Raw genomic sequence first — 56,681 nt, forward strand, 5'->3', positions numbered from 1 at the left:
CCGAAATCGTTCCCGGTGAGGGGCCGTGCAGTAGTGGTGTGCCGCGAAGCGGCGGGATGGCTGCCCGGGGCCGTCGGCTCCGTGGCAACTCGGAGGACACTACACGAGGGGTTGGGGTTGTTCAAACCCGTGCCAGGCACGGGTTGTGGGGGTACTTTGGGGCCCATGACTACGCATGCGCTCGTACAGCAGTGGTGGCTCGCCTGACGGCGGCCGACCACAGCGCATGCAGGACCACGGCCGCCGCTTCGGCGGCCGTTTGCGTATCTCCCTCTCGTAGCCGGCCGGTGAGGTCGGCGGTCTCGACGCGCACTCCTTGGGCAGTGCGGGAGAGAAGGACGGACGAGATGGCGATGACGGCGGACGCGCGGACGCGGATCTTCAGTGGGGTACAGCCGACGGGGCATCTGACGCTGGGCAACTACCTCGGGGCGGTGCGGCGGTGGGCCGCGGAGGACCAGCACCGGGCGGACGCGCTGTTCTGTGTGGTGGATCTGCACGCGCTGACCGTGGAGCACGATCCGGCGCGGCTGCGGCGGCTCAGCCGGCAGGCGGCGACGCTGCTGCTGGCCTCGGGGCTGGACCCGGAGCGCTGCACGCTGTTCGTGCAGAGTCATGTGGACGAGCATCTGCGGCTGTCGTACCTGATGGAGTGCACGGCCTCCGACGGGGAGATGCGGCGCATGATCCAGTACAAGGAGAAGGCGGCGCGGGAGCAGGCGCGCGGCGGGAGTGTGCGGCTTTCGTTGCTGACGTATCCGGCGCTGATGGCGGCGGACATCCTGGCGTACGGGGCGCATGAGGTGCCGGTCGGGGAGGACCAGAAGCAGCATGTGGAGCTGACGCGGGATCTGGCGGTGCGGTTCAACCAGCGTTACGGGGCGACGTTCGTGGTGCCGCGGACGACGCTGCCGGTGGTGGCGGCGCGGGTGATGGATCTGCAGGAGCCGACGTCGAAGATGGGGAAGTCGGGTGCCCGTACGGCGGGGGTCGTCTATCTGCTGGACGAGCCGGACGTGGTGCGGAAGAAGGTGCTGCGGGCGGTGACGGACACCGAGCGGGATGTCGTGTACGACCCGGAGCAGCGGCCCGGGGTGGCGAATCTGCTGAATGTGCTGGCGGCGTGCGCGGGCGGTGATCCGCTGCGGCTGGCCGAGGAGTACGACTCGTACGGCGCGCTGAAGAAGGACGTGGCGGAGGCCGTGGTGGAGACGCTGCGGCCGGTGCGGGAGCGGCATGCGGAGCTGGCCGCCGATCCGTCGGCCGTGGACGCGGTGCTGCGGCGCGGTGCCGAGCGGGCGCGGGCCCTCGCCCGGCCGCGGGTGGACGCGGCGTTCGAGGCGGTGGGGCTGCTGCCCGCGGGGTGAGGGGCCGGACCTGCCGGGGGCGCGGTGGCCGCCGCGTCCCCGGGGGCCGTGGGTCAGCCGTTGCCGGAGGCGAGTTCGCGGCTGCGGTCGCGGGCGGCTTCCAGGGCGGCGATGAGGGCGGCGCGTACGCCGTGGTTCTCCAGTTCGCGGATGGCGTTGATGGTGGTGCCGGCCGGGGAGGTGACGTTCTCGCGGAGGGTGACGGGGTGTTCGCCGCTGTCGCGGAGCATCACGGCGGCGCCGATGGCGGCCTGGACGATGAGGTCGTGGGCCTTGTCGCGGGGCAGGCCGAGGAGGATGCCGGCGTCGGTCATGGCTTCGACGAGGAAGTAGAAGTAGGCCGGGCCGGAGCCGGAGAGGGCGGTGCAGGCGTCCTGCTGGGACTCCGGGACGCGGAGGGTCTTGCCGACGCCGGAGAAGATCTCCTCGGCGCGGGTGAGGTGGGCGCCGGTGGCGTGGGTGCCGGCGGAGATGACGGACATCGCCTCGTCGACGAGGGCGGGGGTGTTCGTCATGACCCGGACGACGGGGGTGCCGGCGGCCAGGTGCTCCTCGAAGTAGGAGGTGGGGATGCCGGCGGCGCCGCTGATGACCAGGCGGTCGGCGGGGAGGTGCGGGGCCAGCTCGCGCAGGAGGGTGCCCATGTCCTGGGGCTTGACGGTGAGGATGAGGGTGTCGGCGGCCTCGGCGGCCTCGGCGTTGCTCACCGCCTGGACGCCGTAGCGCTCGTGGAGCTGTGCGGCGCGTTCCGGGCGGCGGGCGGTGACGAGGAGGTCGGAGGGGGCCCAGCCGCCCCGGATCATTCCGCTGAGCAGGGCTTCGCCGATCTTGCCGGTGCCGAGTACTGCGACCTTCTGGGTCATCGTGCGGGTTCACCTTTCCGCTGCGCTGGGCGTTTCCCGGCCATCCTCGCACCGTGGGGGTTCCGGTCCGGGGTCGGCTGCCCCGCAGTGGTGGCGCACCGCGTCACGTCGTGCGGCGGCGGAGGGTGGCGGCGCCGAGGGCGAGGACGAGGAGGGCGCAGGCGGTGACGACGATCGTGTCGCGGAGGAAGTCGCCGGTGAGGTCGGGGTGGTGGAGGACCTGGTTCATCCCGTCGACGGCGTAGGACATCGGGAGGGCGTCGGAGAGCGCCTCCAGGGCCGGCTGCATGGTGTCGCGCGGGGTGAACAGGCCGCAGAGCAGCAGTTGGGGCATCAGGACGGCGGGCATGAACTGGACGGCCTGGAATTCGGAGGCGGCGAAGGCCGAGACGAACAGGCCGAGTGCGGTGCCGAGGAGGGCGTCGAGGACGGCCACCAGGAGGAGCAGCCAGGGGGAGCCGGTGACGTCGAGGCCGAGGAGCCAGACGGACAGGCCGGTGGCGAGGGCGGACTGTACGAGGGCGAGCAGGCCGAAGGCGAGGGCGTAGCCGCCGATGAGTTCGGCCTTGCCGAGGGGCATGGCGAGCAGGCGTTCCAGGGTGCCCGAGGTGCGTTCGCGGAGGGTGGCGATGGAGGTCACCAGGAACATCGTGATCATCGGGAAGATGCCGAGGAGGGAGGCGCCGATGCCGTCGAAGGTGGCCGGGCGGTCGTCGAAGACGTAGCGCAGCAGGGCGATCATCGCGCAGGGGACGACGAGCATCAGCGCGATGGTGCGCGGGTCGTGGCGCAGCTGGCGCAGGACGCGGGCGGCGGTGGCCAGGGTGCGGGCGGGGGAGAAGGGCGCGGGGGCGGGGGCCGCGGTGCGGGGTGCGGTGGTCATCGCGCGGACTCCTGGGGGGTGCTGGGGCGCGGGGGCCGGGTGGCGGCCGCGGCCTGGTCGACGAGGTGGAGGAAGGCGGCCTCGACGGTGGCGGAGCCGGTGCGGTCGCGGAGGGCGTCGGGGGTGTCCTCGGCGAGGAGGCGGCCGTCGCGCATCAGGAGCAGCCGGTGGCAGCGTTCGGCCTCGTCCATGACGTGCGAGGAGATGAGGAGGGTGGCGCCGCGGTCGGCGGCGAGGGTGTGGAAGAGGTGCCACAGGTCGCGGCGGAGGACGGGGTCCAGGCCGACGGTGGGTTCGTCGAGGACGAGGAGTTCCGGGGTGCCGAGGAGGGCCACCGCGAGGGAGACCCGGCTGCGCTGGCCGCCGGAGAGGGCACCGGCGAGGGCGTCGGCGTGGCCGGTGAGGTCGACGTCGTCGAGGGCGCGGGTGACGCGTTCGCGGCGCAGGGCGCGGGCGGAGCGGCCGGGGTGCAGGACGGCGGCGAAGTAGTCGAGGTTCTGGCGGACCGTGAGGTCGTCGTAGACGGACGGGTCCTGGGTGACGTAGCCGATGCGGGGGCGCAGGCGGGGGTCGCCGGCGGGGTGGCCGAGGACGTCGAGGGTTCCGGTGACCTTGGCCTGGGTGCCGACGAGGGCGCGCAGGAGGGTGGACTTGCCGCAGCCGGACGGGCCGAGCAGGCCGGTGACCTGGCCGCGGGGCACGTCGAAGGCGAGGGCGTCGAGGACGGTGCGGCCGCCTCGGGTGACGGTGAGACCACGGGCGTGGACGGCGGGGTCACCGCCATAATTCATCATGCGATGAATAATCCTCCGGGGTGGGACGGACGTCAAGGCCGCTAACAGGACGGGAAGGGGCGGGGCCGGAACGGGCCGCGGGGCGGGGCGGTTGGGCCATGGGGGTGGTGATCCGGACAGGTGTGGTGCGGAAGAGGCGCATGGTGGGGATCTGTGCGCACCGGCGGGCGCCGTAGTGAAAGAAACCGGCCGTTCTTGGTCGATAACTCCGCGTTTACAGGGTGGTTACAAACCGACTAGCGGTCCTGCATGTCCGCTTGGACACAATGGGATGACCTGTCCAGGCGCGCCGGAAGGGGCGACGATGGCGAAGACCAGGGTCCGCGGCCTCGGCCGGCTCCTGTTGATCGTCATGGCCGTCCTGCTGGCCTTGCCCATGGGCGCGGAGGGCGTGTACGGGGAACGCCTCACGGCCGCCCCGCCCGCCAACGGCACCGGCCGTACCGCTCCCCCGGCCCCCGACTGGACGTCGGACCCCTCCGAGAACCCGGAATCCGGCGGCGACCGCTGCCCGCCGCGCCGCGACGGGCGGTCCTCGGCCTCGGTGTCCGCACCGGCGCCACCGGCCACCACCGTCTCGACCGCCGCCCCCGTACGGAGCCGGAGCCGGCTGCCGCTGGCCGCCCCGCTGACCGGCCGGCAGGCCGTACCCCTGTCGAGATCCGGTGAACTACCCGTCCAGCACCTCGTCTTCCGCTGCTGAGAGCTGAGAGCTGCCCCCAAGGGCCTCCCCCGGCCCGCGCATCCGACGGTTCCAGCCGTCCTTTCCTCATGGCGCGCACCGCGCGGCAGTGCACGGCAGCCGGCGATCGCAGCACCTCGTGCGGCGGATCGCCGCCGGCTCCGGTATCGCCCCGCGTCCGCTCGTGCGTCTCCGTGCGCACCCGTGCGCCACCGCATCTCGCACCCGCTGGAGGCATCCCCATGCGTAGGTTCCGTACTGCCCGGCAACACTCCTCCCGGCCCTCCATACCGTCACGGCAGGCGCTGTCGTACTGGCGCGCCGACTTCACCTCCTCGCTGGTCGTCTTTCTCGTCGCCGTCCCGCTGTGTGTCGGGGTGGCCGTCGCCTCCGGGGTACCGGCCGAACTCGGGCTGGTCACCGGGATCGTGGGCGGGCTGCTCACCGGATTACTGCCGGGCAGCAGCCTGCAGGTCAGCGGTCCGGCCGCCGGGCTGACCGTGCTCGTCTACGAGGCCGTGCAGGAGTACGGGCTCGGCACGCTGGGTGCGCTGGTGCTGATCGCCGGGGTGCTGCAGCTGGTCATGGGGGCGCTCCGGCTGGGGCGCTGGTTCCGGGCCATCTCCGTGGCGGTCGTCCAGGGCATGCTCGCGGGCATCGGACTGGTGCTGATCGCCGGGCAGTTGTACGCCCTGGTGGACGCCCGCGCGCCGGGCAACGGGCCGGCGAACCTGGGCGGGCTGCCGGAACTCGCCGTGAACACCGCCGGGTCCGGCGGCGCGCTGACCGCGCTGGCGGTCGGTGCGGGGACCATCGTGGTGCTGGTGGTGTGGCCGAAGTGGCGGCGGGCGGCGCGGGTGCTGCCGGCGCCGCTGGTGGCGGTGGCGCTGGCCACGGTCGTGGTGTTCGTGCTGGATCTGCCGGTGGCCCGGGTGGAGGTGTCGGGTCTGCTGGACGTCATCCAGCCACCGGGCGGCGCGGACTTCGCGCGGCTGACGGAGGCGGGGGCGCTGGCCGGTGCGCTGGGCACGGTGCTGGCGTTCACCCTGATCGCCTCGGCGGAGTCGCTGTTCAGCGCGGCCGCGGTGGACCGGCTGCACGACGGGCCGAAGACCGACTACGACAAGGAGCTGATGGCGCAGGGCGCGGGCAACACGGTCTGCGGGCTGCTCGGCGCGCTGCCGATGACCGCGGTGATCGTCCGCAGCTCGGCCAATGTGTTCGCCGGGGCCCGGACGAAGGCCTCGCGGGTGCTGCACGGGGTATGGCTGCTGGTCTTCGCGGCGGCGTTCCCGGCGGCGCTGGGCGTGGTGCCGCTCGCGACGCTGGCCGGCGTACTGGTGCATGCGGGCGTCAAGTTGCTCCCGGTGAAGCAGTGGCGTCCGCTGTGGCGGGAGCACCGGGGTGAGGCCGTGGTGCTCGCCGCGACGGCGGTGGCGATCGTGGCCACCAACATGTTCGAGGGAGTGCTGCTGGGGCTGCTGATGGCGGTCGCCAAGTCGGCGTGGGAGACCTCGCACGTCCACCTGGAGATCGTCGGGGCGGACGACCCGGCGGGCGACACCGAGGGGGCCGGTTCACGGCCGCCGCGGCCGATCCGCGTACGGGCCCTCGGCAACGCCACCTTCCTCCGGCTGCCCAAGCTGCTCGACCAGTTGGAGGCGCTGCCCAAGGACCGGGACGTCGAACTGGACCTGACCGGGCTGCGGCATCTCGACCACGCCTGTGCGGCCGCGCTCGGGGCCTGGGAGGAACAGCGCCGGGGACCGGACGGGACCGCCCGGCAGGAAGCGCCGTCCGTCGCCCCCTAGGACACCGTGCGTGAAGGGCCGGTGCGGGAGCGGAAATGACCGTAGGGTCGGGACGCTGATGTCCGCCGACCCCGGGAGTGCTGTGAACCGCCGGCCCCTTCGCAGTTGCGGTGCGACCGCCGCCCTCTCCGTCGCCCTGCTGCTCTCCTCGTGCACCCACAGCGGTGTACGGGGGACGGCGGGCAGCGGCGGAGTGGGCGACCCCCTCTTCCCCTCGCTCGGCAACGGCGGCTACCAGGTGCGCCATTACGGTCTCGACCTCGACTACGACGTCAGGAAGCGGCACCTGGACGCGACCGCCGAGATCACCTCCGAGGCGCGCACCGACCTCCGCTCCTTCCAGCTCGACCTGCAAGGGCTGCGGGTGACGAAGGTGCAGGTCGACGGCGAGGACGCGGAGTTCTCCCGTAAGGGCCACAAACTGATCGTCCGGCCCTCCGAAGGGATCGGGAAGGGCGCGGAGTTCCGTACCCGCGTCGCCTACCAGGGCACGCCGCAGGAGATGAAGGACCCGGACCATTCGACGGAGGGCTGGGTCAAGACGCGCGACGGGGCGTTCGTCGTCGGTGAGCCCGCCGGATCGATGACGTGGTTCCCGGGCAACAACCACCCCCGGGACAAGGCCACCTACGACTTCACGATCACCGTGCCGAAGGGCTACACCGCCGTCGCCAACGGAGAGCTGAAGTCCGAGCGGACCTCCGGGGGCCGCACCACCTTCCGGTGGCACAACGGACGGCCGATGGCCAGCTACCTCGCGACGGCCGGCATCGGCAGGTTCGAGGTCCACACCTCCCGTACGCCCGAGGGGCTGCCGCTGTATGTGGCGGTGGACCCGGCGGAGGCCAAGGCCAGCAAGGAGGCCCTGGGGAAGCTGCCGGAGATCGTGAAGTGGGAGAGCAAGCTCTTCGGGCCGTACCCCTTCGCCTCCGCGGGCGCGATCGTCGACGACACCCCGAAGCAGATCGACTGGCTCGCCCTGGAGTCCCAGACCAAGCCGGTCTACGCGGGGGCGCCGGACACCGTGACCGTGGTGCACGAGATGGCCCATCAGTGGTTCGGCGACTCGGTGACCCCGAAGACCTGGGCGGACACCTGGCTCAACGAGAGCTTCGCGACCTACGCCGAGTGGCTGTGGGAGGAGCGCGAGGGCGGCAAGACCCCGCAGGAGCAGTTCGACGCGCTCTACAAGGACACCAAGGACCTCTCGCGCTGGGACTTCCCGCCGGGCAAACCCGGGCAGGCGAAGAACGTGACCGGCACCCCCGTGTACGAGCGGGGCGCGATGCTCCTCCAGGAGCTGCGCAACGCCGTCGGCGACAAGACCTTCTTCTCGATCCTGCGCGAGTGGCCCGCCGAGTACCGCTACCGCAACGCCGACGCACAGGACTTCATCGACTTCTGCCAGGAGCGCACGGACGTGGACCTGGAGCCGCTCTTCAAGAAGTGGCTGTACGAGAAGGGGAAGCCGGAGCTGGACGACTGAGGGGGCGGGCGGGGGCCGAGTCGCCGGGGGGGGAGCGCTGGTCTCCGCGTCGGGTCAGCGGCGTTTTTTCGGCCGGGGCTTTCTTGCAGCGGGGTTGCCGGTGCGGTTGCCGCGGCGGCGCTCGTGGCGTTCGCGGGCGGTGGTGTACTCGGTGCGGTGCAGCTTCTCGCCGGGGGCCTCGACGAGGCTGCGGCAGAAGTAGGCGAGCAGTGAGCCGATGAAGCCGATGAACATCAGGCTCTGCCCGGACTTGTCGTCCGCGCTCCCGGCTGCCGGGTCGGGGCGTCGTACGAAGCCGTCCCAGGTGCGGCGGAAGGCCAGGGCGCTGCAGATGGCGAAGCCGGCGACGACGAGGATGCCGACGAACGGGCCGACGTCGGCGATCTCCAGGCCCTGGAACGCGAAGCGCAGCACGGCCGCGCCCGCTGCGGCGAGCGCGAGTGAGCCCACCGCGACGCCGGCCCGGCGCAGGCCGTAGCCGCCGTCGTGGTGGAGCCAGGTGGTGCCGAAGAACCGGATCGGCTCCGGCTCGGGACCGCCGGACGCGGCGCCGCCCGGCTCCGGGCTCCCCGAGGACCGCTGCTCATCGCTCATGGCACCGATTATCCCCGGCGGGTGCCCCGTGCCTCAGCTGGTGCAGCGCGGCGCGACCATGCCGCTGCTGCCGGTGCGGACGTAGGTGTCGGAGAGGTACTGGCCGGGCGCGATGTTGTCCCAGATGTCCGAGGTGCCGTACGGGCCGCTGACCTTCTCGCCGTGCCGCTGGCAGCGGATCTGCACGGTGGCGCCCTCGGCGAGCCGGCGGACGACCGGGTAGTCGGTGCCGGGGCCCTTGCGGACCTTGACGCGGTGGCCGGGCGCGACGGGATAGGTGAGACCGCCCGCCGCGGCGGCGAGCGTCTGGCCGTCGGCCGCTTCCACGGCGCCCTGATGGTCCTGAGTGGTCATTTCGTTCTCCCCCGTTGGCGATGGTGGCGGCATGGCTCGTGGAGCCGCTGGTGCAGGACTTCGCACGCCATGCGCGGAGTTGCTCGTGGAGCAACACGTGAAACCGCTCGGCGCGGTTCCACAGCGCGCACGCTAGCAAGCCTCATTCATCTCGTACGCGCCATCGACTAGGCTCCGCGCGTCGCACTTGCGACCGAATGGCACGGGTAATGACACGGGGGTGGAACCATGCCATCGCTGCGTGATTCCGGCATCAATCCGGAAGCGGAGCATCCGGAATACGCCGGCCAATATCGCCTGGAGGCTCGGCTCGGCTCCGGCGGAATGGGCGTGGTCCATCTGGCGCGCTCGTCCTCCGGGCTGCTGCTCGCGGTGAAGGTCGTCCATGCCGAATTCGCCCAGGACCCGGAGTTCCGGGGGCGGTTCCGGCAGGAGGTGGCGGCCGCGCGGAGGGTCAGCGGGGCTTTCACGGCGCCCGTCGTGGACGCCGATCCGGACGCCGAACGGCCCTGGATGGCGACCCTCCACATTCCCGGCCCGACGCTCTCCGATCATGTGAAGCGGAACGGTTCGCTGGCGGTCGGCGAGGTGCGACAGCTGGCCTCGGGGCTCGCCGAGGCGCTGCGCGACATCCATCGCGCCGGGGTGGTGCACCGCGATCTGAAGCCCGGAAATGTGCTGCTGGCCACAGATGGGCCGAAAGTCATCGACTTCGGCATTTCGCGGCCCTCGGACAGTGAAATGCGTACCGAGACCGGCAAGTTGATCGGCACCCCGCCTTTCATGGCGCCCGAACAGTTCCAACGGCCGCGTGAGGTGGGTCCGGCGGCGGATATGTTCGCGCTGGGGTCGGTGCTGGTGCACGCCGCCACCGGACGCGGCCCGTTCGACTCGGAGAGCCCGTATCTCGTCGCCTATCAGGTGGTGCACGACGAGGCCGATCTGACGGGTGTGCCCGAGGAGTTGGTGCCCCTGGTGGAGAGCTGCCTGGCGAAGGACCCGGCGGACCGGCCGACTCCGGACGCGCTGATGGAGCTGCTGTCGGCGCGGATTCCGGAGCAGCGGCAGCCGGAACCGCGCCAGCACCCGGAGCAGCCACAGCCCGTTCCGGCCGAGGCCATCCCGCCGCGCGACGAGGCCGACCCGCCACGCGCCGAAGTCACCCACGTACGCGCCCCCGTCACCGGCCCCGACGGCCCCGGACACCCCGCGGCCCCAAGACCCAGCGGCGATTCCGGCACCCCCAAGGCCCCTGGCCTCACCACCCCCGGCCACTCCCCCTCACCCCGCTCCCGTCGCCGCTGGCCCCTCTGGGCCGCGCTCGCCCTCGTCGTGACCGGGGCCGGAACGTACGCGGGCGTTCAGGCCCTCTCCCCCGGTGGCGCCGGCCGGGACCCGGCCCTCCAGACCCATCCGTCACGCGACGAGAACGCCGACTTCCGCCCGTGGCACACCACCCTCGTCAAGCGCCCCAAGGGCCACGAGGCCGAACTCCCGCACTGCACCACCGGTTCCGGCGCCGTCTTCTGCGGCCAGCCCGGCGTACTGGCGGCCCGGCTCGACCCGGACTCCGGCCGTGTGGCGTGGCGCAGCAAGGACGCCACCGCCACCGGGAAGCAGGCGGCGAAGAGGGCCGTGTCCCGGACCGCGCCGGTGCTCTCCGGGGGGCTGCTGTACGTCTTCTCCTCCGACGGCAGCCGGCTGCTGGGCCTCGACCCGTCGCCGGGCGGCCGGGGCGCCACCCGCTGGACCAAGGACGTGTCCGGGTACGAGGGCGGCGCCAAGGTCGTCGGCGACCGCGTCCTGCTGGCCGCGGCGGACGGCACGGTCACCGCGCTGGACAGCGCCACCCACCGGCAGCGCTGGCAGAAACGGTTCCCGGGGCATCAGCTGCCGCTCTTCGCGTCGTTCGGCGCGCCGCACACCGCGTACGCGGCCGAGCCCACCCCCGACGGGAAGGCCACCCAGGTCACCGCCATCGATCCGGCCGACGGCACGGTCCGCTGGGCGCGCCGGCTGCCCGGGACACTGGCCGTGGCCGGTTCCGGTGCGTCCGGGGCGCTCTTCCTGACCGTCACCGACGCGACGCTCTCGTTCCGCACCACCGCCGTCGTCCGCTACGACCCGGCCACCGGCCACAGCCGCCGCCTCAAGCTGACCGCGCCGCTGGACGGTGCGTCCGCCGTGGTGGACGGCGACTCGGTGTACCTGCTGGCCGAGGGCGGGGCGCTGCAAGCCGTCGGCCGGCGGACCTGGGACACCGAGACCTCGGTCAGCCGCGGCTCGGCACCGGTGGTGAGCCGCGGCCGGCTCTTCTTCACCGCGGCGGACGGCCGGCTCCTCGCGGTCGACGCCCGGTCGGGCGAGATGCTGGGGCAGACGCCGCCACGGATGAACGGGCGGCACAACGGCTTCGTGGAGACGCTCCCGGCCCCGCGTACGGACGGCCCCCGCGGCCGGGTCTACGCGGCGGCCCCCGACGGCACGGTGTTCTCGGCGGCGACGAAGGACCCGGCGGGCTGGTGAGGGGCGGGCCCGCCGCCGCCCGTGTGGCAGCGGCAGGCGCAGGTCTCGCGCCGTACGCCGGGAACGCCGGCAATCTCCGCCGCGGGGATGCCCTTGTCGCACGCCGGATGCCTGCCGACATGGCACGCCGGCGACACGTACGGGGCACACCCGCTCACGGGGCGGCCTTCTTCAGCACCGCGATGAGCCGGCGCGTCGTCTCCACGTTGCAGCGTCCCAACTCGACCAGGACGCGCGGCGGTTCGTAGCCGTACGTCACCGGATCGACCATCAGCGACGGCAGCACGATGCCGGTCCGCCGCAACGCCGCGGCCAACTCCTCACAGGCCGCCTCGGCCTCGGCCATCGAGTCGGTCACTGCCCTTCGTTCCCTCGCCATGAATGCCACTCCTGTCTGCCGTTTACCTGCGTGAGACCCCGGAGCGCCACTACTGTGCGTATTCCGGCCTTCACGAGAATGGCCGGGAAAAAGGGCGCGAATACCCCTTGCAGGATGTATTTCGCCGCCACGCACCGTTAGTTCCACACCTTCCACGGAGGAGGTCGCCATGCCACCGAGGCGAGCGGTCACCGGTAGGAGCCAGGAGCCGCGCCGGCGCTATGCAGAAGAGCTGCGATTACTGCGACAGCAGAAGGGCGACAGCCTGCGGCAGCTCGGCGACGTACTGGGGTGGGACTGGTCGCTGTTCGGGAAGATGGAGAAGGGCGAGACCCTCGGCGGCCCGGAGGTCGCCCAGGCCTTGGACCAGCATTACGGGACACCTGGACTGCTGCTGACGTTGTGGGAGTTGGCACTCGGCGACCCGAGCCAGTTCCGCGAGCAATACCGGCGCTACATGTCACTGGAATCCGAGGCGGTGAGCCTGTGGCACTACGCCGTGGGCGTCCTGCCCGGTGTGCTCCAGACGGACGCGTACGCACGTGAAGTCCTTGTAGCAGGTGGCCTCAAGGGCCCGGAGCTGGCACTGCAGGTCGAAGCACGCGTAGGGCGCCGCGGGTTGATCACGAGCGAGGACCCGCCGCGGTTTCGCACCATCCTGTCGGAAACGGTGCTCCGTACGCCGCTGTGCAGTGGACAGGCATGGCGAGAGCAACTGCAGCACTTGGCCGAGATAGCTGAGCGGCCGAACGTGACCCTCCAGGTACTTCCTCACGGCGCCCGGCTGCATTCGCTCGCGAGTACGGACGTCATGTTTCTGCGACTGCCGGATGGGGGCACTGTGGCCTACACCGAGAGCGCACTCCACGGCGAACTGGTCGAGGAAACAGGCTCGGTTGAGCGTCTGCAACGCGCGTACGATGCTGTTCGCGATCTCGCGTTGTCCCCAGCCGAGACGCGGAAGTTCATCGGGCAGACGTTGGAGGAAGTGCCGTGCGAACCATCGATCTGAGCACCGTTACGTGGCGCAAGTCCAGCTACAGCAACTCGGACGGCGGCCAGTGCATCGAGGTCTCCGACGACCTCCCCGCCCTCACCCCCGTCCGTGACAGCAAGAACCCCCACGGCCCGGCGCTGATCTTCGAGGCATCCACCTGGTCGTCCTTCGTGAGCGCCGTGAAGGACGGGCACCTGCCCGGCGCCTGACACCGCGGCCCCACAGACCGGTCCCCGTCGCTCGCCCGCGACGGGGGCCGTTGCCGTACGCCGGACCTGCCGGTCCCCGGCCTCACCCCAGCAGGGTCACGTCCCGCACCGCGCCCTTGTCCGCGCTGGTGGCCATCGCCGCGTAGGCGCGCAGGGCCTGGGAGACCTTGCGTTCGCGCTGCTTGGGCGCGTAAACGCCGCCCAGGGCCTCGCGCCGGGCCGCCAACTCCTCTTCGCTGACGAGAAGTTCGATGCCGCGGTTCGGGATGTCGATGCGGATGCGGTCGCCGTCCTCGACGAGGGCGATGGTGCCGCCGGCCGCCGCCTCGGGGGAGGCGTGGCCGATGGACAGGCCGGACGTGCCGCCGGAGAAGCGGCCGTCGGTGACCAGGGCACAGGTCTTGCCCAGGCCGCGGCCCTTGAGGAAGGACGTCGGGTAGAGCATCTCCTGCATGCCGGGGCCGCCCTTGGGGCCCTCGTAGCGGATGACGACGACGTCGCCCTCCTTGACCTGCTTCTTGAGGATCTTGTCGACGGCCTCCTCCTGCGACTCGCAGACCACGGCGGGGCCCTCGAAGGTCCAGATGGACTCGTCGACGCCGGCGGTCTTCACGACGCAGCCGTCCTCGGCGATGTTGCCCTTGAGGACCGCGAGGCCGCCGTCGACGGAGTAGGCGTGCGCCATGTCGCGGATGCAGCCGCCGGCCGCGTCCACGTCGAGGGAGTCCCAGCGCTCGGACTGCGAGAAGGCGGTCGCGGAGCGCTTGCAGCCGGGGGCCGCGTGCCACAGCTCGACGGCCTCGTCGGAGGGGGAGCCGCCGCGCACGTCCCAGGTCTTGAGCCAGTCCTCGATGGTGGCGCTGTGGACGGTGTGCACGTCCTCGTTGAGGAGGCCGCCGCGGTAGAGCTCGCCGAGGATGGCGGGGATGCCGCCGGCGCGGTGCACGTCCTCCATGTAGTACGTGCCGCCGGGGGCGACGTTCGGGGCGACCTTCGCCAGGCAGGGCACCCGGCGGGAGACGGCGTTGATGTCGTCCAGGTCGAAGTTCAGGCCGGCTTCCTGCGCCGCGGCGAGCAGGTGCAGGATCGTGTTGGTCGAGCCGCCCATGGCGATGTCCAGGGCCATGGCGTTCTCGAAGGCGGCGCGGGTGCCGATGTTGCGCGGCAGGACGGTGTGGTCGTCCTCGTCGTAGTGCCGCTTGGTGATCTCGACGACCGTGCGGCCGGCGTTCTCGTACAGCGCCCTGCGGGCGGTGTGGGTGGCCAGCGTGGAGCCGTTGCCGGGCAGCGAGAGGCCGATGGCCTCGGTCAGGCAGTTCATCGAGTTGGCGGTGAACATGCCGGAACAGGAGCCGCAGGTCGGGCAGGCGTTCTCCTCGATGCGGAGGATGTCCTCGTCCGAGATCTTGTCGTTGACCGCGTCGGAGATCGCGTCGACCAGGTCGAGGGTGCGGACGGTGCCGTCGACGAGGGTGGTCTTGCCGGCCTCCATCGGGCCGCCGGAGACGAAGACCGCCGGGATGTTGAGCCGCATCGCGGCCATCAGCATGCCGGGGGTGATCTTGTCGCAGTTGGAGATGCAGATCAGCGCGTCCGCGCAGTGCGCCTCGACCATGTACTCGACGGAGTCGGCGATCAGGTCGCGGGAGGGCAGGCTGTAGAGCATGCCGCCGTGGCCCATCGCGATGCCGTCGTCGACCGCGATGGTGTTGAACTCGCGCGCGATGCCGCCCGCGGCGTGGATCGCCTCGGAGACGATCCGGCCGACCGGCTGGAGATGGGTGTGGCCGGGCACGAACTCGGTGAAGCTGTTGGCGACCGCGATGATCGGCTTGCCGAAGTCCTCGCGCGCTACGCCGGAGGCCTGCATAAGGGCTCGGGCGCCGGCCATGTTGCGGCCATGGGTAACGGTGCGGGACCTCAGATCAGGCACGATGGGTCACTCCCTCGGGATCGTCCGTACGACCGCCGGTGCCGGTACCCGGCCCCCTGGCCGCGTACCGGGCGGCGTCATATATCAGCTCCTGTCGAGATTACGCTCCTCATCCAAGATCTGGACAGCCTCTCCGGCATGTGAGACGCCTGACCGCAGTGCGGACAGCGGAGGGGAAGCCTTCTCGCAGGTCGGGGGCTTGGGCGGGCCTACGAGGCGCTCCAGAGGCGTGCTTGTCAGGGCTGTGTCAGATACCGCTGGAGGGTCGGCGCGACCATGGCGATGATCTCCTCCGGTTCCGCCGAGGCGACCGGGTCCATCTTGATCACATAGCGCAGCACGGCGATCCCGATCAGGTGCCCGGCGGCCAGCTGCACCCGGAACTCCGGGTCGGGGACGTCCAGTTCGCCCGCGACCCGCTGGAGCATCCGGCGCTCGATGAGGCCGCGCAGCACGGCCGCGGCGGTGTCGTTGGTCAGCGCCGAACGCAGGATCGCCAGCAGCGCGGGGCGGCTGACCGGGTTCTCCCAGATGCCGAACATGAAGCGGGCCATCCGCTCGCCCACGTCCGCGCCGCCGCCCGCCAGCGCGTCCGGCATGGTCAGCGCGGGCCCGAAGGTCAGCTCGATGGCCGCCGCGAAGACCTGCTCCTTGGTGCCGAAGTAGTGGTGGACCAGCGCCGCGTCCACCCCGGCCGCCTTGGCGATACCACGGACCGAGGTCTTGTCGTAGCCGCGCGCGGCGAACTCCGTACGGGCCGCGGCCAGGATGCGTTCCCGGGCGCCGGGGCCTTCCTCGGCGGCGGCGCGGGCCGGGCGGCCCCGGCGGCGGGCCGGTGCGGGCGGCGGGCCCGGCTCCGGGGGCGTGTCGTCCCGGCCTTCGCTCACGAGCCCGGGACCCAGGTCGGCGAGGCGAGATGCAGCCGGGTGAAGGCGAGCGCCTCGGCCAGGTCGGCTTCGCGTTCGGCGGCGGACATCGCCCGGCGGGTGTTGACCTCGACGACCACATGGCCGCCGAAGCCGCTCGCGGCCAGCCGCTCCAGCACCGCGGCACAGGGCTGGCTGCCGCGGCCCGGCACCAGGTGCTCGTCCTTGGCGGAGCCGTTGCCGTCGGCGAGGTGGACGTGCGCCAGCCGGTCGCCCATCCGCTCCACCATCTCCAGCGCGTCGTTGCGCGCGGTGGCGGTGTGCGACAGGTCGACCGTGAAGTGCCGGTAGTCGTCGTTGGTGGGGTCCCAGTCGGGGGCGTACGCGAGCATCTCGCGGTCCCGGTAGCGCCACGGGTACATGTTCTCGACGGCGAACTTCACGTCCGTCTCGTGCGCCATCCGCCACACGCCGCGGACGAACTCCCGTGCGTAGCTGCGCTGCCAGCGGAACGGCGGGTGCACGACCACCGTGGAGGCGCCCAGCTTCTCCGCGGCGTTACGGGCGCGCTGGAGCTTGACCCACGGGTCGGTGGACCAGACCCGCTGGGTGATCAGCAGACACGGGGCGTGGACGGCCAGCACCGGCACCCCGTGGTAGTCCGAGAGCCGGCGCAGCGCCTCGATGTCCTGGCTGACCGGATCGGTCCACACCATGACCTCGACGCCGTCGTAGCCGAGGCGCGCGGCGATCTCGAAGGCCGTCGCCGTCGACTCCGGATACACCGAGGCCGTGGACAGCGCGACCTTCGCATCCGGGATGCGCACCACTGGCTCTGTCACGAGGGACAGCGTACGGGCCGGGGCCGGGGGCAGGGCAGGAGGTCCGGACAGCCGTGGCCCGCCGCCGGGGGACCGGCCCCGGGGCGGGGAGGGCGGAACGGGCGACACCGGACGGCACGGACTCCGGCGGCGTGACGAGTCTCACGCGCGCCGGGCGCACCCGGGCGTATCCCGGGCGCCGTCCCGGCGCACCACGGCGCCACCGCGGGCCCGCTACGGCAGGTGGTCCAGCCGCCGCAGGATGACGCCCTCGCGCAGCGCCCACGGGCAGATCTCCAGCGTCTCGACGCCGAAGAGGTCCATCGCCGCCTCGGCGACCAGCGCCCCGGCGAGCAGCTGCCGGGAGCGCCCCTCGGACACGCCGGGCAGCGTCACCCGCTCCTCCGCGGACATCGCGGCCAGCCGCGGCACCCACTCCTCCAGCTTCTTGCGGGTCAGCTCACGCTGGACGTAGAGGCCCTCGGCGGAGCGCGCGGCGCCCGCGATCCGGGCCAGCTGCTTGAAGGTCTTGGACGTGCCGACGACCTGGTCGGGGGTGCCGTAGCGGCTGAACTCGCTCACCACCTTGGCGATCTCGGCCCGCACCCGGCGGCGCAGCGTCCGGACGTCCTCGGAGTCCGGCGGGTCACCGGGCAGGTCGCCCGCGGTCAGCCGGCCGGCGCCCAGCGGCAGCGACACCGCCACGTCCGGGTCCTCGTCGAGGCCGTAGGCGATCTCCAGCGAGCCGCCGCCGATGTCCAGCACCAGCAGCCGGCCCGCCGACCAGCCCAGCCAGCGGCGGGCGGCGAGGAAGGTGAGCCGCGCCTCGTCCTCGCCGGAGAGCACCTGCAGCTCCGCCCCGGTCTCCTGGGCGACCCGGCGCAGCACGTCCTCCCCGTTGGTGGCCTCGCGGATCGCCGAGGTGGCGAACGGCAGCACGCTCTCGACGCCCTTGTCCTCGGACACCTGGAGCGCCTCGTGGATGGTGGCCACCAGGCGCTCCACGCCGCCCTCGCTTATCGCGCCGGCCTCGTCGAGGAGTTCGGCGAGGCGCAGCTCCGCCTTGTGCGAATAGGCGGGCAGCGGGCGCGCGCCCGGGTGTGCGTCCACCACCAGGAGATGGACCGTATTCGAACCCACATCGAGGACACCGAGTCTCATACGGGGAAACCTACTGCGCGCGCCACCCGCACTTGACGGCGCGGTCCGCACCCGTCGCTCCCCCTTACGCTGGAGTCGTGGCAAAGACGAAAAAGGCGAAGCACGAAAAAGCGCGCAAGAAGGAAGAAAAGCGGCGCGCCCAGGCGGCCGACGGGCCCGCGGTCCCGGCCGACGAGGTCGGGCTCGACTTCGCCCGCGCCTGGGTCACGTTCCCCGACCCGGCGGACGACGAACAGCTCTTCCGCTGCGACCTGACCTGGCTGACCTCCCGCTGGACCTGCATCTTCGGCAGCGGCTGCCAGGGCATCCAGGCCGGCCGGGCCGACGACGGCTGCTGCACGCTCGGCGCGCACTTCTCGGACGACGAGGACGAGCAGCGGGTGGCCGGGCATGTGGCACGGCTCACGCCCGACCTGTGGCAGTTCCACGACGTGGGCACCGAGACGGGCTGGACCGAGGAGGACGAGGACGGCGACCGGCAGACCCGGCGCTGGAAGGGCTCCTGCATCTTCCAGAACCGCCCCGGCTTCCCGGCCGGCGCGGGCTGCTCGCTGCACATCCTCGCGCTGCGCGAGGGCCGCGAGCCCCTGGAGACCAAGCCGGACGTCTGCTGGCAGCTGCCGGTCCGGCGCACCTACGACTGGATCGACCGGCCGGACGACACCCAGATCCTCCAGGTGACGATCGGCGAGTACGACCGCCGCGGCTGGGGTTCCGGCGGCCACGACCTGCACTGGTGGTGCACCTCCGCGACCTCGGCGCACGGCGCGGGCGAGCCGGTGTACGTCTCGTACAAGCCCGAGCTGACCGAGCTGATGGGCCCGGAGGGCTACGCCAGGCTCGCCGAGCTGTGCGAGGAGCGGCTGGCGGCGACGCTGCCGATGGCACCGCATCCGGCGGACCCGCGGCCCCTGCGGCAGCAGCAGGAGCAGCAGGAGCAGGAGCAGGAGCTGTAAGGGCGCGTACCGGGGCCGGGCGGCCGGGGGGGTGCGCCCGGCTCAGCGGGCCGGGTGCGTGGTGTTGGACGGCGTCGAGGACGGCTCGGGGCCGGTCGGCTTCGGGCTCGGCGACGTCGGGGTGGGCGACGGGGACGGCCGGGTCGGGGTGGGCGTCGGCTTCGGCGCCGGCGGGGTCGGCTTCGGACGCGGGGACGTCGGACGCTGCGGGCCGGGCGCCGGACCGGTCGCTCCGTGGCCGTGCAGGGTGACGACGGTGCCGCCGGGCTCGATCGCGATCCGGGCCCGCCAGTGGCCGGCGGGCTCCCGGTCGTGGTCGATGTGGATGGTGATCATCGTGGTCTCGCCGGGCCGCAGGGTGCCCGCCGTGTGGCTCATCTGCAGCCAGGCGGCGCCCGACGACGCCCGCCAGCGCACCGGGGAGCCGCCCCCGGCGTTCAGCGTGAGGACCGTGGTCCGGCCGCGGGGTTCGGCGGCGATCGTCAGCCGGCCGGGGCCCGACTCCCGCCGGCTGTCCGGCTCGTCCGGCCGCTGCGGGGTGCCGTCCGCGCTGACCACCTCGACCGACACGTCGGACGTCCCGTCGCCCGCCGTGAAGCGGGGACCGGGCGTCGTCCTGGCGTTGCCGGCGTTCTCGTACGGGCTGCCGCCCAGCCGCGGCCCGGGTGGGGTGTCGCCGGCCGTCACCGAGGGCGTGTCGTCCGCCGCCACGTCCGTGGCCGGGGCGGCGCGGTAGGCCGCCCACAGGGCCAGCACCGGCGCCGCGACGACGGTGGCGACCACGGTCGTGGTCAGCGCACGGTTGCGCAGCCGGCGACGGCGGGCCACCCGGTCCTTCGGGGGGCCCACGGGGAAGCCGCTGCGGTCGTAGCGAGGAGAACCGTTTGCCCCGCCGGCCCGGCCACCGCCGCCCGCACCGGCCACCCCTTCCGCACGGCCCGACTTGGCCTGCCGGGCCGCCGCCAGCGCACCCAGCACGGCCTCCCGGGGCGCGGTGACCAGCGGCAGGGCTCCCTGGGCCACCGGCGCGGTGCCCGGCCAGGTCCCCGGGGTGGTGGCCCGCTCGGCGGTCCGCCGGCACTCGGCGCAGTCGTCGACATGCCGCACCAGCTCCCGGCTCAGCGCCGCGCCCAGCAGCACCTGGGTGTCGCCCGCCAGCTGCGCGACCTCGCGGCAGCGGCCGGACTCGACGACGGCCAGTGCCGCACGGGTCCGTTCGACCTCGCAGGACGCGGTGGCCAGCAGCGCGCGGGTGGCGACCGGGTCGGCGCCGAGCACCGCGGCGGCCTCGTCCGCCGAGAGGTGATGGCGCACCGACAGCTCCAGCGCCTCGCGCTGCTCGGGCGTGGTGCCGGCGGCCTCCGGCCAGGCCAGCGCGGCGAGTTCACGCTGCCGGCGCTCGGCCTCGCGGGCCGCACCGGGGCCCGGCTTCGCGGCGGGCGGCGCGGTCCGCTCGGCGAGCCGGCGCAGACAGGCCCAGCGGGCCAGGGCGTAGAGCCAGGAGCGGTACAGCGCCGGGTCGGCGGGGCGGCGGCCGCGGTGCCGCTCGGCCAGCGCGAGCGTCTCGCCGAGCACCGCGGTCGCGGCGTCGTGTTCGCACAGCACCGACAGGCAGTAGGTGAACAGCCCGTCCAGATAAGGCTGGTAGCCGTCGAGGCCCCCGTCCGGGGCGGGCGCGGCGTCCGTGCCGGGCCGCTCGTCGGGGCCGGGCCGCCCGGAGGGCTGCGGCCGGTTCCGGCGCCGCGCGTCGCCGCGCGACCGGTGTGCGCCGGTGGAGTGCGTGGGGTGCTCGGGCCTGCTGCTCATCACCCCGGCGACGGTAGGCGGATGATGCAGCCCTGCTTGCTCGCGTTGGACACTTTTAACCCTTACGGGTGACCATCTCCCTCAAAAGGGGACACGAATAGCTCTTTACACGGGCGGCGCGCTCCGTTCACGCCTCCCTGCCGACGCGTCCGCCGACGGCGCCGCCCCCACTCCGGACGATCTTGGAAGGGCCCGCACCACGGGACTCCCGGCGGCGTTGTCGGACCCCGCCGCTACGGTGACCCCATGGCAACGCGTAAATCCGCGGGCAAGGAGCGCCCCTCCTACCGCTGCACCGAATGCGGCTGGACCACCGCGAAGTGGCTCGGCCGCTGTCCCGAGTGCCAGGCGTGGGGCACGGTCGAGGAGTTCGGCGGCGCCCCCGCGGTGCGCACGACCGCACCCGGCCGGGTCACCACCGCCGCCCTGCCCATCGGCCAGGTCGACGGCGCGCAGGCCACCGCCCGCTCCACCGGCGTCCCCGAACTGGACCGCGTCCTCGGCGGCGGGCTGGTCCCCGGCGCCGTCGTCCTGCTGGCCGGCGAGCCGGGCGTGGGCAAATCCACCCTCCTGCTGGACGCCGCCGCGCGGTCCGCCTCCGACAAACACCCCACCCTCTACGTCACCGGCGAGGAGTCCGCGAGCCAGGTACGGCTCCGCGCCGACCGCATCGGCGCCCTCGACGACCACCTCTACCTGGCCGCCGAGACCGACCTGTCCGCCGTCCTCGGCCACCTCGACACGGTCAAGCCGTCGCTGCTGATCCTCGACTCCGTGCAGACCGTCGCCTCCCCCGAGATCGACGGGGCGCCCGGCGGCATGGCCCAGGTCCGCGAAGTCGCCGGCGCCCTCATCCGCGCCTCCAAGGAACGCGGCATGTCCACCCTCCTGGTCGGCCACGTCACCAAGGACGGCGCCATCGCCGGACCCCGCCTCCTGGAACATCTCGTCGATGTCGTCCTCCACTTCGAAGGCGACCGGCACGCCCGCCTCCGCCTGGTCCGCGGCGTCAAGAACCGCTACGGCACCACCGACGAGGTCGGCTGCTTCGAGCTGCACGACGAGGGCATCACCGGCCTCGCCGACCCCTCCGGCCTCTTCCTGACCCGCCGCGCCGAACCGGTGCCCGGCACCTGCCTGACCGTGACCCTGGAGGGCCGCCGACCCCTCGTCGCCGAGGTCCAGGCCCTCACCGTCGACTCCCAGATCCCCTCCCCCCGCCGCACCACCTCCGGCCTGGAGACCTCCCGCGTCTCGATGATGCTCGCCGTCCTGGAACAGCGCGGCCGGATCAGCGCCCTCGGCAAACGCGACATCTACAGCGCCACGGTCGGCGGGGTGAAGCTGACCGAGCCCGCCGCCGACCTCGCCGTGGCCCTCGCACTGGCCAGCGCCGCCAGCGACACCCCCCTGCCGAAGAACCTCGTCGCCATCGGCGAAGTAGGGCTCGCGGGCGAGGTCAGAAGGGTCACCGGAGTCCAGCGGCGGCTGTCCGAGGCGGCCCGGCTCGGCTTCACCCACGCCCTCGTCCCCGCCGACCCCGGCAAGATCCCCGACGGGATGCGCGTCCTGGAGGTCGCCGACGTCGGACAGGCCCTCGCGGTGCTGCCCAAGCGGGTCCGCCGGGAGCCCCCACAGGAAGAGGGCGCACGCCGGTAGACTTTGCCCTGGTCTCGCCCGTCACCGCAGAATTGCCTGTCGGCCACGTACGCTCCGGTGGTACGTCAACCACGGCATGGGCCGGGCGGCCTGCGGACCGACAGACCTTGCGACGGAGGAGTGCAGTGGCAGCCAACGACCGGGCATCGACTCCCGGCAGGTCCGGTGGCAGTTCCGGCACCGAGAGCCTGATGCGCGCCTCGCTGAGCGCCGTCGCGCCCGGTACGGCCCTCCGTGACGGCCTGGAGCGCATCCTCCGCGGCAACACCGGCGGGCTGATCGTGCTGGGCTTCGACAAGACCGTCGAGACCATGTGCACCGGCGGCTTCGTCCTCGACGTGGAGTTCACCGCGACCCGGCTGCGCGAACTCTGCAAACTCGACGGCGCCCTGGTCCTCGACAAGGACATCACCAAGATCCTTCGGGCCGGCGTCCAGCTGGTCCCGGACGCCTCCATCCCCACGGAGGAGACCGGCACCCGCCACCGCACCGCCCAGCGCGTCTCCATCCAGGCCGGCTTCCCCGTCGTCTCCGTCAGCCAGTCGATGCGCCTGATCGCCCTCTACGTCGACGGCGAGCGCCGCGTCCTGGAGGAGTCCGCCGCGATCCTCTCCCGCGCCAACCAGGCCCTGGCCACCCTGGAGCGCTACAAGCTCCGCCTGGACGAGGTCGCCGGCACCCTCTCCGCCCTGGAGATCGAGGACTTGGTGACGGTCCGCGACGTCACCGCGGTCGCCCAGCGCCTGGAGATGGTCCGCCGCATCGCCACCGAAATCGCCGAGTACGTCGTCGAGCTCGGCACCGACGGCCGGCTGCTCACCCTCCAGCTGGAGGAACTCATCGCCGGCGTCGAGCCCGAACGCGAACTCGTCGTCCGCGACTACGTCCCCGAGCCGACCGCCAAGCGCTCCCGCACGGTCGCCGAAGCCCTCGCCGAGCTGGACGCCCTCAGCCACACCGAACTCCTCGAACTCCCCACCGTGGCCCGCGCCCTCGGCTACAGCGGCGCCCCCGAGACCCTGGACTCCGCGGTCTCCCCCCGCGGCTTCCGCCTCCTGGCCAAGGTCCCCCGCCTCCCCGGCACCGTCATCGACCGCCTCGTCGACCACTTCGGCGGCCTCCAGAAGCTGCTCGCGGCCAGCGTCGACGACCTCCAGGCCGTCGACGGCGTCGGCGAGGCCCGCGCCCGCTCGGTCCGCGAGGGCCTCTCCCGGCTGGCGGAGTCCTCGATCCTGGAGCGGTACGTCTAGGACACGTCACCCGGCTCACGGCGCACCCCCTGGGAACGCGCGGTGAGCCGGACGCCCGTGACCAGCGCGGGGCGGATACGCAGGGCGTGCTCCCGCGGCCCGTCCGTCCAGGGGCGCAGCGCCTCCCGGTAGTGCGCCAGATCCTGCGGATCGGTGACCGGCCGGCAGTAGCCGGTCACCACCACGCTCCAGCCGAGGTGCGTCACGGGGTCGAGCGCGTCCGCCTCGTAGGCGACGACCACCCCCTCGCCGACGGCCTGTCGGGCCACCGACGCGAGCGCCGCGCCCTCGTGCGTACGGAGCACGATCTCGCCCCGGTGCAGCAGATGGTTGACCGGGCGGATGGCCGGCAGCGCGTCCCGGGTGAAGACGATCCGGCCCAGCGACACACTGCCGAGCAGCCACAGCGCCTCGGCACGGTGCAGCGGGACGCTGTGCCGCGGCCCCGCGCCCCCGGCCGCCCGGTCCACTCCGGCACCGGACCGCAACGAAGTGTCGTTCACCCTGTGCTCCCCTTGTCCGCCGACGCGATGACAAGCCCAGTAGACGGTCAACGGGCACCGCGCACCAGGGCCGTTCGGCCCCGGCCGGACGGGGTCAGGCGGCCGGCGAGTCGAGGACCGGGTCGTACCGGAGCTGCCCGGCCGGCACACCGGCCGCGGTCAGCCCCGCCACCGTGGCACCGACCATCGCGGGCGGACCACTGACGAAGGCCAGATGACCGGACCAGCCACCACGGCGCGCCACGGCCTCCGCCACCCGGCCGCCGCCCCGCCCGGCCCCTTCGCCGATCACCGGGACCACCCGCAGCCACCGGTGCCGGTCCGCCCACCGGGACAGCACCCGCGCGTCATACAGCTCCTCGCGGCTGCGGGCCCCCAGGAACAGCTGCACCCCGCGCCGCTCCCGCACCCCCGGCCCGGCGCCGCCGCCGACCCCGGCCCGGCGCAGCGCCAGCTCCTCCAGCAGCGCCTTGACCGGGGCCCACCCCGTGCCGCCCGCCACCATCAGCAGCTCCCGGGCACCGTCGTCGTCGAGCGTCATCGTCCCCTGCGCGGGCCCCAGGCGCAGCGTGTCCCCGACCCGGGTGTGCGCCACCAGCACCTCACTGACCCCTCCGGTGCCGGTCTGCCGCACATGGAACTCCAGCTCGTGCGCCGGCCGCGGGGCGCACGCCAGGGAGTACTGCCGCCAGGCCTGCGGCAGCAGCGGCGACTCGACCGCGGCGTACTGGCCGGCCCGGTACGGATACGGCTCCCCGGTCCGCACCCGCACCACCGCGAGATCCGGGCGGCGCAGCTCATGGCCGACCACCGTGCCCCGCCAGTAGGCCGGTTCGGCGAGGGTGGCCTCCGCACCGGCGGCCATCGCCGCCACCGCGAACCGCAGCATCCGCACCCGCGCCTGCTCCGCCTCCGCGCTCCAGCCCGGCCCCGCGGTGTCCCGCAACGCCACGCACAGGGCGGCCTCGAACGTCTCGAAGTGCACCGGCCGCACCCCGAGCTTGCGGTGGTCCCGGCCCAGCCGGCCGAAGAACGCGGCCACCTCGTCCGGGCGGTGCAGATTCCCGATCAGGTAGCGGAACGCACGGGCGAGATGGGACCGCTGGAACTCCATCGACGCGGGAAACAGCCGCCGCAGCGAGGGCCGGCGCGCGAACATCTCGTCGTAGAGGCGGCCGATCAGCACGTCGAACGGGGTCACCAGCGGCAGACCGGCCTCGATCAGCCGTTGGTCGGCGGCACCGTCGTAGGGCACCGCCGCCGCTGAGTCCGGCTCCGGTACCCGGTCCTGGCCCAGCATCCGCCGCCTGAGCCGCATCGCGTCGTGCCGGGCCAGCAGGGCGTGGTACTCGCTGCCGACGGTGTCCGTAGATGCCTGCATGAGCGGACCTCCTGGCTGCGACGACGGCCTCCGGCGAGACGCCGGGGGATGCCGTCGTCCGGGAAAGGGGCGCCAGTATGGCACCGGGCCGTTGTGCCCCACCGGCCCTCCCCACCAGGGCCGTTCGGCCCTTTCGCGCCCGCCGCGCAGCCCGCGAGACTCGGCACCGGGGCCCGTACCGAGCGGTCCCGGAGTCCGTACCGGGCGGCCCCGGAATCCGTACCGGGCACGCCACACCCCCGCCGGGGCCGGACACACTGGGAAACCCCCCGACGGACGGCATCCCGCACGATCCGGGCGACCGAGCGAGCACTGAATGAACCTGCCTACCGCACCCACCGCACCCCTGCGGGTCTTCGTCCTCGACGACCACGAGGTGGTCCGCCGCGGAGTGCGTGACCTCCTCGAAGCGGAGGAGGACATCGAGGTCGTGGGCGAGGCGGGCGACCGCCGGCAGGCCCTCGCCCGGGTACCGGCCGCCCGCCCGCAGGTCGCGGTGCTCGACGTCCGCCTCGGCGGCGGCGACGGCCCGGCCGGCGATCACGAAGGCATCGAGGTGTGCCGGGAGTTGCGCGCCCGGATGCCGGAGCTGGCCTGCCTGATGCTGACCTCCTTCGACGACGACGAAGCGCTCTTCGACGCCATCATGGCGGGCGCCTCCGGCTACGTCCTCAAGCAGATCAACGGCTCCGGCCTGGTCCACGCGGTGCGCACGGTGGCCGCGGGCGAATCCATGCTCGACCCGCGTACGGCGTCCCGGGTGATGGCGCGGCTGCGCGGCCCCCGCGAGACGCCCGCGGCACCGCCGTCGGAACTGGACCGGCTCTCGCCCCGGGAACGGGAGGTACTGGAGCTGATCGGTGCCGGCCTGACCAACCGGGAGATCGCCGACCGGCTGTTCCTCGCGGAGAAGACCGTCAAGAACCGCGTCTCGTCCATCCTCGCCAAGCTGGGCGTGGGCCGCCGCGTCCAGGCGGCGATGGTCGCCGAACGGGTACGGGGGGAGCGGGGCTGAGGGGCGGCGCGGGACGGTATAGGGATACGGATAGCGATACGGATAGGGCTACGGCTACGGCTACGGATCAGCCCGTGAGCGGGACCCGCCACACGATCCGGGTGCCGCCGGACTCCGGCGACCCGACCGTCAGGCGGCCCCCGTGCATCTCGGCCCGCGCCCGCATATTGGCCAGCCCCCCGGTGTGCGGCGCGCCGCCCACGCCCACCCCGTCGTCCACCACCGTCAGCGTCACCTCGTCCGCCACGGTCAGCGCGACATCGAGGCGCCGGGCGCGGGCGTGCCGGGCGGCGTTGCTGAGCGCCTCCGCGGTCACCGCCAGGATGTGCGGGGCCAGGTCGCCGGGGACGTCGGTGTCCGCCAGGCCGTCGATCCGCAGCGACGGGGTGAAGCCCAGCGTGCGCGAGGCCGTCCGGACGGCCTCGGTGAGCCCACGGCGCAGACTCGCGCTGTCGGCGCCGTCCCCGGCCGTGCGCAGCTCGAAGATGGTGGACCGGATGATCTTGATGGTGGTGTCCAGATCGTCGACCGCCCGCCCGACCCGCTCCACCGCCTCCGGACGGTCGATGAGCCGGGTCGCGCTCTGCAGCGTGATACCGGTGGCGAACAGCCGCTGAATGGCCAGATCATGCAGGTCGCGGGCGATGCGGTCACGGTCGTGGAAGACCGCCAGCTCCTCCGACTCGGCCCGCCGCCGCCCGAGTTCCAGGGCGATCACGGCCTGATCGGCGAAGCCCGAGATCAGCTTCACCTCGCTCTCGTCGAAGGCCGGCCGCCCCGCCAGCCGGCACAGCCGCAGCGCCCCGCACCCGACGTCGACCTGCAACGGCACGGCTACCACCGGCCCGTACTCCTCGTCCGCCGCACCGCCCGAACCGCCCGGACCCCCCGGACCGCCCGGACCGCCCGGACCGCCCGGACCCAGATGATGGGCTCGCGGATCGCTCCGCACATCGGGGCTGACCACCGGCTGCCCGGTACGCGCGGCCCTCCCGGGCAGCGATCCCTCGGCCGGCACGGTCAGCCCCGCGATACGGCTGGCGCCCACCCCGTGCGCCACCGCCACCGTCAGCCGGTCCGGCTCCGACGGCGCCGGCAGCAGGACCGCCGCACAGTCGGCACCGGCCACCTCCAGGGCCCGCTCCGCGATCAGCCGCAGCACCTGGTCCGCCGCCGTACCGGACAGCAGGCTCCGGGTGATCTCCGCCAGGGCCTCCAGCCACCGCTCCCGGCGGCGGCTCTCGTGGTACATCCGGGCGTTGTCGATCGCCACCCCCGCCGCGATGGACAAGGTGGTCACCACAGCCTCGTCCTCGGCGTCGAACGAGCCGCCGCCCCGCTTCTCGGTGAGGTAGAGATTGCCGAACACCTCGTCCCGCACCCGGACCGGCACCCCCAGGAACGTCCGCATCAGCGGATGGTGGTCGGGAAACCCGTGACTGTGGGGGTGGCTGGTCAGATCGGTGAGCCGCAGCGGCTCGGGACGGCGGATGAGCTCGCCGAGGATGCCGCGGCCGCACGGCGACGGGCCGATCGCCGCGATCAGCTCGTCGGCCATCCCCACCGGCAGGAACTGCGAGAGCCGCTGCCCGTCGCCCACCACACCGAGCGCCCCGTACTCCGCGTCGGTGAGGGTGACCGCCGCCTCCACGATGCCCCGGAGGACCTGCGGCAACTCCAGACCCCGCCCCAGCCCCATCACGGCGTCCAGCAGACTGCGCATCCGGTCCGCCGGCGGACGGGGGTGCGGCCAACGCGCCTGAGGTGCGGGCCCCTTCGGATCGGACATGACCGCACTGCCCCCCACTGCCCCGAAACCGTCCCCGACCAGCAGCGTACGCGAGCACCACGACCGCCCCACCCGGTCCCACGGCGAACCGGCCACCCCCTCCCCCAGGGCCACCCGGCCTACGGGAAAGGGCTGTTCGGCCCTGGGCCCCCGGCACCCCCACGACCGACCATGGTGCCGCCGGGAAGGGCCGAGTCTCCCCCGTGCTCATGTCACGGCCCTTTCCGGCGCCGGGGGGAGTTCGGCTGGTTTGCGATCCGGTTCCACGCGGGGCTCTACGGACGGGCGCTGTACGGCGGGGCCGGCGGGCAGGCCGGAGGGGCCGACTCCCTTGGCTGACCGGACCGATGGGATGGACGGGGCCAGGCCGCCCCTGACTCCCGCTCACCCCGGGCAGGGCCACGGCCCGACCGACCCCGCTCACCCTGCCAGGACCACGGCCGGCCCCGGCCCGCTCATCCCGTCGGCGCCACACCTCGCTACCCGCCAGAACCGTTCACTCCCCGCCGGCTGGGCCACACCCTCACCCCTGCAGGACCGCCGTCTCCTTCTCCGGGCTCAGCCCCACCACCGGCCGGTCCGGGCGCTGCGGGGCCACCCCGCCGATGCTCCGGAGCCAGGCCCAGGTGTCGGCGACCGTCTCGCCTACGGGACGACAACGCAGTCCGGCTGCCAGGGCCTTGGACACATCGGCCCCGAAGACCGCGTTCCTCAGCTCACCGTCCGCCGGCCAGACCGGGAGTTCCCTCCAGGGCTCGACACCGGCGGCGAGAACCTCCTCCGGAGCGGTCCAGCGCAGCTCGGCGTCCGCACCGGTGGCCGCCACACAGCTCTCCAGGAACTCCCCCATCGTGGCGTGCCCCGCCGCGCTCACCAGGTTGTACGCACCACCGCGCCCGGCCTCCAGCGCGTCGAGCGTCCAGGCGGCCAGGTCCCGGACGTCGATGTACTGCAGCGCCAACTCCCGCGGCCCCGGCGCGAGGACCGGGCCACCACGGGCGATCCGGCCCAGCCACCACGGCAGCCGCCCGATGTTCTCGTACGGCCCGAGGATCAGCCCGGCGCGGAGCAGCAGCGCCCGCTCCCCGAACGCCTCGGTCGCGGCCAGTTCACCGCCCCGCTTGGCCTGCGCGTAGTCCTCCGCGTCCGTGGCGTCGGGGGACCCGGCCGCCAGCGGGGCCTGCTCGCCGTACGGGGAGGTGGGCGGAAACGCGTACACCGAGGTGCTGGAGACATAGGCGTAGCTCCCGACCCGCGGGGCGAGCAGCCGCGCCGTGTCCCGCACCGCCGACGGCGCACCGCTCCAGGTGTCGACGACGGCGTCCCATTCGCCCTGCTCCAGGGCCGCGAGCCCCACCGCGTCGCCACGGTCACCGTGCAGCGCGGTCACCCCCTCCGGCGGGGCGTGCTTCCCCCGGTGGAACACCGTGACCTGCCACCCCCGCGCCAGCGCCGCCTCGACGACCGCCCTGCCCACGAACTCCGTACCACCCAGCATCAGTAGCCTCATGACGCGACTGTGCCGGACCGTGGTGGCCGGGGCCAGCGGCCCACGCTCTCAGCGGAATCCCTCTGAGCAGAACAACCGGAAGACAACCGTCCGCCCCGGGGTGGCCCTCGGCTTCACCCCAGGGCCCGGTCCCGTGCCCCGGCGCCCAGCCGTCAGCCCCAGCCTTCACCGACCTCAGCCGTCACCAACGACCGACAGCGTCTACCGCTTGGCTCTCAGCACTCGGCCCTCATCGGTTGGGCTCAGCGCTTGGGCTCAGCCCTCAGCCCTCAGCCCTCAGCCCTCAGCCAGGACGAACGTCGTGCGGGCCGTGTCCAGCCCCGGCACCTTGGCCTCGATCTCATACTTCCCGGCGGGCACCTTGGCCGCACTCGGCGTGCTGCACTGCGGGGCGCTGGCCCGGCGGTCCCACTCGATGGTGCGCTCCACGGCGCCCTTGGCCGGCACCTTCAACAGCGCGGGCGCGGTGCCCGACGGGCAGTCGTTCGAGGCCCACACCGGTTCGTCACCCGCGGCATCGCTGATGGTGAGCACCGTGGCCTTCTGCCCGAGGTCCACCTTGCAGGCCGCCCCGGCCGCGTTCTCGACCGTCAGCTCGAACTTCGGCCGGGCGCCGGGCGCGTAGGAGTGCTTGAGGCTACGAAGATCCAACTCCGCCTTGCCGGAGACACAGTTGGGAAGCGAGACCCCTGCCTGAACGGCGTTCTTACCGGACCCCTGCCCGATCGGCCCGCCCCCGGAACCGGAACCACCGTCCCCGGAACCGCCCCCGGAACCGTCGTCATCACCGCCCGGGGCACCCGAGCCACCCGAACCGGAGCCCGACCCCTCGTCATCGCCCGACTCATCGCGCCCGCCCGGCTTTTGGTCGCTCGCCGGGCCACTGGCGGAAGGCCCCGGCGTGATGGACGTCGCGGGGCCCTTGCCGTGCGCCCCCTTGCCCTCATCGCCGCTCTTCCCGGCGCCCCCGCCCCAGTTGAGAGCCCACACCACCAACAGGGCGAGCAGGACGACGATGGTCAGCGCAACAGCCCTCCGCCGCCAGTAAATGGAGGAGGGAAGCGGCCCGATCGGATTGCGCAGTGATCCCACGCGGAAACTCTACGAGAGATCGGCCCCCGCACCGGCCAGTACCCGCCGCATCCGGCTGCAACTTTTCCCATGATCGGCCCGGAGCCACCACCCCACCCCCACTTCCACCCCGAAAACGCCTGAACCCCGCCGACCCTCGGCCCACTTCCCCCCGGCCGCACTTTCACCAGCCGCCCCCGCGCCGACCACTGACAACGCCACAACGATCTTGGCCCGCAGGCCCGTTGATCGTCACGGGCCCACCACCTCGCCGTCTCGGCGGACCCGCCTGCCCCAGCCACCCCAACCGCCCCAGCAACCTCGGCTGCCCCGGTCGCCCCAGCCGCCCCAGCGACCTCGGCTGGCTCGGCTGGCTCGCCAACCCAGCCGCCCCTCCGCCCCAGCCATCCCGTCCCAGCTACCTCGGGGCCCTCACCACCCGGGCCACCTCACCTCACGGGCCGCCTCACCGCCCGGATCGCCTCAGCGCCGGGCCGCCTCACCGCGCCCGATCGCCTCACGCCCGGGGCCGCCCCAGCGGGGCTCACCGCCCCGACCACTCCTCCTTGTGGCCGAAGCCCTGTCCGTTGTCGATCAGGCGCAGCCAGTCGGGGCGCAGCTCCCACAGCGTGGTCCGCTCCAGGGCGGCGCGCAGCCGGTCGCTCGCCGCAACGAACGGGAAACGCTCGACATAGACCTGCCAGCCGACCGCCCGCTCAGCCCCGGTCAGCGGGCGGCAGGTGCCCCTCCCCTGAATCCCCGTCAGGCCGCTCCACTCCTGGCCGTCCCGCTGCGCCGTGAACGCGACCCGCGCACCGGCCTCCGCGAGGGCCCGGCCGTGCCGCGTCGTGGCCGCGGTGACGAAATACAACACGGGCCCGGCATCGGCGGGCCCATGACCGGCAGAGACGGAACCGGGGCCGTGACCGTGGTCGTGGTCGTGACCGGCGGGCCCAGCGCCAGCCGCCTCACCACTCTCCCCACAACCCTCCGCCGCACCGGCCGCACCGCCAGCTTCCCCGCCCTCCGCGTCGGTCGCGTACAGCACCGCGCAGGCCTGCGGCCCGTCCTCATCCACGTACGCGAGCGTCATCGTCGTATGCGCGGCCAGCGCACGCCGGATCGCCGCCGGGCAGGCCGGGCCACCGACCGCCCCCACACCTCCCGGCCCAGCCGAGCCACCCGCTCCGGCCGAGCCACCCGGTCCGCTCGACCCGCTCGGCCCTCCGGCTCCACCCGCCCCCGCCGCACCCTTCGCACTCACCACGCCGTTCGCACTCCCCGCGCCATGCACACGCGCGGCGTCACCCGGCGCTGCCCCGCCGCCCCCGCCCGCGCCCTCGCCCGTGCCGTCGCCTGCACCCTCGCCCGCGCCTTCCGGTTCGCTCATCTCCGCCATGCCCGCATCCTTGCTTGCCGCCTCCTTCTATTCCAGCAACGATTACTGAGAGTAGTCAGTTCCCGCCGGGGCGTGGCCGCGAGCGCCACACGCCGGGCCCACGCGCCCGCCCCCGCACCCACCACCCCGCGCGCCTCCCCCTCACCTACCCACCCCCTCCCTACCCCCCAGTAGCCACCCCCCAAGACCCCCCAGCCGTCCTGCGTGTGGGTGGCGTGCGGCGGGGCGGGCCCGGTGCGTTTCCTGGGGGGCGCCGGACGTGCCAGGATCGGCAGTGCCATGACTTCGACGCCTGTCACCACCACTGCCACGACCGCCGCCGCCGAGACCGCTTCCGCCGCCGACGCGGCCGCGGAAGCCGCCGACGGGACCGTGCTGCACGGCCCGGTCACCGACTGGTTCGACGAGCACGCCCGCGATCTGCCCTGGCGCCGCCCCGAAGCGGGGGCCTGGGGTGTGATGGTGAGCGAGTTCATGCTGCAGCAGACCCCGGTCAGCAGAGTGCTGCCGGTCTACGAGCAGTGGCTGGCCCGCTGGCCGCGCCCCGCCGACCTGGCCGCCGAGGCGCCGGGCGAGGCGGTCCGGGCCTGGGGCCGGCTCGGCTATCCGCGGCGCGCCCTGAGGCTGCACGCCGCCGCGTCCGCGATACAGGAGCGGCACGGCGGTGACGTGCCGCGGGAGCACAGCCAGTTGCTGGCGCTGCCCGGTGTCGGCGAGTACACGGCCGCGGCGGTGGCGTCCTTCGCATACGGGCAGCGGCACGCGGTGCTGGACACGAATGTGCGCCGGGTGTTCGCCCGCGCGGTGGCGGGCCGCCAGTTCCCGCCGAACGCCACCACGGCGGCGGAGCGCAAGCTGGCGCGTGCGCTGCTGCCGGAGGACGAGCAACTGGCGGCGCGCTGGGCGGCGGCCACGATGGAGCTGGGCGCGCTGTTGTGCACGGCGCGTGCTCCGGAGTGTCACCGTTGTCCGATCGCCGCGCAGTGTGCGTGGCGGCAGGCCGGGTCTCCGGCGCACGACGGTCCGCCGCGGCGCACCCAGTCCTATGCGGGTACGGACCGGCAGGTGCGCGGCAAGCTGCTGGCGGTGCTGCGGGAGGCGGTGGCGCCGGTGCCGCAGCAGGTGCTGGACGCGGTGTGGGACGAGCCGGTGCAGCGGGCGCGGGCGTTGGACGGGCTGGTGTCGGACGGTCTGGTCGAGCCGTTGGCCGGGGGCCGGTACCGGCTGCCGCTGACGTAGCGCGGCTGTCACGCGGACGGGTAACAGGAGGCGCGGTTGCTTCGGCGGCCGCGCCTCCTGACGTGACGGACTCCTGCCTGACCCCGACGTGGCAGACCCCTGCCTGACCCTGGCGTGACGAGCCCCTGCCTGACCCTGGCGTGACGGGCCCCTGCCTGATTGGTTGTCACCTTTCGGGCAGCTTGACCGGAAGGTGACTCGATACGGCCTGAAGGAGGCCCCTCGTCGAGCGTCGTTGCCGTCGTGTCGCGGCCGGTAGGCCTTGTGGCGGGGGTGCTTCTCCCCCCGGAGGAGGACGCGTGGGGGCCCGCTGTCCGTCCGAGGTATGACCCCTGGCGCGCTGTTACACAACCGAGGGTTTTCCGTGTTCTCGCTGTGGGGCCCACGCACATTACGTCGCAACACCCTCTCCGTAGCGTCTTCCTCGTGCTGGAGATGACCGCCAGCACGGTCAACGTGGGGAAACGAAAGCGGATCGGAGGCGTCGAGATGGCGACCAGCGGCGGCAAGGTACTGGACTTCGAAGAGTACGTTCGTACGCGGCAGGAGGCCCTGCTGCGGAGCGCCCGGCGCCTCGTGCCCGATCCGGTCGACGCCCAGGACCTGCTGCAGACGGCCCTGGTCCGCACGTACGGCCGCTGGGACGGCATCGCGGACAAGTCGCTGGCCGACGCCTACCTCCGCCGCGTCATGATCAACACGCGGACGGAGTGGTGGCGGGCGCGCAAGCTGGAGGAGGTGCCGACCGAGCAGCTTCCGGACGCGAGTGTGGACGACGGCACCGAGCAGCGCGCCGACCGTGCCCTGCTGATGGACATCCTCGGGGTGCTGGCGCCGAAGCAGCGCAGTGTGGTCGTGCTGCGGCACTGGGAGCAGATGAGCACGGAGGAGACCGCGGCGGCGCTCGGGATGTCGACGGGTACCGTCAAGAGCACGCTGCACCGTGCGCTGGCGCGGCTGCGCCAGGAGCTGCAGATGCGTGATGTCGACGCGCGGATACTGGAGCGTGGCGAGCGGGAGCGGGAGCGGTGCGCGGCCTGACGGGTCGCGTACGGTCCGCGGGGCACGGCACGGCACACGACATCACCCCAGATACCACACGAAATCTATCCTTACCGGTGAATACGGGCAGAACGACAGGTGCCTTACGGTTCCGGGCCCGACGCGCGACAATCGCGTCAGGAGCAGCAGCGGGATCAGCGGCTGTGCGAGCAGCACGGTGAGCGGGAGCGGATTGTCCAGGAACAGGTTGACCAGGATCGGGTTGACCAGATGCGGCGCGGCCACGGCAGGGGTGGCCGCCGTCGGTCTTTTGCTGGCCGGATGCAATCCGGGGGGCGAGGGTGTGCGCAGCGAGGGCTCCGCGAGCAGCACCCCGGTGCCCCCCAAGGGCCCGGTGAGCGGCACTCCCAGCCCGGCCTCGACCGCGGACTACAAGAAGGTCGACGCGGTCCAGCTGCTGAAGGACGACCCGGAGGTCGGCGCGTTCGTGAAGAAGTCGCTCGGCAAGCCGTGCGCGGCGGACGAGTACCCGGTCGAGGTGACCTATGCGTCGCTGACCGGCGGCAAGGCCCCTGATGTCATCGTCAACGTGATGACCTGCGCGGATTCCGTCGGGATCGGCTCGTACGTCTTTCGCAAGCGCGGCGGCGCGAAGGGCGGGTATGAAAACGTGTACACGAACGAGCAGCCTTCGGTCTCCGCCGCGGTCAACAAGGGCGAGCTGGAGGTCTCGAAGCAGACCTATGACGCCGATGACAAGGTGTGCTGCCCCTCGGGTGAGGACGTGATGCCCTACCGCTGGGAGGGCGGCCGCTTCGTCGAGCACAACGGCTATCACACCGACTACAGCAAGACCACCGTCGAGGGCGGCACGCCGGACGACGGCAACGGAACGGAGGGTTGAGACAACCGCATGGCCGAGACCCATGTGCTCTTCGTCGAGGACGACGACGTCATCCGCGAGGCCACCCAGCTCGCTCTGGAGCGGGACGGTTTCGTGGTCACCGCGATGCCCGACGGGCTCGCGGGGCTGGAGGCGTTCCGTGCGAACCGTCCCGATATCGCGCTGCTCGATGTGATGGTGCCGGGGCTCGACGGGGTCAGCCTGTGCCGGCGTATCCGGGACGAGTCGACGGTGCCGGTGATCATGCTGTCGGCGCGTGCCGACTCCATCGATGTGGTGCTCGGTCTGGAGGCCGGCGCCGACGACTATGTCACCAAGCCGTTCGACGGTGCGGTGCTGGTCGCCCGTATCCGGGCGGTGCTGCGCCGTTTCGGGCATGCGAGCGGCCCGGACCGGGGCGGGGCCGCGGGGGCCGAGGCGGATGATCCGGCCGAGGCGGTGCTGCGGTTCGGTGATCTGGAGGTCGACACGGAGGGCATGGAGGTGCGCAAGGACGGCCGGAACGTCGCGCTGACGCCCACCGAGATGCGGTTGCTGCTGGAGTTCTCCGACGCACCGGGTACGGTCCTCTCGCGCGACCGGCTGCTGGAGCGGGTCTGGGACTACGGCTGGGGTGGTGACACCCGGGTGGTGGACGTCCATGTCCAGCGGCTGCGCGGCAAGATCGGCCAGGACCGGATCGAGACGGTCCGCGGCTTCGGATACAAACTGAGAGGCTGACACCGCCGGTGGTCAGGCTGGCCCTGCGGACGGGGCTGCGATGGAAGCTCAGCGCCGCGATCGCGCTCGTGGGAGCGCTGGTCGCGATCGCGCTGAGCCTTGTCGTGCACAACGCGGCGCGGCATTCCATGCTCGACAACAGCCGTGACGTGCAGATCGAGCGGCTCAACTTCACGCAGAAGATCTTCGAGTCCACCAACCGGCTGCAGTTCGGGGCGAGGATCGACGATCCGGCGCTGCCGCAGCCGCTGCGGGACGAGGTCGCCAAGAACAAGCGGGCCACCTACCTCCAGGACACCGGGCAGACCGCGCCCGAGGTGTGGGCGGCCTCGCCGCTGAGCAACGGCCGGGTGCTGTCCGTGCACGACCGTTTCCCGGACCGTTTCGAGGTGCTGGACGACCTGGACAAGGCGCTGGTGATCGGCTCGACGGCGGTCGTGGTCGGCGGCTGCGCGCTGGGTGTGCTGGTCGGCGGGCGGCTGTCGAAGCGGCTGCGCAAGGCGGCCGCCGCGGCCGGAAAGCTCGCGGACGGCGACACCTCGGTCCGTATCCGCGACGAGGTCGGCAGCGGCCGGGTGCGGGACGAGACCGATGATCTGGCGTGGGCGGTGGACGCCATGTCGGACGCCCTGCAGGAACGGATCGAGGCGGAGCGGCGGGTGACCGCCGACATCGCGCACGAGCTGCGCACTCCGGTGACGGGTCTGCTGACCGCCGCCGAGCTGCTGCCGCCGGGCCGGCCCTCGGAGCTGGTGCGGGACCGGGCGCAGGCGCTGCGCACCCTGGTCGAGGACGTGCTGGAGGTGGCGCGGCTCGACGGTCATGCGGAGCGGGCGGAGCTGCAGGACGTGGTGCTCGGTGAGTTCGTCACCCGCCGGGTGCGTGCGCTGGGCCAGGACATCGTCATCGATGTCGTACGGGATGCCGAGGTCAGCACCGATCCGCGGCGGCTGGAGCGGATTCTCGGCAATCTCATCGCGAACGCGGCCCGGCACGGCCGGCCACCGATCGAGGTGACGGTCGAGGGCCGGGTGCTGCGGGTGCGGGACCACGGTCCGGGTTTCCCCGAGGCGCTGCTGCGGGAGGGGCCGAGCCGTTTCCGTACGGGCAGCAGTGACCGGGCGGGCCGTGGGCACGGGCTGGGGCTGACGATCGCGGCGGGCCAGGCCCGTGTGCTGGGGGCGCGGCTCACCTTCCGTAACGCGGATGAGCTGACCGATGGTTCGACGGGCGCGGTGTCCGTCCTCTGGCTGCCGGAGAACGCTCCGACCAATACGGGGAGCTTTCCGGTGATCCATCTTCCGGATCGTTAGGCGTTGTGGGGGGCTTCCCACGTTGTCGGCTTTCCCGCCGTGGTGGCTCGCGTTGTTTCGGGTCCGCTGCGCGGGGCGTGGGCATCGGGTGATGCTTGCGGGTGCCTCCGCCGTTGCGCCTGCGGCTGGCGGGGGTCCGCTGCGCGGGGCTGTCGGGGTGCGGGGACGGGCCTCCGGGGCCGGTGCGTGGGACTGCTTCGCTTTACGTCCCACACACCGGCCCCTCCGGCCCGTCCCCTCCCGTGGGTGGATGGGGAAAGGCCGGTGGGGGTGCACGTGATCGCTCACGTGCACCCCCACCTGTGCGGCGGCTCAGGCTGACTCAGTCGCCGGTTGTTCGGTTCAGACGGACTCCGGTACCGCGGTGCGGTCCGCGGGGGTGTTCTCGTTCTTGGGGGTTTCGGCCGGGCCGCCGCGCAGGGGGACCTCCTTGAGGAACCAGGCCGCGGCGAAGCCGACGATGCTGATCAGCGCGCCCCACAGGAACACGTGGTGGGTGCCGGAGGCGACCGCGTGCGAGTAGGCGTCCCTGATCATCGGCGGGAGCTGGGCGAGGCCCTTCGGGTCCATCTGGGCGCCGCCGGTGGTCATCTTCTCGCCGGCCTTGCCGATCCGTTCGACCATGGTGGTCTGCACCTGGTGGGTGAAGACCGCGCCGAGGATGGCGACGCCGAAGGAGCCGCCGATCGTCCGGAAGAGGGTGGCGGAGGACGAGCCGACGCCCATGTCCTTCATCTCGACGCTGTTCTGTGCGATCAGCATCGTGGTCTGCATCAGGAAGCCCATGCCGGCGCCGAGCACCGCCATGTAGGCGCCCGAGGTGAAGCGTGTGGTGTCGGTGTCCATCAGGGACAGCAGCACCAGGCCCAGGGTGATCAGGCCGCTGCCGACCACGACGAAGACCTTGTACTTGCCGGTCCGGGTGGTGACCCGGCCCGCGAACAGTGACACGGCCATCATGGCCAGCAGCATCGGCAGCAGGAGCAGGCCGGAGTTGGTGGCCGAGGCGCCCTGCACGGTCTGCTGGAACAGCGGCAGGAACGTCATCGACCCGAACATCACGAAGCCGACCAGGAAGCCGATGACCGTGACGAGCGAGAAGTTGCCGTTGCGGAAGATGTGCAGCGGCAGCACCGGCTCGCTGACCTTGCGCTCCACCAGCAGGAACAGCCCGAGCGCGACCACGCCGAGGACTCCGAGGCCGATGATCTCGCTGGACAGCCAGGCGTACTCGGTGCCGCCCCAGGTGGTGATCAGTACGAGTGCGGTGATGCCGACGGTGAGCAGCGCGGCGCCGACGTAGTCGATCCGGGTCTGCGACCGCTTCTTCGGCAGGTGCAGCACGGCGGTGACCATGACCAGCGCGATCGCGCCGAGCGGCAGGTTGATGTAGAAGCTCCAGCGCCAGCCCAGGTGGTCGGTGATGGTGCCGCCGACGAGCGGTCCGCCGATCATGGCGACGGCCATGACGCCGGCCATCATGCCCTGGTACTTGCCGCGTTCCCGCGGCGGAATCAGGTCGCCGATGATCGCCATGACGCCGACCATCAGTCCGCCGGCGCCGAGGCCCTGGACGGCGCGGAAGCCGATCAGCTGGCCCATGTCCTGGGCCATGCCGGAGAGGGCGGAGCCGATCAGGAAGAGGACGATGGACGTCAGGAAGACGCCCTTGCGTCCGTACATGTCGCCGAGCTTGCCCCAGATCGGTGTCGAGGCGGCGGTGGCGAGGGTGTACGCGGTGACCACCCAGGACAGATGTTCCAGTCCGCCGAGTTCACCGACGATGGTCGGCATCGCGGTGCCGACGATCATGTTGTCCAGCATCGCGAGCAGCATCGCGATCATCAGTGCGAAGAGCACCATCCGCACGCTGGCCGGCTGCTTCTCCTGGCCTGCGCCCGGTCTTTTCTGCACGGCCGAGGCCGGCCCTTCCCCCGTCGGGGTCGCATGTTGCGACTTCCCCATTACTCACTCCCACTTACTTGCCGCCCGGCTAGTTCAGTACAGTGATGAAGGTAGGCGGGCAACTAGCCGGGCGTCAAGTAAGTTTCTCTGGCGCCCCACCGGGCAGCCCTCTGACCAGGACCGACGATGCAGGAGAGCACCATGAGCACACAGGCGCGCAGGGGGAACACCCGTCAGCGCATTCAGGACGTCGCTCTGGAACTGTTCTCCGAACAGGGCTATGACAAGACCTCGCTGCGCGAGATCGCCGAGAAGCTCGACGTCACGAAGGCGGCGCTGTACTACCACTTCAAGACCAAGGAAGACATCGTCATCGGCCTGTTCCAGGACCTGACCAGGCCCATCGACGAGCTGATCGGCTGGGCCGAGGAGCAGCCGCGGACCCTGGAGACCAAGCAGGAGCTGCTCCGCCGCTACAACGAGTCGCTGCGCTCCGCCGAGCCGCTCTTCCGCTTCCTGCAGGAGAACCAGGCCGCGGTGCGGGACCTGAGCATCGGCGAGACCTTCAAAGCGCGGATGCTCACCCTCTTCGGGCTGCTCAGGGAGCCCGATGCGGAGCTGGCGGATCAGGTGCGCTGCATCACGGCGCTGTTCTCCATGCACGCGGGCATGTTCGCGATGCAGAACCTGGAGGGCGACCCCGAGGAGAAGCGCAAGGCCATCCTCGAGGTCGCCACAGAACTGGTCACGGCGGCAAACCCGCCGCACCGCCGGCCAGTCCGGCCGGACTCAGCTCAGACGGTGTCGCCGTGAGCCCGCAGGAATCCGGTCGGCTCGATGCCCGACCCGTAGTCGGGGCCGGTGCGGACCTCGAAGTGCAGGTGGGGGCCGGAGGAGTTACCGGTGCTGCCGGACAGACCGATCTTCTCGCCGGTGCCGACCTGCTGGCCGACGCTCACGTTGATCTGTGACAGGTGCGCGTACTGGGTGTACGTGCCGCTGTCGTGCTTGATCACGATGGCGTTGCCGTAGGCCGGGCCGTCGCCGCCACCGTTGGGGCCGGCCTTGACGACGGTGCCGGCGTGCGCGGCCTTGACCGCGGTGCCGCTCGGCACGACGAAGTCCTGGCCACTGTGGCTGTGCGACCACATGTTGCCGGCCAGACCGAAGGTCGAGCCCAGGGTGTACTTGTCGACCGGCGTCACCCAGGCGTTGGCCTTCTTGGCCGCGGCCTTCTTGGCCTTGGCGGCGTCGGCGACGGACTTGGCCTGCGCGTCGGCCTGGGCGGACACGGTCGAACCGACGCCCGAGGTCAGGTTCTGCAGACCCGCGTCGGCGGCGGTGGCAATACCGGCACCCAGGGCGGCAGTAACGCCGACACCGGCGGCGACAACGGCGACGCGATTGCGCAGCGCGAACTTCTTGGAATTGCGGAGAGCGGTGAACTTCGACATGCGGGTTTTCCTCCAGTGAATTGATTGGTTTCCCGGCTGCGGACCGGGATCGCCATTCCTTGGTAACCCGCCTTCACCGCCCTGCCAAGCGGCCTTTCTACTAACCCGACCCGTACGAGATACCGGGTGACCGAGGCCCTTGCGTGCCCCTCGCAGCTCCTCACGAAACCCCCCAATTCGGACATCTCGCAAGGCCGCCCGAGACCCCTGCGCACCCCCTGAACTGGGCTTTCGCCCATGCGCCGCACGGGCCCCACCCCTCCGACGCCACCCCTCCACCGCAAGCCCCTCCCGCACCCCGGAAAACCCCCGCACCCCGGCGACACGCTTCCCCTAATTCTTTTAGTAGGCCCCGAATCGCCTGTGTGCCATGTCACCGATAACCAAGATCCAACCCCTTTCCACACCCCTTTCGAACCCCCGATCCGCCCTCCGGAACCGCTTCGGCACGGGTAACTCGACCCTTTGTGACGTGGCTTACCCGGCCTTTGTGGCGTGGATTACCCAGCCTTTGTGACCCGGGTTACCCGACCTTTGTGACCCGGGTTACCCGGGCCCGCAAAATGTCCGTATTGGGCGGTAATCGGGGCCGCATATCCGTGAGCGCCGCCACAGTGGTCCGCGCCGCGGGCGAACCTGGCCGATCCTCACCCGCCGCCCCGGCGACCGCTCTAGCCTGGCCGGACGGCAGCACCGGCCACGGGGGCAGCACCCGGGCCACGGGGGAGGGCGAACGCACCATGGACCCGTCAGCAGTAGGTGTCCGGCTCGCCTCCGGCGTGGTCGCACCGCTGGTCAAGAAGCTCTTCGTCAAGGAGGGACCGGGCGCCGGCCTGGTGGCGAAGCCGGTACGGCTCTCCGGGCTGGTGAGCTTCCGGGGTGAGCGGCGAACCCTGTCCGAGCAGGACCTGCACAAGATCGCGGCGGAGCTGGTGACCCGGGCCGTACGGACCGCCGGGCCCGGCGAGCGCCCCGTGCCGGCGGACGAGGAGCGGGCGGTGGCCGAGGCCCTGGCCACCACGCTGCGCGGCCTGGGCGACCTCGACATGGACGACGTACAGGCCGTCCGGCTGGGCGCCGCCGCCCTCGCAGAGCGCCTGGAGGCGGCGAGCCCGCACGCCGTCCGCGGTCTCTCCCGGGACGCCGGGCGGCTGCACGCCACCCTGCTCGGCATCGCCTGCCTGCACATCGTGCACTTCTTCACCCAGCGGTCGGCCTTCGTGGCCCGCACCCTGGTCCAGCAGAGCCGCAGCCTGGACAGCCTGATCACGCGCATGGACGAGTTCCTCGAACGGCATCCGTCGCCGCGGGCCGCGGACGCCGCGTTCGAGCGCGGCTATCTCGCCTACATCGCCCGTAAGCACGGCCGGCTCACCATCTACGGCATCGATCTGACCCACTCCCCGGACCGGTGGCCGCTGGACGCGGCCTACATGAGCCTGGAGGCGACCGCCCCGGCCACCCGCGAGGAGACCGCCGTCAGCCCCTTCGAGGGGGAGCCCGGCCCCCGGAGCGGGCCGCCGGCCCCCGTGCCGGTCCCGGCCGACCACGCGCTGGCCGGCCGCGACCGGGTACTGCTGCGCGGCGTCGCCGGCTCCGGCAAGAGCACCCTCGTCCAGTGGCTGGCCGTCTCCTGCACCAAGGCGCCCGGCGAGACGGCCCTCCCCCACCTCTACGGGCGTGTCCCCTTCGTCCTCCCGCTGCGCACCCTCGCCCGCGACGGGGCGCCGCTGCCCACCCCCGGCCGCTTTCTGACGGCCGTCGGCTGTCCCGTGTCCGGCTCACAGCCCGACGGCTGGGCGGACCGCGTGCTGGCCTCCGGGCGGGCGCTGCTGCTGATCGACGGCGTGGACGAGATCCCGGAACGCGAACGCGCGGCGACCCGCCGCTGGCTGCGCGATCTGTCCGACGCCTTCCCGGACAACCTGTGGCTGGTCACCTCCCGCCCCTCCGCCGTGCGCGACGACTGGCTCGCCACCGACGGCTTCGGCGAGCTGACGCTGTCCGCCATGCGCCGCACCGAGGTCGCCGCCTTCATCGGCCGCTGGCACGACGCGGCCCGCTGCGACGCCGACGACCCCGAACGTCTCGACGCCTACGAGCAGTCCCTCCTGGCCGCCGTCCACACCAAGCAGGACCTCGCCCGGCTCGCCACCAACCCCCTCATGTGCGGCCTGATCTGCGCCCTGCACCGGGACCGCCGCGGCTATCTGCCCACCGGCCGCAAGGAGCTGTACGACGCCGCCCTCGGCATGCTGCTCTCCCGCCGCGACCGGGAGCGCGACATGGCCGCGCCCACCGGCATCGAGCTGAGCGACGAGCCGCAGATCCAGCTCCTCCAGCGGCTGGCCTACTGGCTGATCCGCAACGGGCGCAGCGAACTCGGCCGGGAGCGCGCCGAACGCATCCTCGGCGAGGCGCTGCCGGCCGTGCCCGCCGCCGCCGAGCAGGGCGATGCGACGGCCGTCTTCCGCCATCTGCTGCTGCGCAGCGGCCTGCTCCGCGAACCGGCCCCTGGCACCGTCGACTTCGTCCACCGCACCTTCCAGGACTACCTAGGCGCCAAGGCGGCCGTGGAGGACGGCGACTTCGGACTGCTGGTGGCGCAGGCGGAGGATTCCCAGTGGGAGGACGTGATCCGGATGGCGGTGGCCCATGCACGGCCACGGGAGCGGGTGGAGATCCTGCGGGGGCTGCTGGACCGCGGAGACGGAATCGGGGACGCCACGGCCCGGCTACGTGTCCACCTGCTCGCCCTGGCGTGCCTGGAACACGCCACGGAAGTCGATCCGCGCGTACGGGACGAGGTGAGTGAGCGGGCACGGGCGATTCTGCCGCCGCGCTGTCGCGAGGAGTCGCAGATGCTCGCCGAAGTGGGGCCGCTCGTACTGGAACTGCTGCCCGGTCCGGAGGGGCTGGCCGACGAGGCGCAGGAGGTGGTGGCAACGGCGGCGCTCGTCGGGTCGGAGGCGGCGCTGGAAGTCATGAAGCGCCTCCGGAGTCACCCCGCGTTCGGTGCTCAAGTGCAACTCGCCGTGTCATGGCCGGAATTCCATACCGCCACATATGCCCGGGAGGTCCTCCAGCACCTCGATGCCAAGGTGACCTTCACCGCGACGTCCGCTGCCGAACTGCACTCGCTCCGGACACTCGGCCGGTCACGCATCGCGGTGAGCGGCCCGTTCACCGCCGCCGAACTCCTCGGAGCGTTGCCGCTCGGCCTGCTCAAAAGCCTGAACATCACGGAGAATCCGGAGATCGCCGACCTCGGATTTCTCCGTGAGTTCCCCTCCCTGGAGCAGCTGTCACTCTGGGACTGCCCTGCGGTCGAGAGCGTCGCACCGCTCGCGGATCTACGCCTCCAGAGACTGAGCGTCTCCGGGCCGAACGAGAAAAACGTACCTGTTCCACACGGACTTCACCGCCTGCGTCACATCCACACCCTGCTGCTCCACTGTGCTCTCCCGCCGGAGGGACTGGCCGTGCTGCCCTCCGATGCCCCGTTGCACTACCTGACCCTCAGCCGGCCCGTTGGCGCCGAGTTCGTCGGCATCGCCCGTTGGCCCCGTATCAGAGCCGTCCAACTGCAGCGCCTCACCGATGGCTTCGGCGCGGAACAGTGGGCTGCGCTGGCGTCACTGAGTGAGCTGGCGGATCTCTCTTTCGGTGTGGCGGAAGGGGGCACTCTCCAACTACCGGCCGGCCTCCGGCTTCCACAGGTGAAGTCGCTCAGCGTCATCACCCTGCGCCATCAGGTGTCCGAGATAGGCGACATGCTGAGTGCCGCCCTCCCGGCTTTCCCCGGCGTCCAGAGACTCCAGTTCTACGGCGTCAGGGTCTACGGCAGCACCGACGCCTCCGTCGACCTCTCCCCCGCCTCACTCCTGCCGGAACTCCAGGAGGTCCACCTCTCCTACCTCCGCCCGGCCCCCGGCCACTCCCTTCCTCCACACGTCAAACTCACCCAGTACCCCCGACCCCGCCCGTAGCTCCCACGGGCATCGCCCCCCGCTTCCCCCAAGCCATCGATCCACTGGTCCTCAGGCTCTTCGTCCCCGACGACGGTCGCCGAGCCGGTTGACCGGTATTCCCCACTGTCCGCCCCAAACGAGCCACCTACGCTGAGCCGACTTCGCGGCCCGCCCATAACTGCAGAACGCCGGGGCTTTCGCTCCGGACCGGTCACCTGGTCGAGGCGATTGCCCGGCCGAGGGCCGCACGCGGCGGTGGCTCACTTATGACCTGGGCGTTTCAAGGCAGTGGCGGTCCCGCTTTTCGCGTCTGGACTCTGGACAGGCTTCGGGCCGGGTGCCGTATTCGCCGGTGCGTGATGTTCCCGAAGGTATTCGGGTGGAGGTGGCGGGTGGCGGGCGGGCGCCGCCGATGCCCGGCATCGGCTCTCTGTGAATGGCTGAAAACGACCCTTGCCGAATAGGGGCTTTATTTCCGCGCGGCTAAAGAACAGGGGCGAAAGGCCGGGGCCCGGACAACAGAACTGCCCCGGAATCGTACGAAACGATTCCGGGGCAGTGCCGCAGTCGGTGCTGCGCTGAGCCGTCAGGCGTCCTTGCTCAGGTTCGGGCCCGAGCCGCCGGTGGCGGACTCGATCGGCGGGGCGTCGGGCAGGGCCGACTTCTCCTCGCCGCGGAAGGTGAACTTGGCGGTGTCACCCTCGCCCTCGACATCGACGACCACGATGTGGCCGGGACGCAGCTCGCTGAAGAGGATCTTCTCCGAGAGGGCGTCCTCGATCTCGCGCTGGATCGTGCGGCGCAGCGGACGGGCGCCGAGCACCGGGTCGTACCCGCGCTTGGCCAGCAGCGACTTGGCCTCGCTGCTGAGCTCGATGCCCATGTCGCGGTCCTTGAGCCGCTCGTCCACCTTGGCGATCATGAGGTCGACGATCTGGATGATGTCTTCCTCGGTCAGCTGGTGGAAGACGACGGTGTCGTCGACACGGTTGAGGAACTCGGGGCGGAAGTGCTGCTTGAGCTCTTCGTTGACCTTGTTCTTCATCCGCTCGTAGCTGGACTTGGTGTCGCCCTGGGCCGCGAAGCCCAGGTTGAAGCCCTTGGAGATGTCCCGGGTACCGAGGTTGGTCGTCATGATGATGACCGTGTTCTTGAAGTCCACGACCCGGCCCTGGGAGTCGGTCAGGCGACCGTCCTCCAGGATCTGCAGCAGCGAGTTGAAGATGTCCGGGTGGGCCTTCTCGACCTCGTCGAAGAGCACGACGGAGAACGGCTTGCGGCGCACCTTCTCGGTGAGCTGGCCGCCCTCTTCGTAGCCGACGTAGCCGGGGGGCGAACCGAACAGCCGCGAGACGGTGTGCTTCTCGCTGAACTCCGACATGTCGAGGGAGATCAGCGCGTCCTCGTCGCCGAAGAGGAACTCCGCCAGCGTCTTGGACAGCTCGGTCTTACCGACACCGGACGGGCCGGCGAAGATGAACGAGCCGCCGGGACGCTTGGGGTCCTTCAGGCCGGCACGGGTACGGCGGATGGCCTGGGAGAGCGCCTTGATGGCGTCCTTCTGGCCGATGACGCGCTTGTGCAGCTCGTCTTCCATCCGCAGCAGCCGGGAGGACTCCTCCTCGGTGAGCTTGAAGACCGGGATGCCGGTGGCCGTCGCCAGGACCTCGGCGATCAGCTCCTCATCCACCTCGGCGACGACGTCCATGTCGCCGGCCTTCCACTCCTTCTCCCGCTTCGCCTTGGCGGCCAGGAGCTGCTTCTCCTTGTCGCGCAGGCCCGCGGCCATCTCGAAGTCCTGCGAGTCGATCGCGGACTCCTTCTCCCGGCGCACATCGGCGATCTTCTCGTCGAATTCGCGCAGGTCCGGCGGCGCGGTCATCCGGCGGATACGCATCCGGGAGCCGGCCTCGTCGATCAGGTCGATCGCCTTGTCCGGCAGGAAGCGGTCCGAGATGTAGCGGTCGGCCAGGGTGGCGGCGGCGACCAGGGCGGAGTCCGTGATGGACACGCGGTGGTGCGCCTCGTAGCGGTCCCGCAGGCCCTTGAGGATCTCGATGGTGTGCGGCAGCGACGGCTCGGCGACCTGGATCGGCTGGAAGCGGCGCTCCAGGGCCGCGTCCTTCTCCAGGTGCTTGCGGTACTCGTCGAGCGTCGTGGCACCGATGGTCTGCAGCTCGCCTCGCGCCAGCATGGGCTTGAGGATGCTGGCGGCGTCGATCGCGCCCTCGGCGGCGCCCGCACCCACGAGGGTGTGGAGCTCGTCGATGAACAGGATGATGTCGCCGCGGGTGCGGATCTCCTTGAGGACCTTCTTCAGGCGCTCCTCGAAGTCACCGCGGTAGCGGGAGCCGGCGACCAGGGCACCGAGGTCGAGGGTGTAGAGGTGCTTGTCCTTGAGGGTCTCGGGCACCTCGCCCTTGACGATGGCCTGCGCCAGTCCCTCGACGACCGCCGTCTTGCCGACGCCGGGCTCGCCGATGAGGACCGGGTTGTTCTTGGTACGGCGGGACAGGACCTGCATGACCCGCTCGATTTCCTTCTCGCGCCCGATGACCGGGTCGAGCTTGGTCTCGCGAGCGGCCTGCGTCAGGTTGCGGCCGAACTGGTCCAGGACGAGGGAGGTCGAGGGGGTGCCCTCGGCGGGGCCGCCGGCGGTGGCGGCTTCCTTGCCCTGGTAGCCGGAGAGCAGCTGGATGACCTGCTGCCGCACCCGGTTGAGATCGGCGCCCAGCTTCACCAGGACCTGGGCGGCGACGCCCTCGCCCTCGCGGATCAGGCCGAGCAGGATGTGCTCCGTACCGATGTAGTTGTGGCCGAGCTGAAGGGCCTCGCGGAGCGACAGCTCCAGGACCTTCTTGGCACGGGGGGTGAAGGGAATGTGCCCGGACGGAGCCTGCTGGCCCTGCCCGATGATCTCCTCCACCTGCTGGCGGACCGCCTCGAGCGAAATCCCGAGGCTCTCCAGGGCCTTAGCGGCGACACCCTCACCCTCATGGATCAGGCCCAGGAGGATGTGCTCGGTGCCGATGTAGTTGTGGTTGAGCATCCGGGCTTCTTCCTGAGCCAGGACGACAACCCGCCGCGCGCGGTCGGTGAACCTCTCGAACATCGTTAATCGCTCCTCAGAGCGGTCAGGCAGTTAGGGGTCGGTCCCCTCCCTGTCCTTCCGCATGCTAGTCCCGCGGGGCGGGACAGCTCATTCCAACTGCCGACACCCGTCCGGATCACCCCCGCTCCTGCGAGGAAATTTACTGCCGAACAGCTGACATCTGCTCCAACTCGATGGTGCGAGACGATGTTCCCGCAGGCCAGGCATATACGCCCTCTGCCACTACGCCCGTGGCGAACGCGCCCTCTGTCGACACGCCGTCCGTCGCCGGCCTTCGGGCCGGGGCGGAACGCCTCGGACGCCGGTCACACCGTCTCTTCCCACTGAGACTGTCTTACCCGCTGCCACTGACACTCCATGCGGCGCGGGCCGCTTCCATCCGCTACGGGCGAACATCCGCACGCCCTCGCACACCCCTCCACACCTCTCCCGCAGGCACGGTACGTACGCGCACGCCTACGCAGCGTAACTTCCTGAGTTTCCGGGAGTTTCACCGGGCATGGCCCGCGTGCTTCCGCGACCCCGCAGCCCCCTCGCCGCCGTCCGCCGGTGGTACGAGGAAGAGCTCGGCTGGCCGACCACCGGAACGGAGCCGGTGGAGCTGCCGACGGGGCTGCGCTTCGATGTGCTGGAGATGCCGGCCGGGGCGGGAGGTGCCGTATTACGGCGCCTGCCGCGGACCGGTCCGGTGGCACTCCTTCGGGCCGGATGCGACGGGAATCACTCCGGTGGTCGGCCGAAATTGCTCATGCTCATCGCGGCTGGCGGCGCCGAGGAACTCCCGGGAATCCTGGAATGGCTGGAGTGGGGCGCGCTCGTCCCGGATCTCACGGTGCGTGGGGCCGGGGACCGGATGCCCGCGCCGGTGTTCCCGGCGGCCGCGGCACCGTCATACGGATTCGGTTCCCGGGAGGCCGCGCGGTGGGTGCGGCCTCCCCGGCCCGGGTACGAGGCGGAGAATTCCCTGCCCACCACGGGGTTCGGGGCAGGAAACGGGGACGACGGAGGCGTCCCCGACCTCGTACGACTCGTGAGCGCGGCGGCGACGGAGTGCCACCGTGCCCGGTTGGTGCGTGCTGGTAATGCCCAATCGGACCGCGCGTACGGCGATCAGCCGTTGGCCTTCTCGAATGCCTCACGAATGTCGGCGGGGACCCGGCCGCGGTCATTGACGTTGTAGCCGTTCTCCTTGGCCCAGGCGCGGATCTTCGCGGTGTCCTGGCTGCTGCCGGAAGCCGCACCGCGCGCCTTGCCGCGGCCGGAAGAAGCGCGGCCACCGGTGCGGCGGCCCGCCTTCACGAAGTCGGCGAGGGAGTCGCGCAGCTTCTGGGCGTTGCCTTCAGAGAGGTCGATCTCGTAGGACTTGCCGTCGAGTGCGAACGTCACCGTCTCGTCCGCCTCGCCACCGTTGAGGTCGTCGACAAGAAGAACCTGAACCTTCTGTGCCACCGGTTTCCCTTTCATCGAATGCGGATTACGACGGAAAGCAAACCGCTTTTCCGGGAAAAACACAAACCCTTGGGTAGGGTTCACTTGCCCACAGAGCGGGGAACGCATGCTTCCGTACCCATGAGATAGGGGAGCGATTCGGACATAGAACACTCATCACAGGTGCAGAAGCATCCGACTGTTACCCAGGGTGTTGGGCTTCACTCGTTCGAGGCCCAGGAACTCCGCAACGCCCTCGTCATAGGAACGCAGCAGCTCACTGTAGACATCACCGTCTACCGGGGCTTCGCCGATCTCTACGAAGCCGTGCTTGGTGAAGAAGTCGACTTCGAAGGTGAGACAGAAAATGCGCCGCACTCCGAGCCAGCTCGCGGTGCGCAGCAGCTTGTCGAGGACTTGGTGGCCGACTCCTGTCCCCTTCAGCCGCGGATCGACGGCCAGGGTGCGGACCTCGGCCAGGTCTTCCCACATGACGTGGAGTGCCCCGCAGCCGACGACCTCGGCGTCTTCGTCGCGCTCGGCGACCCAGAACTCCTGGATGTCCTCGTAAAGCGTGACGGTGGCTTTGTCGAGCAGGATCGCGTCACGTGAGTAGGCGTCGATGAGACGGCGTACCGCCGGTACATCGCCGGTCCTGGCCCGGCGGACGGTGAGGCCTTTTGAATGCGGAGGCATGCCGGGACGCTATCGCTCCTTGCCGGTGGCACTCGCCCCGGGTTCATCCCCTTCGGCGGGCCCGGCTTCACCGGCGCCTTCCGGTGCGGCTTCCGCCGGGTGTTCTTCCGCAGGCCCGGTCTCTTCCGCCTCTTGTGCCGGTTGTTCCGGGCCTTCCGCCGGTTCGTCGACCTGGACCATCCGTACGGCGTCGCGCAGGGCATGGCGCTGTTCCGGGGACATCATCCCGAAGAAGGCGACAAGGGCGGCCGCGGGGTTGTCGCTGGCGGACCATGCCTCGTTCATCAGTGCGGCCGCGTAGGCGGCGCGGGTGGAGACCGCCTCATAGCGATAGGCGCGGCCTTCTGCTTCGCGGCGCACCCAGCCCTTCTGGTGAAGGTTGTCCAATACGGTCATGACCGTGGTGTAGGCGATCGACCGTTCCTTCTGCAGATCTTCCAGGACTTCTCGAACGGTGACCGGGCGGTTCCACTCCCAGACCCGCGTCATGACCGCGTCTTCCAGATCACCCAAGCGTCTCGGCACACAAGAACAATAGTGGGAGATGTCGCGAATGCCCGTTGATCTCGTTGCGTTTGGGCCGGAAAACGCGGTACGACCCGGGACGTGAATCCCGGGTCGTACGGTGTGCGCGGGGTGCCGAAAGTGCGGCGGGCGGCTCAGACGCCGTGCGCGGTGGGCTCCTGACCGGCGGATTCGGCGCGTGCCAGGGCGGCGTCCACGGCGGCGTCCTCCTTGGCCTTGTTCGCTCCGCCCTGGCTCTTGATGATCGTCACGATCAGGGCGGTGAAGGCCACGGCCATCACCACGGGCGGGAGCAGCGCTGCGACGTAATCCATGACGTATGGCCTCCTTTGGGCGTGAGACACCAGAGTACGCAGCGCTCAGGCGGTGCGGCTCTCGGGGGGCGGGGCGGGTTTGCGGCGGGGCGGGAAGACCTCGCCCGGTGTGGGGATCGGCCGGTCGCGCTGCGGGCCCTTGGGCTGCGGGGCGGGCGCGGGCTGGGGTTTGCGCTCGGGCTTCGGCTGCCGTTCGGGCTCCGGTTCCCGGCCGGCGCCGCGGGCTGCCGAGCGGCCGCCCGGCAGCGCGCGCAGCCGGGCCCGTACGGAGTGCTCGGCGAGCTGCTCGCAGTGGCGCAGCAGGGCGCCGCGGCGTGCGCTCTCGGCCGTCGCGCCGGACCGCGGCAGCGAGCGCAGGGCGGCGAGGTCGTCGGGGCCGGGGACGTGGCCCGCTGTCAGCGCCTCCCTGAGCTGCGTGAGATAGCCGGTGGCCGAGCCGGGCAGGGCCGCGCGGTAGCGGGCGAGGTCGGCGAGGAGGAAGGCGCGCAGCCGGCCGCCTTCGCGGACCGCCTCGTCGACCGCCTCGGCCAGCCGGAGGTATTCCTGGATGTCCCGGGACCGCTCGGGGCAGGGGGTCCCGGGCGGGGCGGCGGGGGGCGTCGTCTGCAGGGCATGGGCGAGGGCGCGACGGAGCACACGCAACTCATCGGCGCTGAACGCCATGCCGCCGCGGGTTCCGTTTGGCATTGGCATATGGCGACTTTACGACCAATTCCGACAAAAGCCGCTTAATTCGTGACCGGTGGCGCGGCAGCGAGCCGCACCACCGGTCTTCCGGCGCCGGAATGGCTTCCGCGGACGGTGGTGTTCCGCTACGAGCGGGCGATATTCCGCTCGTAGACCAGCCGCAGCCCGATCAGGGTGAGCCAGGGCTCGTGCGCGTCGATCTCCGAGGACTCACCGAGCACCATCGGCGCCAGCCCGCCGGTGGCGATCACGGTCACCTCGTCCGGGTCGTCGGCCAGCTCCCGCGCCATGCGCCGCACCACACCGTCGACCTGGCCCGCGAACCCGTAGAGGATGCCGGACTGCATGGCCTCCACGGTGTTCTTGCCGATGACGCTGCGCGGCCGGGCCAGTTCGATCTTGCGGAGCTGGGCGCCCTTGACACCCAGCGCGTCCACCGAGATCTCGATGCCCGGAGCGATCACGCCGCCGACGTACTCGCCGCGGGCGCTGACCGCGTCGAAGGTGGTGGCCGTGCCGAAGTCGACGACCACCGCGGGTCCGCCGTAGAGCTCGACGGCCGCCAGGGCGTTGATGATCCGGTCGGCGCCGACCTCCTTCGGGTTGTCCATGAGGATCGGGACGCCCGTCTTGACGCCCGGCTCCACCAGGACGGCGGGCACGTCGCCGTAGTAGCGGCGGGTGACCTCGCGCAGCTCGTGGAGGACGGAGGGCACCGTGGAGCAGATGGCGATGCCCTCGATGCCGTCGCCCAGGTCGTCGCCGAGGAGCGGGTGCATCCCCATCAGGCCCTGGAGGAGCACGGCCAGCTCGTCGGCGGTGCGCCGGGCGTCGGTGGAGATCCGCCAGTGCTCGACGATCTCCTCGCCGTCGAAGAGGCCGAGGACCGTGTGGGTGTTGCCCACGTCGATGGTCAGGAGCATGGCGTCAGCGGTCCTCACGCACGTCGTCGGCCGGTTCCCGGTCGCCCCGGCCGTCGTCCTCGCGCAGGTCGAGGCCGATGTCGAGGATCGGGGAGGAGTGGGTGAGCGAGCCCACCGCGAGGTAGTCGACGCCGGTCCCGGCGTAGGTGCGGGCGTTGTCCAGGGTCAGCCGGCCCGAGGACTCCAGCATGGCCCGGCCGGCGACCAGGGCCACCGCCTCTCGGGTCTGCTCGGGGGTGAAGTTGTCCAGCAGGATCAGATCGGCGCCCTCGGCGAGGATCGGCGGGATCTGGTCGATCCGGTCGACCTCCACCTCGATCGCCAGCCCGGGGAACTCGTTCCGTACGGCGGTGAAGGCCTCGGCGACGCCGCCGGCCGCGACCACGTGGTTGTCCTTGATCAGCGCCGCGTCGGAGAGCGACATCCGGTGGTTGACGCCGCCGCCGCAGCGCACCGCGAACTTCTCCAGGGCGCGCAGTCCCGGCGTCGTCTTACGGGTGTCGCGGACCCGCGTCTTCGTGCCGTCGAGGGCGTCCGACCAGGCCTGGGTCGCGGTGGCGATACCGGACAGCCGGCACAGCAGGTTCAGTGCGCTGCGCTCGGCGGTGAGCAGGTCGCGGGTGCGGGTGGTGACGCTCAGCAGCGGGGTGCCGGCCGCGACCCGGTCACCGTCCTCGACGTGCCGCTCGACCTCGAACGCGTCGGTGCAGACGAGGGACAGCACCGCCTCGGCGACCCGCAGCCCGGCGACGGTGCCGGCCTCGCGGGCCGTGAAGTCGCCGGTGGCGACCGCGTCTTCGGAGATGGTCGCCACGGTCGTGACGTCCACGCCCTGGTCGAGGTCCTCCTCCAGGGCGAGCTGGGCGATGGCCTCCACCTGGACGGGGTCGAGCCCGGCGGCCACCAGGAGCGCGGCCAGGTCGGGGTCGAGACCGCAGGCCAGCGGGTCGATCTCGTACGCGCCCCCGTCGCCGCAGCCGCAGGCGTCGCCGCAGCCTCCGGCGGGGGCGCCGGCGGTCGGCCCGCCGATCTGGAGGAGGGGGAGGTCGTCGGGGGTGCTGCTCACGGGGTGGCTCCGTATCCGGGGAGGTGGGGTGGGCGCGGTCTGTCGTGGCGGGCGGTGGGGTGGGTGGCTACGGGGTGACCGTCGGCGGGAAACCGGCGGTCTCCGTCATCCGGAGGGTCAGCGCGCGGTCCGCGGCCAGGGTGATGCGGAAGTGGCGGCGCCAGGAGGCATCGTCCCGGTCCGGGTGGTCCTCGCGCCAATGGCAGCCGCGGGTCTCCGCACGGCGCTGTGCCGCGGCGACCAGCACCCGGGCGACGCACAGGAGGTTGGTGGCCTCCCAGGCTTCCACTCCGGGCTCGGGGGCCTTGCGGTCGGCGGGCCCGGCACTTCCGGCGGCGGTCGCGCCGGCCGGTTCGTCGCCGCCCGCCGGAAGGGCCGCCACGGTCGCCTCGCGGTGCAGGCGGTCCAGTTCGGCGGCCGCCCGGGCGAGGCTCTCCGCGCTGCGCAGCACGCCCGCGCCGGCGGTCATGATCCGCTGCACGGCCGTACGGGTCTCGGGGGCGAGCAGCGGGAGGGTGGTGTGGGGCGCGGGGTCCGGGGCGGGGCGTGTGGGGTGCGCCGACGCGCCGTCCGCGGTGCCGTCGTGCGTGCCGGAGGCGCCGTCCGCCGTGGGTTCCGGGGTCTCCGGGGCGTGCGGTCCGGCGATGTCCGCGGCGATCCGCTCCGCGAAGACCAGGCCCTCCAGAAGGGAGTTGGAGGCGAGCCGGTTGGCGCCGTGCACGCCGGTGCAGGCGACCTCGCCGCAGGCGTAGAGGCCGGGGACGGTGGTGCGCCCGCGCAGATCGGTGCGTACGCCGCCGGAGGCGTAGTGCGCGGCCGGGGCGACCGGTATCGGTTCGGTGACCGGGTCGATGCCGTGGCTGCGGCAGGCGGCGAGGATGGTCGGGAAGCGGGTCTCCCACATGGGCGCGCCGAAGTGCCGGCCGTCCAAGTACATGTGCTCGACGCCCTGTTCGTGCGCCCGGCGCATGATCTCCTTGGCGACGATGTCGCGCGGTGCCAGCTCGGCGAGTTCGTGCCGGCCGACCATGAAGCGGGTGCCGCCGGCGTCGACGAGGTGGGCGCCCTCGCCCCGTACGGCCTCGGAGATCAGCGGCTGCTGGCCTTCCGCTTCCGGCCCCAAATACAGGACGGTGGGGTGGAATTGGACGAACTCCAGGTCGGAGACCTCGGCGCCGGCGCGCAGCGCCAGGGCCACCCCGTCGCCGGTGGAGACCGGCGGGTTGGTGGTCGCGGAGAAGACCTGGCCCATGCCCCCGGTGGCGAGCACCACCGCCGGGGCATGTACGGCACCGACGCCGTCGTGCTGGCCCTCCCCCATGACGTGCAGGGTGACCCCGGCGGTGCGGCCGTCGGCGTCCGTGAGCAGGTCGAGGACCAGCGCGTTCTCGATGGTGCGCAGCCCGGCAGCGCGGACCGCCTCGACGAGCGCACGGGAGATCTCGGCCCCGGTGGCGTCCCCGCCGGCGTGCGCGATACGACGGCGGTGGTGGCCGCCCTCGCGGGTGAGCGCGATCTCGTCGCTGCCCGGTGCGGTGTCGAAGCGGGCGCCGGTGCCGATCAGCCGGTGGACGGCGTCCGGGCCTTCGGTGACCAGGGTGCGTACGGCGGCCTCGTCGCAGAGTCCGGCGCCCGCCACCAGGGTGTCGGCCAGATGCTGCTCCGGGGTGTCGCCGTCGCCGAGCGCCGCCGCGATCCCGCCCTGTGCCCAGCGGGTGGAGCCGTCGTCCAGACGGGCCTTGGTGACGACGACGGTGCGGCGGCCGGCCGCGGCGCAGCGCAGGGCGGCGGTCAGCCCGGCCACTCCGGAGCCCACCACGACGACGTCCGCCGCGATGGACCAGCCGGGGGCGGGGGCGGTCAGACCTATGCCGGTGCCTGCCGCGGGCCGGGGTGCGGTGCCTGTTCCGGTGGCGGTCATCGGGTCGCTCCGAGGGTGCCGTGAGGGGTGGTGGGGGTGGCCGGGGCTCCGGCGGCGAGGCCGTCCGAAGGGGTGGCGTCCGTGTGCAGGCCGCCCTCGGGGGCGGCTGTCGTTCCGGACGCCCCCGCGCCGAAGACGAGGCGGATGTTGTCGATCAGCCGGGTGGTTCCGACCTTGGCGGCGACCGCGAGAATGGCCTCGCCCTCGTAGCCGTCGGGGACCTCGGTGAAGTCGGCGGGGTCGACCAGCGCCAGGTAGTCGAGGGTGAGCGGCGGCTCGAAACGGGAGGCGTCGTCCAGCACCGCGCCGGCCGCGGCGCGCGCCACGGACGGGCCGTGCGGGGGGCCCGCAGCGGCGTAGGCGACGGCGTGGGCGTCGGCGGCGGCCCGGTCCTCGCCGAGGGCGGCGAGCGCGGCGGCACGGTCCTGCGCCGGGTGTCCCGTGGAGGCGGCGCGGGCGCGCAGCGCCTCCTCGGCCGCGAGCCGGTCGCGGGCCGCGAACAGCGCCGCCGACAGCGCGAGCGCGGTGCGCCGCTCCGGGAGGGAGAGGTAGCGGTTGCGGCTGGAGAGGGCGAGGCCGTCGTCCTCGCGCACCGTGGGGACGCCGACGATCTCGACGGGGAAGTTGAGGTCGGCGGCCATCCGTGTGATGACGGCGAGCTGCTGGGCGTCCTTCTGGCCGTAGAAGGCGATGTCGGGCGAGGTCAGATGCAGCAGCTTGGCGACGACGGTCAGCACCCCGTCGAAGTGCCCGGGGCGGCTGGCGCCTTCCAGGAGGGTGCCCATGGGGCCCGCGGTGATCCGGATCTGCGGTTCTCCGCCCGGGTAGACCTCGTCGGCGGACGGGGCGAAGACGACGTCCGCGCCCGCGGCGGCGGCCAGCTCGGTGTCCGCCTCCAGGGTGCGCGGGTAGCGGTCCAGGTCCTCGCCCGCCCCGAACTGCAGCGGATTGACGAAGACGGTGACGACGACCTGGCCCTGGGGTCCGACCCGGTGGCGGGCGGCGCGGACCAGGGTGGCGTGGCCCTCGTGCAGCGCGCCCATGGTCATGACGACGGCGCGGGCTCCGGTGCCGCGGGGCAGCTCGCGGAGCGCCGCGGCGGTGTGGAGGAGGTGCACGGGGCGGGTGGGGCGGACGGGGCGGCTCTCGTCCATGGGCTGGTCCGGCTCCTGGGTCACGGGCACGTCCGGTGCCGCGGCGGCGTCCTGGTGGGGGCCCGATCCGGGGGACGGGCTCAGGGGCGAGGAGGTCATCGGTCGCCTCCCTCGGGGCCGGGGGCGTCGGGGTCCGGGCCGGGGGCGTCGGGCGCGCCCGGGGCGGTGCCGGGTCCGTCGCCGGAGTCGGCGAGCACCTCCAGCAGGTCCTCGGCCAGTTCCGGCTTCAGCAGACCGTGGGCCAGCGCCCGGTCCGCGGTCGTACGGGCCATGGCGCGGTAG

The 56,681-nt window shown here is 72.0% G+C and carries 50 protein-coding genes (1 of these 50 running past the window's edge); 19 read left to right on the top strand and 31 right to left on the bottom strand.

All coding sequences use genetic code 11. The features are described 5' to 3' along the window. The first annotated feature begins 347 nt into the window (after positions 1-347). Positions 348-1,367, top strand: coding sequence for a tryptophan--tRNA ligase (trpS, locus tag ACGFN2_RS03370; protein ID WP_362611400.1), 1,020 nt, complete (start codon positions 348-350; stop codon positions 1,365-1,367). Positions 1,368-1,420: 53 nt separating this feature from the next. On the opposite strand, the gene proC is transcribed toward trpS, so the two are convergent. From proC to ACGFN2_RS03385, 3 genes are all read right to left on the bottom strand, one after another. Then, positions 1,421-2,230: a pyrroline-5-carboxylate reductase gene (gene proC, locus ACGFN2_RS03375; protein ID WP_362611398.1), complete on the bottom strand. Its 810-nt coding sequence runs from the start codon at positions 2,228-2,230 to the stop codon at positions 1,421-1,423. A gap of 103 nt (positions 2,231-2,333) precedes the next feature. Next, the gene (locus ACGFN2_RS03380; RefSeq protein WP_393357186.1) at positions 2,334-3,113 is read right to left on the bottom strand and encodes an ABC transporter permease; all 780 of its coding nucleotides are present in this window, start codon (positions 3,111-3,113) and stop codon (positions 2,334-2,336) included. Then, positions 3,110-3,907 (bottom strand): ABC transporter ATP-binding protein, encoded by a 798-nt coding sequence (locus ACGFN2_RS03385; RefSeq protein WP_393357188.1) that lies wholly within the window; start codon positions 3,905-3,907, stop codon positions 3,110-3,112. The genes ACGFN2_RS03380 and ACGFN2_RS03385 overlap by 4 nt, the downstream gene beginning before the upstream one ends. A gap of 304 nt (positions 3,908-4,211) precedes the next feature. On the opposite strand from ACGFN2_RS03385, the gene ACGFN2_RS03390 reads away from it, so the two are divergent. The 3 genes from ACGFN2_RS03390 (at position 4,212) to ACGFN2_RS03400 (ending at position 7,886) form a co-directional block, all read left to right on the top strand. Continuing rightward, entirely contained in the window at positions 4,212-4,610 is a 399-nt protein-coding gene (locus ACGFN2_RS03390; RefSeq protein ID WP_393357190.1) for a hypothetical protein, read from the top strand. Positions 4,611-4,831: 221 nt separating this feature from the next. Continuing rightward, a complete protein-coding gene (locus ACGFN2_RS03395) occupies positions 4,832-6,400 on the top strand; it encodes a SulP family inorganic anion transporter (protein WP_393357192.1) in 1,569 nt (522 codons plus the stop codon). Between the two features lie 58 nt (positions 6,401-6,458). After that, positions 6,459-7,886, top strand: a complete 1,428-nt coding sequence (locus tag ACGFN2_RS03400; protein ID WP_393357194.1) for a M1 family metallopeptidase — start codon at positions 6,459-6,461, stop codon at positions 7,884-7,886. 54 nt (positions 7,887-7,940) lie between these two features. Here ACGFN2_RS03400 and ACGFN2_RS03405 read toward each other — a convergent pair whose 3' ends face one another. Beyond that, on the bottom strand, positions 7,941-8,480 hold the full coding sequence (locus ACGFN2_RS03405; protein ID WP_393357196.1) for a hypothetical protein: 540 nt from the start codon (positions 8,478-8,480) through the stop codon (positions 7,941-7,943). A gap of 33 nt (positions 8,481-8,513) precedes the next feature. Further along, the gene (locus ACGFN2_RS03410; protein WP_393357198.1) at positions 8,514-8,834 is read right to left on the bottom strand and encodes a peptidase; all 321 of its coding nucleotides are present in this window, start codon (positions 8,832-8,834) and stop codon (positions 8,514-8,516) included. Positions 8,835-9,062: 228 nt separating this feature from the next. Here ACGFN2_RS03410 and ACGFN2_RS03415 point away from each other — a divergent pair, with 228 nt between their 5' ends. After that, positions 9,063-11,360 (top strand): PQQ-binding-like beta-propeller repeat protein, encoded by a 2,298-nt coding sequence (locus ACGFN2_RS03415; protein WP_393357200.1) that lies wholly within the window; start codon positions 9,063-9,065, stop codon positions 11,358-11,360. Positions 11,361-11,514: 154 nt separating this feature from the next. On the opposite strand, the gene ACGFN2_RS03420 is transcribed toward ACGFN2_RS03415, so the two are convergent. Beyond that, complete coding sequence (locus ACGFN2_RS03420; RefSeq protein ID WP_362611406.1) at positions 11,515-11,706, bottom strand: hypothetical protein; 192 nt, start codon at positions 11,704-11,706, stop codon at positions 11,515-11,517. Between the two features lie 202 nt (positions 11,707-11,908). Here ACGFN2_RS03420 and ACGFN2_RS03425 point away from each other — a divergent pair, with 202 nt between their 5' ends. Together ACGFN2_RS03425 and ACGFN2_RS03430 are read left to right on the top strand one after the other, a co-directional pair. After that, positions 11,909-12,751 carry a helix-turn-helix domain-containing protein gene (locus ACGFN2_RS03425; RefSeq protein ID WP_393357202.1) on the top strand — a complete coding sequence of 281 codons (843 nt, stop codon included), beginning with the start codon at positions 11,909-11,911 and terminating at the stop codon, positions 12,749-12,751. After that, positions 12,733-12,945, top strand: coding sequence for a DUF397 domain-containing protein (locus ACGFN2_RS03430; RefSeq protein ID WP_393357204.1), 213 nt, complete (start codon positions 12,733-12,735; stop codon positions 12,943-12,945). The genes ACGFN2_RS03425 and ACGFN2_RS03430 overlap by 19 nt, the downstream gene beginning before the upstream one ends. A gap of 82 nt (positions 12,946-13,027) precedes the next feature. Here the strand turns inward: ACGFN2_RS03430 and ilvD are convergent, their stop codons facing one another. The 4 genes from ilvD to ACGFN2_RS03450 form a co-directional block, all read right to left on the bottom strand. Continuing rightward, the gene (gene ilvD, locus ACGFN2_RS03435; protein ID WP_362611373.1) at positions 13,028-14,878 is read right to left on the bottom strand and encodes a dihydroxy-acid dehydratase; all 1,851 of its coding nucleotides are present in this window, start codon (positions 14,876-14,878) and stop codon (positions 13,028-13,030) included. Between the two features lie 236 nt (positions 14,879-15,114). Continuing rightward, the gene (locus ACGFN2_RS03440) at positions 15,115-15,765 is read right to left on the bottom strand and encodes a TetR family transcriptional regulator (protein WP_393357206.1); all 651 of its coding nucleotides are present in this window, start codon (positions 15,763-15,765) and stop codon (positions 15,115-15,117) included. Further along, positions 15,762-16,586 (bottom strand): sugar phosphate isomerase/epimerase, encoded by an 825-nt coding sequence (locus tag ACGFN2_RS03445; protein ID WP_362611367.1) that lies wholly within the window; start codon positions 16,584-16,586, stop codon positions 15,762-15,764. The genes ACGFN2_RS03440 and ACGFN2_RS03445 overlap by 4 nt, the downstream gene beginning before the upstream one ends. Before the next feature lie 213 nt (positions 16,587-16,799). Continuing rightward, complete coding sequence (locus ACGFN2_RS03450) at positions 16,800-17,726, bottom strand: Ppx/GppA phosphatase family protein (RefSeq protein ID WP_362611364.1); 927 nt, start codon at positions 17,724-17,726, stop codon at positions 16,800-16,802. A gap of 77 nt (positions 17,727-17,803) precedes the next feature. On the opposite strand from ACGFN2_RS03450, the gene ACGFN2_RS03455 reads away from it, so the two are divergent. Then, positions 17,804-18,682 carry a hypothetical protein gene (locus ACGFN2_RS03455; RefSeq protein ID WP_393357209.1) on the top strand — a complete coding sequence of 293 codons (879 nt, stop codon included), beginning with the start codon at positions 17,804-17,806 and terminating at the stop codon, positions 18,680-18,682. 42 nt (positions 18,683-18,724) lie between these two features. On the opposite strand, the gene ACGFN2_RS03460 is transcribed toward ACGFN2_RS03455, so the two are convergent. Next, positions 18,725-20,488, bottom strand: coding sequence for a sigma-70 family RNA polymerase sigma factor (locus ACGFN2_RS03460; protein WP_393357211.1), 1,764 nt, complete (start codon positions 20,486-20,488; stop codon positions 18,725-18,727). A gap of 246 nt (positions 20,489-20,734) precedes the next feature. Between ACGFN2_RS03460 and radA the strand changes: the two genes are divergently transcribed. Then, positions 20,735-22,147: a DNA repair protein RadA gene (radA, locus tag ACGFN2_RS03465; RefSeq protein ID WP_362611356.1), complete on the top strand. Its 1,413-nt coding sequence runs from the start codon at positions 20,735-20,737 to the stop codon at positions 22,145-22,147. Positions 22,148-22,272: 125 nt separating this feature from the next. Next, positions 22,273-23,397, top strand: coding sequence for a DNA integrity scanning diadenylate cyclase DisA (gene disA / locus ACGFN2_RS03470; RefSeq protein ID WP_362611353.1), 1,125 nt, complete (start codon positions 22,273-22,275; stop codon positions 23,395-23,397). On the opposite strand, the gene ACGFN2_RS03475 is transcribed toward disA, so the two are convergent. Together ACGFN2_RS03475 and ACGFN2_RS03480 are read right to left on the bottom strand one after the other, a co-directional pair. Next, a complete protein-coding gene (locus tag ACGFN2_RS03475) occupies positions 23,394-23,900 on the bottom strand; it encodes a pyridoxamine 5'-phosphate oxidase family protein (RefSeq protein WP_393357214.1) in 507 nt (168 codons plus the stop codon). The genes disA and ACGFN2_RS03475 overlap by 4 nt on opposite strands. A gap of 94 nt (positions 23,901-23,994) precedes the next feature. Continuing rightward, a complete protein-coding gene (locus ACGFN2_RS03480; protein ID WP_393357216.1) occupies positions 23,995-25,281 on the bottom strand; it encodes a globin domain-containing protein in 1,287 nt (428 codons plus the stop codon). Between the two features lie 316 nt (positions 25,282-25,597). On the opposite strand from ACGFN2_RS03480, the gene ACGFN2_RS03485 reads away from it, so the two are divergent. Beyond that, entirely contained in the window at positions 25,598-26,296 is a 699-nt protein-coding gene (locus tag ACGFN2_RS03485) for a response regulator (RefSeq protein WP_393357218.1), read from the top strand. A gap of 67 nt (positions 26,297-26,363) precedes the next feature. Here the strand turns inward: ACGFN2_RS03485 and ACGFN2_RS03490 are convergent, their stop codons facing one another. From ACGFN2_RS03490 to ACGFN2_RS03505, 4 genes are all read right to left on the bottom strand, one after another. Next, a complete protein-coding gene (locus ACGFN2_RS03490) occupies positions 26,364-28,019 on the bottom strand; it encodes a GAF domain-containing protein (RefSeq protein WP_393357975.1) in 1,656 nt (551 codons plus the stop codon). A 589-nt stretch (positions 28,020-28,608) separates the two neighbouring features. Then, a complete protein-coding gene (locus ACGFN2_RS03495; RefSeq protein WP_393357220.1) occupies positions 28,609-29,595 on the bottom strand; it encodes an NAD-dependent epimerase/dehydratase family protein in 987 nt (328 codons plus the stop codon). A 276-nt stretch (positions 29,596-29,871) separates the two neighbouring features. Further along, a complete protein-coding gene (locus ACGFN2_RS03500; protein ID WP_393357222.1) occupies positions 29,872-30,687 on the bottom strand; it encodes a hypothetical protein in 816 nt (271 codons plus the stop codon). Between the two features lie 523 nt (positions 30,688-31,210). After that, entirely contained in the window at positions 31,211-31,540 is a 330-nt protein-coding gene (locus tag ACGFN2_RS03505) for a hypothetical protein (protein WP_393357224.1), read from the bottom strand. Positions 31,541-32,344: 804 nt separating this feature from the next. Here ACGFN2_RS03505 and ACGFN2_RS03510 point away from each other — a divergent pair. Both ACGFN2_RS03510 and ACGFN2_RS03515 read left to right on the top strand, forming a co-directional pair. Continuing rightward, positions 32,345-33,304, top strand: coding sequence for an A/G-specific adenine glycosylase (locus tag ACGFN2_RS03510; protein ID WP_362611335.1), 960 nt, complete (start codon positions 32,345-32,347; stop codon positions 33,302-33,304). Positions 33,305-33,739: 435 nt separating this feature from the next. Beyond that, entirely contained in the window at positions 33,740-34,345 is a 606-nt protein-coding gene (locus ACGFN2_RS03515; protein WP_393357977.1) for a SigE family RNA polymerase sigma factor, read from the top strand. A gap of 42 nt (positions 34,346-34,387) precedes the next feature. Here the strand turns inward: ACGFN2_RS03515 and ACGFN2_RS03520 are convergent, their stop codons facing one another. Continuing rightward, the gene (locus tag ACGFN2_RS03520; RefSeq protein WP_393358019.1) at positions 34,388-34,678 is read right to left on the bottom strand and encodes a hypothetical protein; all 291 of its coding nucleotides are present in this window, start codon (positions 34,676-34,678) and stop codon (positions 34,388-34,390) included. Here ACGFN2_RS03520 and ACGFN2_RS03525 point away from each other — a divergent pair. From ACGFN2_RS03525 to cseC, 3 genes are read left to right on the top strand one after another with little or no spacing between them, the layout of a single operon-like run. Beyond that, complete coding sequence (locus ACGFN2_RS03525) at positions 34,599-35,210, top strand: hypothetical protein (RefSeq protein ID WP_393357226.1); 612 nt, start codon at positions 34,599-34,601, stop codon at positions 35,208-35,210. The genes ACGFN2_RS03520 and ACGFN2_RS03525 overlap by 80 nt on opposite strands. Positions 35,211-35,219: 9 nt before the next feature. Then, on the top strand, positions 35,220-35,930 hold the full coding sequence (gene cseB, locus ACGFN2_RS03530; RefSeq protein WP_362611329.1) for a two-component system response regulator CseB: 711 nt from the start codon (positions 35,220-35,222) through the stop codon (positions 35,928-35,930). A gap of 8 nt (positions 35,931-35,938) precedes the next feature. Then, positions 35,939-37,243, top strand: coding sequence for a two-component system sensor histidine kinase CseC (cseC, locus tag ACGFN2_RS03535; RefSeq protein ID WP_362611326.1), 1,305 nt, complete (start codon positions 35,939-35,941; stop codon positions 37,241-37,243). 342 nt (positions 37,244-37,585) lie between these two features. On the opposite strand, the gene ACGFN2_RS03540 is transcribed toward cseC, so the two are convergent. Further along, complete coding sequence (locus ACGFN2_RS03540) at positions 37,586-39,106, bottom strand: MDR family MFS transporter (protein WP_393357979.1); 1,521 nt, start codon at positions 39,104-39,106, stop codon at positions 37,586-37,588. 243 nt (positions 39,107-39,349) lie between these two features. Between ACGFN2_RS03540 and ACGFN2_RS03545 the strand changes: the two genes are divergently transcribed. Beyond that, the gene (locus ACGFN2_RS03545) at positions 39,350-39,961 is read left to right on the top strand and encodes a TetR/AcrR family transcriptional regulator (RefSeq protein WP_362610554.1); all 612 of its coding nucleotides are present in this window, start codon (positions 39,350-39,352) and stop codon (positions 39,959-39,961) included. Here ACGFN2_RS03545 and ACGFN2_RS03550 read toward each other — a convergent pair. Continuing rightward, positions 39,943-40,602 (bottom strand): M23 family metallopeptidase, encoded by a 660-nt coding sequence (locus tag ACGFN2_RS03550; protein ID WP_393357229.1) that lies wholly within the window; start codon positions 40,600-40,602, stop codon positions 39,943-39,945. The two genes, ACGFN2_RS03545 and ACGFN2_RS03550, sit on opposite strands and share 19 nt — an antisense overlap. 740 nt (positions 40,603-41,342) lie before the next feature. On the opposite strand from ACGFN2_RS03550, the gene ACGFN2_RS03555 reads away from it, so the two are divergent. Then, positions 41,343-44,591, top strand: coding sequence for an NACHT domain-containing protein (locus ACGFN2_RS03555; RefSeq protein ID WP_393357231.1), 3,249 nt, complete (start codon positions 41,343-41,345; stop codon positions 44,589-44,591). A 568-nt stretch (positions 44,592-45,159) separates the two neighbouring features. Here the strand turns inward: ACGFN2_RS03555 and ACGFN2_RS03560 are convergent. Then, positions 45,160-47,685 carry an ATP-dependent Clp protease ATP-binding subunit gene (locus ACGFN2_RS03560; RefSeq protein WP_362610560.1) on the bottom strand — a complete coding sequence of 842 codons (2,526 nt, stop codon included), beginning with the start codon at positions 47,683-47,685 and terminating at the stop codon, positions 45,160-45,162. 499 nt (positions 47,686-48,184) lie between these two features. Between ACGFN2_RS03560 and ACGFN2_RS03565 the strand changes: the two genes are divergently transcribed. Continuing rightward, entirely contained in the window at positions 48,185-48,865 is a 681-nt protein-coding gene (locus ACGFN2_RS03565; RefSeq protein ID WP_362610562.1) for an SCO3374 family protein, read from the top strand. Here the strand turns inward: ACGFN2_RS03565 and ACGFN2_RS03570 are convergent. The 10 genes from ACGFN2_RS03570 to ACGFN2_RS03615 all read right to left on the bottom strand — a co-directional run. Then, positions 48,796-49,134, bottom strand: a complete 339-nt coding sequence (locus ACGFN2_RS03570; RefSeq protein ID WP_362610623.1) for an Lsr2 family protein — start codon at positions 49,132-49,134, stop codon at positions 48,796-48,798. The genes ACGFN2_RS03565 and ACGFN2_RS03570 overlap by 70 nt on opposite strands. 156 nt (positions 49,135-49,290) lie before the next feature. Then, positions 49,291-49,809 (bottom strand): amino-acid N-acetyltransferase, encoded by a 519-nt coding sequence (locus tag ACGFN2_RS03575; RefSeq protein WP_362610565.1) that lies wholly within the window; start codon positions 49,807-49,809, stop codon positions 49,291-49,293. A gap of 9 nt (positions 49,810-49,818) precedes the next feature. Next, positions 49,819-50,298, bottom strand: a complete 480-nt coding sequence (locus ACGFN2_RS03580) for a BlaI/MecI/CopY family transcriptional regulator (protein ID WP_393357981.1) — start codon at positions 50,296-50,298, stop codon at positions 49,819-49,821. A gap of 170 nt (positions 50,299-50,468) precedes the next feature. Beyond that, a complete protein-coding gene (locus tag ACGFN2_RS03585) occupies positions 50,469-50,648 on the bottom strand; it encodes a hypothetical protein (protein ID WP_393357234.1) in 180 nt (59 codons plus the stop codon). A 45-nt stretch (positions 50,649-50,693) separates the two neighbouring features. Further along, positions 50,694-51,311: a hypothetical protein gene (locus ACGFN2_RS03590; RefSeq protein WP_362610625.1), complete on the bottom strand. Its 618-nt coding sequence runs from the start codon at positions 51,309-51,311 to the stop codon at positions 50,694-50,696. 149 nt (positions 51,312-51,460) lie between these two features. Continuing rightward, a complete protein-coding gene (locus ACGFN2_RS03595; RefSeq protein WP_362610570.1) occupies positions 51,461-52,258 on the bottom strand; it encodes a type III pantothenate kinase in 798 nt (265 codons plus the stop codon). Between the two features lie 4 nt (positions 52,259-52,262). Continuing rightward, a complete protein-coding gene (gene nadC, locus ACGFN2_RS03600) occupies positions 52,263-53,324 on the bottom strand; it encodes a carboxylating nicotinate-nucleotide diphosphorylase (protein WP_362610573.1) in 1,062 nt (353 codons plus the stop codon). Between the two features lie 67 nt (positions 53,325-53,391). Next, complete coding sequence (locus ACGFN2_RS03605; RefSeq protein WP_393357237.1) at positions 53,392-55,245, bottom strand: L-aspartate oxidase; 1,854 nt, start codon at positions 55,243-55,245, stop codon at positions 53,392-53,394. Then, positions 55,242-56,399, bottom strand: coding sequence for a pantoate--beta-alanine ligase (panC, locus tag ACGFN2_RS03610; protein ID WP_393357983.1), 1,158 nt, complete (start codon positions 56,397-56,399; stop codon positions 55,242-55,244). The genes ACGFN2_RS03605 and panC overlap by 4 nt, the downstream gene beginning before the upstream one ends. A gap of 95 nt (positions 56,400-56,494) precedes the next feature. Next, a protein-coding gene (locus tag ACGFN2_RS03615; protein WP_393357239.1) for a Rossmann-like and DUF2520 domain-containing protein crosses the window boundary here: on the bottom strand, positions 56,495-56,681 show its 3' portion. The gene runs 800 nt beyond the window's last position; only the last 187 of its 987 coding nucleotides appear in the window; its start codon lies beyond the right edge, outside the window — the gene reads right to left on this strand; its stop codon occupies positions 56,495-56,497.

Origin of the sequence: Streptomyces sp. NPDC048612 (assembly GCF_043199295.1) — a bacterium.
In the GTDB taxonomy this organism is placed as follows: domain Bacteria; phylum Actinomycetota; class Actinomycetes; order Streptomycetales; family Streptomycetaceae; genus Streptomyces.

What these genes read in the sequence shown, in the direction of transcription:
- ACGFN2_RS03555 (WP_393357231.1), top strand. Translation starts at nt 41,343, where the DNA reads ATGGACCCGTCAGCAGTAGGTGTCCGGCTCGCCTCCGGCGTGGTCGCA.
- ACGFN2_RS03460 (WP_393357211.1), bottom strand. Translation starts at nt 20,488, where the DNA reads ATGAGCAGCAGGCCCGAGCACCCCACGCACTCCACCGGCGCACACCGG.
- ACGFN2_RS03595 (WP_362610570.1), bottom strand. Translation starts at nt 52,258, where the DNA reads ATGCTCCTGACCATCGACGTGGGCAACACCCACACGGTCCTCGGCCTC.
- ACGFN2_RS03450 (WP_362611364.1), bottom strand. Translation starts at nt 17,726, where the DNA reads ATGAGACTCGGTGTCCTCGATGTGGGTTCGAATACGGTCCATCTCCTG.
- trpS (WP_362611400.1), top strand. Translation starts at nt 348, where the DNA reads ATGGCGATGACGGCGGACGCGCGGACGCGGATCTTCAGTGGGGTACAG.
- ACGFN2_RS03480 (WP_393357216.1), bottom strand. Translation starts at nt 25,281, where the DNA reads ATGCAGGCATCTACGGACACCGTCGGCAGCGAGTACCACGCCCTGCTG.
- cseB (WP_362611329.1), top strand. Translation starts at nt 35,220, where the DNA reads ATGGCCGAGACCCATGTGCTCTTCGTCGAGGACGACGACGTCATCCGC.
- ACGFN2_RS03495 (WP_393357220.1), bottom strand. Translation starts at nt 29,595, where the DNA reads ATGAGGCTACTGATGCTGGGTGGTACGGAGTTCGTGGGCAGGGCGGTC.
- ACGFN2_RS03390 (WP_393357190.1), top strand. Translation starts at nt 4,212, where the DNA reads ATGGCGAAGACCAGGGTCCGCGGCCTCGGCCGGCTCCTGTTGATCGTC.
- ACGFN2_RS03510 (WP_362611335.1), top strand. Translation starts at nt 32,345, where the DNA reads ATGACTTCGACGCCTGTCACCACCACTGCCACGACCGCCGCCGCCGAG.
- panC (WP_393357983.1), bottom strand. Translation starts at nt 56,399, where the DNA reads ATGGACGAGAGCCGCCCCGTCCGCCCCACCCGCCCCGTGCACCTCCTC.
- radA (WP_362611356.1), top strand. Translation starts at nt 20,735, where the DNA reads ATGGCAACGCGTAAATCCGCGGGCAAGGAGCGCCCCTCCTACCGCTGC.
- ACGFN2_RS03605 (WP_393357237.1), bottom strand. Translation starts at nt 55,245, where the DNA reads ATGACCGCCACCGGAACAGGCACCGCACCCCGGCCCGCGGCAGGCACC.
- ACGFN2_RS03590 (WP_362610625.1), bottom strand. Translation starts at nt 51,311, where the DNA reads ATGGCGTTCAGCGCCGATGAGTTGCGTGTGCTCCGTCGCGCCCTCGCC.
- ACGFN2_RS03405 (WP_393357196.1), bottom strand. Translation starts at nt 8,480, where the DNA reads ATGAGCGATGAGCAGCGGTCCTCGGGGAGCCCGGAGCCGGGCGGCGCC.
- ACGFN2_RS03420 (WP_362611406.1), bottom strand. Translation starts at nt 11,706, where the DNA reads ATGGCCGAGGCCGAGGCGGCCTGTGAGGAGTTGGCCGCGGCGTTGCGG.
- ACGFN2_RS03565 (WP_362610562.1), top strand. Translation starts at nt 48,185, where the DNA reads ATGGCCCGCGTGCTTCCGCGACCCCGCAGCCCCCTCGCCGCCGTCCGC.
- ACGFN2_RS03380 (WP_393357186.1), bottom strand. Translation starts at nt 3,113, where the DNA reads ATGACCACCGCACCCCGCACCGCGGCCCCCGCCCCCGCGCCCTTCTCC.
- ACGFN2_RS03410 (WP_393357198.1), bottom strand. Translation starts at nt 8,834, where the DNA reads ATGACCACTCAGGACCATCAGGGCGCCGTGGAAGCGGCCGACGGCCAG.
- ACGFN2_RS03485 (WP_393357218.1), top strand. Translation starts at nt 25,598, where the DNA reads ATGAACCTGCCTACCGCACCCACCGCACCCCTGCGGGTCTTCGTCCTC.
- proC (WP_362611398.1), bottom strand. Translation starts at nt 2,230, where the DNA reads ATGACCCAGAAGGTCGCAGTACTCGGCACCGGCAAGATCGGCGAAGCC.
- ACGFN2_RS03540 (WP_393357979.1), bottom strand. Translation starts at nt 39,106, where the DNA reads ATGGTGCTCTTCGCACTGATGATCGCGATGCTGCTCGCGATGCTGGAC.
- ACGFN2_RS03575 (WP_362610565.1), bottom strand. Translation starts at nt 49,809, where the DNA reads ATGCCTCCGCATTCAAAAGGCCTCACCGTCCGCCGGGCCAGGACCGGC.
- ACGFN2_RS03385 (WP_393357188.1), bottom strand. Translation starts at nt 3,907, where the DNA reads ATGATGAATTATGGCGGTGACCCCGCCGTCCACGCCCGTGGTCTCACC.
- ACGFN2_RS03550 (WP_393357229.1), bottom strand. Translation starts at nt 40,602, where the DNA reads ATGTCGAAGTTCACCGCTCTCCGCAATTCCAAGAAGTTCGCGCTGCGC.
- ACGFN2_RS03490 (WP_393357975.1), bottom strand. Translation starts at nt 28,019, where the DNA reads ATGCGCAGTCTGCTGGACGCCGTGATGGGGCTGGGGCGGGGTCTGGAG.
- ACGFN2_RS03415 (WP_393357200.1), top strand. Translation starts at nt 9,063, where the DNA reads ATGCCATCGCTGCGTGATTCCGGCATCAATCCGGAAGCGGAGCATCCG.
- ACGFN2_RS03400 (WP_393357194.1), top strand. Translation starts at nt 6,459, where the DNA reads ATGTCCGCCGACCCCGGGAGTGCTGTGAACCGCCGGCCCCTTCGCAGT.
- ACGFN2_RS03515 (WP_393357977.1), top strand. Translation starts at nt 33,740, where the DNA reads ATGACCGCCAGCACGGTCAACGTGGGGAAACGAAAGCGGATCGGAGGC.
- ACGFN2_RS03545 (WP_362610554.1), top strand. Translation starts at nt 39,350, where the DNA reads ATGAGCACACAGGCGCGCAGGGGGAACACCCGTCAGCGCATTCAGGAC.
- ACGFN2_RS03425 (WP_393357202.1), top strand. Translation starts at nt 11,909, where the DNA reads ATGCCACCGAGGCGAGCGGTCACCGGTAGGAGCCAGGAGCCGCGCCGG.
- ACGFN2_RS03585 (WP_393357234.1), bottom strand. Translation starts at nt 50,648, where the DNA reads ATGGATTACGTCGCAGCGCTGCTCCCGCCCGTGGTGATGGCCGTGGCC.
- ACGFN2_RS03580 (WP_393357981.1), bottom strand. Translation starts at nt 50,298, where the DNA reads ATGACGCGGGTCTGGGAGTGGAACCGCCCGGTCACCGTTCGAGAAGTC.
- ACGFN2_RS03395 (WP_393357192.1), top strand. Translation starts at nt 4,832, where the DNA reads ATGCGTAGGTTCCGTACTGCCCGGCAACACTCCTCCCGGCCCTCCATA.
- ACGFN2_RS03560 (WP_362610560.1), bottom strand. Translation starts at nt 47,685, where the DNA reads ATGTTCGAGAGGTTCACCGACCGCGCGCGGCGGGTTGTCGTCCTGGCT.